Source organism: Streptomyces liliiviolaceus, assembly GCF_018070025.1.
GTDB lineage: Bacteria > Actinomycetota > Actinomycetes > Streptomycetales > Streptomycetaceae > Streptomyces > Streptomyces liliiviolaceus.
Genome location: NZ_JAGPYQ010000002.1, coordinates 2,411,741 through 2,469,411, shown reverse-complemented (window position 1 = coordinate 2,469,411; position 57,671 = coordinate 2,411,741). Strand labels below are relative to the sequence as shown.

Here is a 57,671-nt window from a genome sequence, read left to right as displayed (position 1 = left end):
CTCGGTACGGACGGCCGAGAGGTCACGGTAGAGACCACGCCGCAGCGCGCCGGAGGACGTGCCTGCGCCGCCGAGGGAGTGCTCCACGTACCGCGCGCAGTCCTCGACCGTGTCTGCCAGGTGCGCCCCCACCCGGCTGCGCCAGCTCTCCGGCCACAGCAGATAGCCGGCCACCAAGGTGATTGCACAGCCGAGCACGGAGTCGGTCAGGCGGGCCAGGAGCACCGTGGAGCCCTCGTTGCTGAGCAGGTCGGACAGCAAGAGGATCAGCGGCGTGATGGCGGCCGTCTGGTGGCCGTACCCGCGCGGTGTGAGGAGGGGAACGAGCGCGGCGAGGACGATGACGGTCGGCACGTCCCACCAGCCCCGTGGCACCGCCGCCAGAGCGAGGGCCGCGACGGCCAGCCCTGGGAGAGTTCCCAGGACACGCAGCACCGACCGTGAGAACACGGAGCCGAAGTCAGGCTTCAGGACGAACGTCACGGTGAGCGGCACCCAGTATGAGCGCGGCATCGGCACCAGCGAAATGATGGTCTGCGCCAGGCCGATGCACACAGCCAGCCGCAGACCGTAACGCCAGGACGCCTGGTGTATGAGCAGGGCACGCGGGCGGCCAGGACCGGCGGACGCCGGGGCTTTTGAATCCTTCTCCGCGGCGGGTGTGCTGTCGTGGGCGGCGGCAACGGCCGCGGCTGCGTGTTCCAGCCCCCGGGCGAGGATGGGATCCGCGCGGCCGAGCGGGGTTCGCGCCTTCCGTTCGGCCAGTTGGCGACCTGTCGCGATGGAATCGGCCAGGTCCCGCAGTTCTTGGGGAACTGCGGCCGGCACACGCCGGGTACTGAGCAGCAGAGTGGGAGCCGTCTCGATCAGCGGTGCGAGGGCATCCAACTGCGCGAGCAGTCGCGTACGTCCGCCGTCGCCTTCCCGCGATGCGCCCCGGTCAGCCAGGAGCAGTTCATAGGCCCTGTTCAGGGCCTCGGTGAGGGCGCGCCGTGTCTGGTCGTAGTCCGTCGTGTCCGGCGTGCGGGACGCCAGGAGGTCTGCGGTGGCCCGGTAGGCATGTGCGACGGAGGCCCGCTCGACGGCCCAGGGCCGCAGCGGCCACGCGACCAGTGCGAGCGCCAGATAGAACAGTGCCCCCAATGTCATCAGCACCGCTGGCAGCCACCAGGCACCTGGCATCGGCAGGCCAGCACCCACCACGGTGTTGAGCAGGAGCAGAAGTCCTGAGACGGAGGCGATACGGCCCAGAGCGGAGATCATCCCGGACAGCAGAGCCACACACGTCACGACGGTGACGGTCAGCCATGCCTGGCCGTACACCAGGGAGCCCAGGGTGAGTCCGACGGCGCAGGCCGCCTGGGGAACCGTGATGCCGAGCGTGCGCACGCGGTAGCCGCCCTGGGTGTCGCTGGTGACACCGTTGAGGGCGCCCATGGCGGCTATCGCGCCATAGTCCGGATGCCCGGCCGCGATCCCGGCCGCGAGGGGCAGCGCGGTGGCGAGCCCGGCGCGGGCAGCGGCGATACCGGTGGCGCCGAGCGGCCACCGGCGCGCGGATGACGGCCGACGAGGAAGGCTCGGCAGCCGGGTCCGTCTTCGCGTTGCTCGTGTCCCCGTCGAGGACCAGTCCGCCGATGGATCACGCCCGGGCTGCCCTGTGACGGACGGCTGCCGTGCGCGCCCTCTGATTGTTGACAATTTCGACTCCTGTATTGCGCTGACGTAAACCACGCCTTACTGTCCTGTACAACAGACACACATTCTACTGAGTAGACAGATGGGTTGCGGGTGCGGCGGCGGTGAATGGTTCCGCAGCCGCCGACGCATCCCATGCGGTGGCTCAGGGCGGAAAGGCGGAACATGAGCCAGGAGAGCGTCGAGCAGGCGATCCAGCGAGCGGGCGGGGCCGTGGCGCTGCTGCGCAACTCCCCGATCCGGCCGCACACGTTCCCGGTCGCGGCGGAGTTCACCAACTGGCGCACCGAGCAGCGGGCCTGGCGCGACTCGGTCGCCCTGCTGGACCAGTCGCACCACATGACGGACCTCTACATTCAGGGGCCCGACGCGCTGCGGCTGCTGTCGGACCTCGGGGTCAACAGCTTCAAGAACTTCGGCCCGGGCCGTGCCAAGCAGTACGTCGCCGTCAACCACGACGGACACCTCATCGGTGACGCGGTGCTGTTCCACCTCGATCAGGACCAGTTCGACCTCGTCGGACACCCGATGGTGCTGGACTGGGTGCAGTACAACCTCGAAGTCGGCGACTACGACGCCAGCACCGAGCGTGACGACAACTCCTACGACCGGGTGGCCGGGCCGCCCAAGGTGTACCGCTACGAGGTCCAGGGCCCCAACGCGGTCGCTCTGCTGGAGAAGGTCACCGGAGCTCCCGTTCCGACAGTCAAGTTCTTCCACATGACCACGTTCACCATCGCCGGCCGTCAGGTACGCGCACTGCGACACGGCATGGCAGGCCAGCCCGGCTTCGAGCTGTTCGGCCCGTGGGAGGAGGGCGAGGAGGTCCGGGACGCCATCCTCGCCGCCGGTGACGAGTTCGATCTGGTGCGGGCCGGCGCCAAGGCCTACTCCACGGCCAACCTCGAATCCGCGTGGGTGCCGGCCCCGTTCCCGGCCGTCTTCTCCGGTGACAAGCTCAAGGGCTACCGGGAGTGGCTGCCCACCGCCGCAATGGGCTCGCTGGGCGGCTCGATGGACTCCGAGGACGTCACCGACTACTACGTGACGCCGTACGACATCGGTTACGGCAACATCGTCGCCTTCGACCACGACTTCGTGGGACGCGAAGCCCTGGAAGAAGTCGCCAAGTCTCCGCGGCGCACCAAGGTCACCCTGGTGTGGAACGCCCAGGACGTCGCAGCCGCGATCGGCTCGCTCTACGCGTCCGACGACCTGCCGGCCAAGTTCATCGAATTCCCCAAGGCCCGCTATGCCCTGCACCAGAGCGACAAGGTGCTCGTCGACGGGCAGCTCGCCGGAATCTCCATGGACGTCGGCTACATCGCCAACGAGCGGGCCATGGTCTCCCTCGCCACCGTCGACCTCGCCCACAGCGAACCGGGCACCGAGGTGAGCGTGGTGTGGGGCGAGAGCCCCGTCTCGGCCAAGCCGGGCGTGGAAAGCCACCGGCAGGTGCACATCCGCGCCACGGTGGCCCCGGCCCCCTACGTGCAGTTCGCCCGCAGCACCTACCGCGACCGGTAGCCCTCATCTCCGGCCGACCGGTGCCATGCCCCGCTCCGCACACCGGTCGGCCGGGCAAAGCCTCCCGTCCGCCTGCCACCGCCCGGCCCGAGGGAGGAAGGGGCGGTGGCAGGCACACCGTGTGAGACGACCCCTGTCCCACACCATTACGCAGCTCAGATGCGGCACCCGTCCGCCGTACCCGGATCAGAAGCTGTCGGCGCACGACCCGGCGCGCCCGCAGTCGTCTCTCCACGCCTGGCGCCCCGAATACGAGCAAGGAGCACGATGACCACCGTTTCCACACCTCAAGTCTCCGGAGCGGCAGTGCTGCTGCGCGACTTCTCGCTCGAAATGACGGGCAAGGACACACCGAAACTGGCCGATGCCGCGGCAGCCGTTCCCCCGGGCACCCGAGTCAACGTCACCTACCTCGGCAACGAGGACCTCACGCTGCGACGCACCGCGGCGCAGTCGGTCAGCCGTCTCGGCCTCACCCCCGTCCCGCACGTCTCAGCCAGGCGGCTGGACTCACCGGCACAACTGCGGGAATTCCTGTCCGCCCTGCAGAGCGACGGGACACAAGAGAACGTGTTCGTCGTCGGAGGCGATCCGGCAGACCCGCACGGCCCCTACACGGACTCACTCGACGTCATCCGTTCCGGACTGCTGCAACAGCACGGTGTGCGGCAGATCGGCATGAGCGGATACCCCGAAGGACATCCGCAGATCCCGCAGGCGGCCCTGTGGGCAGCGCTTGAACACAAAGCGGCCCTGCTCGCCGACGAAGGCCTGGCAGGCGACATCATCACCCAGTTCGGGTTCGACGCCGAGCCGGTCCTGACCTGGATCGAGGAGTTGCGCGGACGCGGTATCAACCTGCCGGTCCGGGTGGGTGTGCCCGGCCCCGCCGGCGTGAGGCGGCTGTTGTCCTATGCGGCCCGGTTCGGCGTCGGCACCAGCACCTCGATCGCCCGGAAGTACGGCCTGTCGCTGACCAACCTCATGAGCACAGCCGGCCCGGACCGCTTCATCCACACCCTGGCCGAGCGGTACGACCCCGCCACGCACGGCGAAGTGAAGCTGCACTTCTACACCTTCGGCGGACTGGGCGCCACCTCTGCATGGATCGACGGATTCCGCACGAAGGAAGGCCTCAAGTGACACTCGCCCAGCAGGCACCGGCACCCGCGATCCAGCGCCCGGCACCCGCCCATCACGCCTCCCTGATCGTCCAGGGAAGCGACCGGGTGGGCATCGTCGGCGCCGTCGGCACGCTGCTCAGCCGCCGGGGAGCCAACATCCTCTCCCTCGACCAGCACTCCGTTCCGGACACCGGTGCGTTCTTCCAGCGCACGCTGTTCTCCCTCGACGGCCTGCAGGCAGCCCTGCCGGACATCCGCCAGGAACTGCGGGAAGAACTGGCCAAGGACTACGACCTCGACTTCACCCTGCGCGACATGTCGGTGCCCAAACGCGTCGCGATCTTCGCATCCAAGTCCGACCACTGCCTGCTGGACCTGCTGTGGCGGCACCGGCGCGGTGAACTGCCGGTCAGCATCTCCATGGTGATCTCCAACCACCCCGACACCGCAGACGAGGTCCGTGCCTTCGGGATCCCCTTCTTCCATGTCCCCTCGATGGGCCCCGACAAGTCGGCCGCCGAGGCCGAACACCTGCGGCTGCTCCAGGACAACGTCGACTTCGTCGTCCTGGCCCGCTACATGCAGATCCTCTCCGGAGACTTCATCCAGCAGGTCGGGGTGCCCATCATCAACATCCACCACTCGTTCCTGCCGGCCTTCATCGGCGCCGGACCGTACAACAAGGCCAAGGAACGCGGCGTCAAGCTCATCGGCGCCACCGCCCACTACGTGACCGAGGACCTCGACGAGGGCCCGATCATCGAGCAGGACGTCGTCCGGGTCACCCACGCGGACACCACCGCCGACCTCAAGCGCCGCGGCGCCGACGTGGAGCGCGCCGCACTCTCCCGGGCCGTACTGTGGCACGCCGAGGACCGCGTGATCCGCCACGGCAACCACACGATCGTCTTCGCATGAGCAGCCCGCTGCCGCGGCGGTTGGTGCAGCCGTCATGACCACACTCATCGACGGGACGACAACCGCCCTGCGGATCCGGGCACGGGTGGCGGAGAAGGTCGCCCACAGCGTCCGCATCCACAAACGAGCACCGGGCCTGGCCACCATCCTGGTCGGCGACGACCCGGCCAGCGCCGTCTACGTGGCCGCCAAGCGACAGGCCATCCGTGAGGCAGGGATGCGCGATGTGCACCACACCCTGCCGGCCGAGGCCAGCTATCCCGCCGTCGCCGCCCTGATCGACCAGCTCGCCGACGACCCGGACGTCTGCGGAATCCTCCTGCAACTGCCGCTGCCCAAAGGCCTGGACAGCGCCGCGCTGATCGACCGCATCCCGGTCACGAAGGACGTCGACGGCCTGACCACCGCCAGTGCGGGGCTGCTGGCGCGCGGAGCCGACGGGCTGCGCCCGTGCACTCCGGCCGGCGTGCTGTGGCTCCTGGACGCCGAAGGCGTCGAACTGCGCGGTGCACACGCCGTCGTGGTCGGGCACTCCGAACTGGTCGGGCGCCCCATGGCCCGCATGCTGCTGCAGCGCGATGCCACGGTCACCGTCGCGCACAAGCACACGGTGAATCTCCCCTCCATCACCCGCCTGGCCGACGTCCTGGTGGTGGCGGCCGGAGTATGCGGCCTCATCGGAGCCGAACACGTCAAACCTGGCGCCGCGGTGGTGGATGTCGGCATCCACCGCACGGACCACGGCTTGAGGGGCGACGTCCGCAGCCGCGAACTCCAAGGACACGCGGGCCTGCTTACTCCGGTGCCCGGCGGGGTCGGCCCGATGACCATCGCCATGCTGCTGGCCAACACACTGGTGGCATTCGAGCAAGGGCAACCGTGACGCCGACCCTCCCCACCGATCGGACCGCGACCGCAGTGGCCACCGCACCGGGGCCGCGCACTGACGCTCAGGGACTGCATCCTGCCGGCGGCGCAAGCCTCGTAATGGGAATCCTCAACGTGACACCGGACTCCTTCTCCGACGGCGGCCTGCACGCGGACACCGAACATGCCGTCGCACACGGGTTCGCCCTGGCCTCGCAAGGAGCCGACATCGTCGACGTCGGCGGGGAATCCACCCGCCCTGGAGCCACCCCGGTCCCGGTCGGTGAGGAACTGGCCCGCGTGCTGCCGGTCGTGCGCGAACTCGCCGACGGCGGTGTGCGGGTCAGTATCGACACCATGCATGCCCCGGTGGCGCGGGCCGCCCTCGCGGCCGGGGCATACATGGTCAACGACGTCAGCGGCGGACTCGCCGATCCCTTGATGGCCGATGTCATCGCAGACACCGGCGTGCCGTACGTGGTCATGCACTGGCGTGCGCCGAGCCGCATCATGCGCCAGCACGCCCACTACAAGGATGTCGTCACCGATGTGCACACCGAACTGCGCCGACGCGTCGAGGCCCTCACCGACCATGGCGTCCGCGAGGAACAGATCGTGCTCGACCCGGGCCTGGGATTCGCCAAGACGCCATGCCACGACTGGACACTCCTCTCCCACCTCGCCACGTTCACCCGGCTCGGCTTTCCCGTTCTGATCGGCGCGTCGAGGAAATCCTTCCTCACCACCGTGCAACCCGGTGCCGATACCCCCGCGGCCGGGCGGGACACGGCGACCACCGCCGTCTCCGCCCTGGCCGCAGCAGCAGGAGCCTGGGCCGTCAGAGTGCACAACGTACCGGCCAACCGCGACGCGGTACGGGTCGCGGCCGCCTGGTGCGCCGCCGCTCCCACACCCACCAGGGCGGGCACAGCGACGCAGGCACTGCTTCACGACCGGTAGACGCTCATCTCCCTGGCTAGCTCCGCCGCTGCCGCCTGCAGACGTGCCGCGATGCGCGGTTCCCACTCGGGATCGGCCGTCGCTTCCGGACAGACGAGACCGAGACCGGCGAACATGCCGGGCTCCGGCAGGCTGACAGCCACCCCCAGGGACAGGACACCGGGTTCGCTTTCACCCCGGTTGACGCCGTAGCCGGCCTTCCGGGCCTTGTGCGCTTCCTTGATCAGCGCCTCCACACTGGAGACGGACTTGTCGGTCACCGCCTGCGGGGGAGCGTCCCGGTACATCTGACGCAGCTGGTCGTCGCTCAAGGTCGCCAGCAGCGCCTTGCCCACACCCGTCACGTGTGCGGGCAGCGTGTCCCCGGTACGCAGCGCGGCCCTGATAGTGCGGCGGCTCTCGACCCCGTCGACGTACAAAATGTCCCGGCCGCGCGGCAGCGCGAGATGCGCGGTCATCTCCGTCGAGGCGGCCAGCTCGGTGAGGACCGGCCGGGCCAGGGCCCGGATGTCGAGGGCGCGGACGGCGGACAGGCCGACATCGACCAGTGCGGCTCCGGGCCGAAAAGCCCGGGAGGCGGAGTCCTGGCGCACGAAGTCGTAGTACGTGAGCATCGCCATGAGGCGGTGCGCACTCGATCGCGCGATGTCCAGTTCTGCGGCGACATCGGCGAGGCTCAGCCGGTCACGCTCACCGAGCAACAGCAGGATGCGCAGCGTGTTCTCCACCGAGGCGATCGGATAGGCAGGTGTCGCACGGTCGCTCAGCGGCGGCATTTCGCCAAGGCTGTCAGGCGGGGTATCCATGCCGTCAATTCTGCCTTCCCCGAACGGACCTGGCTCTCGGCTCATTCCATTTCCCTGCAGGGGGTGTGTAACGAACGGGGCAGGATCATAAGCTCGTCCCGCCGCGTCCTTTTCCCAAGGACGCGCCGCCCCCTCTGCCCCTGTGCAGGTGATGGCCGGGGTGGCGTCGGCTCTGGCCCATGGAGACTCCGCTGCATGAACGACCACACCCAAACGCTCTCACTGGTCCTGAGCATGATCAGAAGGGGAGTGGCCGTGACCCGGCCCGACCTGACCCGCAGTACCGGGTTGGGCCGCACGGTCATCACCCAGCGGGTCGACCAAGCGATCAGCGCAGGACTCGTCACCGAAGGGGAAGCCGCGCCCTCCACAGGCGGACGACCCTCCCGGATCCTTCGGATCACGCCGGGCCGTGGTGTTGTCCTGGGCGTGGTGTTCGGCGCCACTCATCTGCACGTGGCCGTCACCGATCTCGACGGGACCGTTCTGGCCCAACGCCGTGTGGCCTGGGACATCGGTGCAGGCCCCGAAGCATCCCTGGCCACCCTCCACACCGTCTCCGCACAGCTGCTCGCTCCGGAGTCCGATCATCGGCTGTGGGCTGTGGGAGTTGGGATTCCCGGACCGGTTGACTTCGCCCGCGGTATCGCCGTCCAGCCGCCGATCATGCCGGGCTGGCACGGATTTCCCCTGCGCGCGCGGCTGGAGTCCCATTACCAGGTGCCGGCCTGGGTCGACAACGACGCGAATGTGATGGCCCTGGGGGCATGGAACCAAACGCGGACGCTGGCTGGTGACAATGTGCTGCTCGTCAAGGCGAGTACCGGGATCGGTATGGGGCTGATCTCCAGAGGACGTCTACACCGCGGAGCACGGGGTGCGGCCGGTGACCTGGGGCACACCGTGATTGCTGTGGACTCCCGGCACCAGTGCAGGTGCGGCAAGTTCGGCTGCCTGGAGGCGCTCGCAGGCGGCTGGGCCCTGGTCCGGGACGCGCAGGCCGCCGCGCTGGCGGGGGACAGCCCCTTCCTGGCTGAACGGTTGCAGGGGGCCGCCTCTGTCCTGAGCGTCACCGACGTGCTGGACGGTTGTGAGGCCGAAGACTCGACATGCCTCGAACTCGTCACCACAGCAGCGGAACTGGTCGGTGCCCAGTTGGCGATGCTCGTCAGTGTCTTCAACCCGTCCACCGTCTACCTCGCCGGCTGGCTGGCGCAGGCTGGGGCGGTCTTCCGGGACCCCATCTCCCAGGCCGTGGCCAGACGGTCCCTGCCGTTGGCGACGGACGAACTCGTCATCGCCGAAGCCGACCTGGGCCGCGCCGAGGGCATCCTCGGCGCGGCCGTGCTGGCCGTCGACGAACTGCTGCAGCCGCAGATGCTCGGTCAGTGGTTGCCGCACGGCAACCCGCGCAAGGCTCACGCATACCCCACTGAGTCCGCCGAATCCGTGCACCTCGACACCTCGCTCTCCGACCCCGTTGCACGACGCGTGGACGCAGACCGCTTCCCGGCCCGGCCGACATGACAGACCGGACGCACCACCGGGAGCGGACTGCAGACGCCGCACACGAACGGGGCACGGGCCTGCCGACCGGCAACGCAGCAGCTCCGCCACTGGGTACGCCCGCGGCGGGCTGCTGCTGCCTATGCCCGGGCTGCTGGCCCGGCCGGGAACGTCAGGCTTTGATGCCTCCGGTGAACCCGCGAATCAACTGTCGCTGTGCGATGAGATAGAACGCGAGGATGGGAAGAACGGACGCGCCTACTGCGGCGAAGATGATGTTCCACTGCGTCACGTACTCACCGACGAACGAGTACACGGCCACCGGAACGGTCTGCAGAGAGCTTCCGGACAAGAAGATCAGCTGGACGAAGAAGTCGTTCCACACCATCACCCCAGTGATCACCGCCACGGTTGCCGTGATCGGCCGGAGCAGCGGAAAGACAATCCGAATGAACGTCTGCAGGCGCGACGCCCCATCGATGTAGGCCGCCTCCTCGTAGTCCCGCGGCAGCGTTCGGACGAAACCCGTGTACAGGAAGACTGCCAGCGGCATCAGCAGGCCGGTGTAGAGCAGGATCATCCCTATGTAGGTGCCGGCCAGGTCCAGTTCACGCAGGAGGGCGTAGGCCGGGACAATTCCCAGCTGAAAGGGAACGACGATCCCGACGACGAAGAGTCCGTAGAGCCCGGAGCCGAGCCGGCCGGGGCGCCGGGCGATGACGTACGCACACAGCGCCCCGATGACGACCAGCGACACAACGCTGCCGACCGTTATCACAAGACTGTTGACCATCGCCTGAGAAAGAGACACGCCGGAACTGCCGTCCCATGCCTGGGCGAAGTTCGAGAAGTCCGGGTGCCGAGGAACGGACATCGGACTGCTGAGCATCTCCTCAGACGGCTTGAGAGACACCAGGATCAGCAGAAAGAAGGGCACTGCCCAGATCGCCGCTACTGCCAGCAGGAGCAGCTCACGGGCGAAAGTCCGCGCGGTATAGCGGGCCATAGCCATCACAGTCTCTTTTCTCGGTTGCGCAGAATCACCAGCTGCAAGATCGAGACGCAGGCGACGAGAGCCGTCAGGACAAGGGCGAGGGCAGCTCCGTACCCGAACCGTCCCGACACGAATGTCTGCTTGTAGACCTGCGTCGCCAGCGTCTCCGACGCATCGGCAGGGCCACCTCCGGTGAGGGCCAAGACCTGGTCGAACACCCGCAGGCTGAACACCGTGGTCAAGGTGATGCTGGTCGTCATCGCCGGGGCAAGCAGCGGCAGGATGATCGCCCGGAACCGCCGAAGAGTGGAGGCCCCGTCGATGGCGGCGGCTTCCTCGATCTCCTCCGGAACGCCTTGCAGTCCGGCGAGGTACAGAGCCATGGCGAGCCCGGAGTACTGCCACACAAGGACGACCAGTACGGTCCACTTGGCCCAGGTCGGGTCGGCGAGCCAGGGCCGGGCCCACGACTCAAGGCCGACCACTGCGAGGAACCTGTTCAGCGGCCCCTGCGCGTCGAAGATGAACTGCCAGATGTAGGAGACGGCCAGGGAACTGAGTACCACCGGCGCGAAGAACACTGCGCGCAGAAAGTTGCGTGAGCGGATGGTCCGGTGGAGGCCCAGAGCCAGGCCCAGTCCGATCACATTGGCCAGAACGACCGAGACAGTCGCGAGGACGATCGTGTTGAGCAGAGCGCTGCGGGCGCCCACGCTGTGGACGATCTCGCGGAAGTTGTCCAGCCCGATCCAGGTGGCCTCGCCGGTGCCGTTCCAGTCGGTGAACGCGTATACCGCGCCGGCCCCGACGAGGACGAAATGCACGGCGACCGCGAAGGCGACACCAGGCACGGCCCAGTACAGCGGAGCGGCCAGGCGCGAACGGCTGCGCCCGGGCCCTATACGGATGCCGGTTTCTTCGACGTGCTGGAGCGGCTCGTGCACCGCCCCGTCTTGCGATCGCCGGCAGGTCTCGTCGGCTGATGCCTTTTCGGCTCTCATCCTACTGACCCCACGCCTTGTCGACGGTCTTGAGAGCGTCGACAGCGCTGCTCTGGCCAGTCATGAAGGCCACGACAGCAGTGCTGAGCGCATTCATGGCGCCGCCGCCCGCCCACTGGTCGTGAGGCCGAGCGATCGTCAGATTCTTGTCGTAGGGCTGCTTGAAACCTTGCAAGGTCTTGGGCAGGTCGCCGGCCTTGGCCTGCGCCAGCGAGACCGTGCCGCTCAGTTCGGCTCGTGTGGAAGCACCGTCACCGGCGACGAAGTCGAGGAATTGCAGCGCGGCCGTCTTCTTCTTCGTGGCAGCCGACACGCCGAGCGCATCCTGGTAACCGACGGAAACCCTGGTCTGAGCCTCCGTATCGCCCGGGAAGGCGACCATGGCCCAGTCGTTCGGCTTGCCTGCGGCGACTGCCCCCAGCGCCCCCGAAGGGACGATGGTCATGAGCGCCTTTCCGGACGTCATCGGCTCGAAGGACTGGGGCGTGCTGGCGGATTCCGCACCCGGTTGGAAACAGTCCGCCTTGCGCATCTGCCGGAACCGCTCCAGGGTTTCCTCCCAGCCGGAGGTGCCGGAGAAGGTGACCTCCCCGGCGTTTCGCTTCGTATTCCATTGAGGCTCGGCGCTGTAGACGAGGCTGGCGGCGACGATCTCTGCCGCGTACCCGGCCGACTGCCCGGACAGGGAAATCCCGTACTTGTCCTTGCCGCGGGCAGCCTTACAGAGTGCCAGCACGTCCGAGAAGGTCTTAGGAGTGCTGAGACCCATGCTCTTGAAGGCTGCCGGCTTGTACAGGATTCCCTGAGGAGACTCGTCCATCATCAGCCCGTACGTCTTGCCGTCGACCTTGTACATGCCTTCCGCAGCCTTGGGGATGTCAGCCGCCCAGGCCTGTCCTGACAGGTCCAGCAGTTTGCCGGACTTCGCCAACGGAATGAGCGACTCCGTCGCGCCCGTACCACCGTTCCCGTAGAAGACGTCCGGTGCGTTGCCGCCCTGGATCTGGGTGATGAGTGTCTGGCCGTAGGTCGGTCCGGCGGGTGCGTACTGCGTCTGCACGTGGATGTCAGGGTGTGCTGTTTCGAATGCCTTGATGACTTCGTCCATGGAGGCCTGGAGACCGGTGTGTCCCAGGAAGCGGATCGTGTTACCGCCCGAACCGCTGGCGGAGTCCCCTCCTCCGCACGCGGTCAGCATCGGGGCAATGCAGGCCCCGGCCATCAGGGCGCCGATCCACCTGCTGCGTCTGCTGCTTTTGAACACCTGGTGCCTCCTTCGCGGGCCACATTGCCCGGCGTGCTTCTCGGGGTACTGCCGTCGGCTCCGCCAGCGGCAACACGAGGTGTCCTGTATAACAGACACTCATTCTGCTGAATAGACTCTTTACGTGAGGCCTGCCGACCTGCTTTGTCGCCCGTCGGGTGGTTGCACGCCGACTGCGGACCCTCGTCCCCAGGATGGATATCCGCAGGTGTGCCTGCTTGCCGCTCGCGGCGAAGTGCTGCTCGATAGGTGTGATGTGGCGTCAGAAAGCTTTTGGCCAAGCGGATTTCACGTAGATCTGCGCGAGTTCAGGGTGAGAGGCGCCTGGTATGCCGAGTCGGGGCTTCGGCTCAGGTGCGGGCGAGGCGTCGAGGGGCTCGTCAGTGCTCATGCCCCGCGTAGGGCGGCGGTCCAGTTCTGGTGCCGGGGCGGGCAGACGGTGCCGTGCCGATCGCTGTCATCGGGTGGCCGTGCACCGAGGTGGGTCAGCCCGGCGGGCGTGTGCCGCATGTCTCAGGTCATGGCCGCAGAAGCCAGCTTCGGCAAACGCCGTCGGCGCAGTCCATGTAAGGGCCCAGACATCAGAACGGTGCGGGCGGGTTGTTCCGGCATACGTCGGATCCACTCGGGCCGCGGAGCCGGTTGGCGCGCGACTGACGGTGCTCGGTCGGTGGTTCCCATTCGTTCACGGTCCACCTCACAGACGGGTGGAGGGAGCCGACGTCGACCCTTCGAGGCTCACAGTTTGGGCCGTGGCCGGACGGTTGCGGCAGGCCACGGGCAACGTCGGTTTCGTGTAAACCGGCCTCGGCCACGCCGCAGGTCTTCCCGCGCTCGTACCGCTTCCGGTGAATTTCTCCTCGGCCGTGTCCATCGGAAGCACGGACAGCCGCGAAAGGCGCGGTGGCCGGCTCCAGCATGTAAGCCCTTTCGTCCTGGGTAGATCCGGGCTGCCGTCAGCGAGCTTCTGGGGCTGCAGCGCGGGCAGCCTCCGGCGCACTCGTTCCATCAAGCTCGGTCAGTCCAGTCCCTGACCCCAAGGGCTTCGGTTCGTCTGTCGACACGCCTACATCGAGCAGTGCGCGCCGTACCGGAAGGACGGCCAGCAGGCTGACCGCACATACCCCTCCAATCAGCGCTGCCACGGCGTTCGCGGAGCCGAAACGGGCGTAGAGCGACTCGGCTGCCAGCGGCACAAGCCCGCCGCCGATGATCGATCCGACCTGGAAACACAGGGACGCACCGCTGTAGCGCACCGAAGCCGGAAACATCAGGGTGAGCATGGCTGTCTGGGCTCCGTTGATGATCGAGTTCGCGATAGTCAGCAGGAGCAGTCCTGCGAAGATCAGCGGCACCATGGCGGTGTTCACCAGCCAGAACATCGGCCAAACCGCGACAACCGCGAGGCCGGTGCCGATCATGAACATCCGCTTCCTGCCCAGACGGTCACTCGCGCGACCGGCGAACAGCATCATCGCGATCCACGGGATGCTCAGGGCGACGGTGATCCACAGCATCGTGTCCGATTCCAGACTCAGTTGCCTCGTCCCGTAACTGACCATGTAAACCGACAGGAACGTGCCCAGTGTGGGACCGGCCAAGGACAGCAGGCTTCCTGACAGCACCTGCAGTGGTGAACGGCGGAACACCTCAAAGAGCGGTATCCGCGCGATGTCCTGGCTCTCGCGGGCATGCTCGAACTCGCCGGTCTCCGTGATGGACATCCGCACCACGAGTCCGACGATGATGAGGACCGCGCTGAACAGGAACGGCAGGCGCCAGGCCCAGGCCTGCATCGCTTCCGGAGAGAAAACCTGCGTCATGAGCAGGAAGGCCAGCTGGGACAGCAGGATGCCGGTCGGGATGCCGACCTGAGGGAAAGCTCCGTACAGCGCGCGCCGATTCGGCGGTGCATGCTCCACCGCCATGAGCGCGGCCCCGCCCCACTCTCCCCCTACGCCGATGCCCTGGACCAGCCGGAGTGTCACCAACAGGATCGGCGCCCACACTCCGATCGCCGCATAGGTCGGCAGGAGCCCGATCGCCGTGGTCGCCACACCCATCGTCAGCAGCGACAACACCAGCATCGACTTGCGACCCAGTCGGTCACCGAAGTGGCCGGCCACGATCGCCCCGAAGGGCCGCGCAACGAACCCGACCGCGAATGCGGCGAGCGAGGCGAGCGTGCCACCCGTATCGGAGAACTCCGGGAAGAACTGCTGACTGAACACCAACGCGGCCGCCAGCCCGTAGATGTTGAAGTCGTACCACTCGATCACACTGCCGATGTAACTGGCCAGCGCGACTCTGCCGGGTCCGGGACGCGACGGCATAGAGCACTCCTCCTTGAGCAGCCCAACGCGAAGTGTCCTGTATAGCAGGACGTCGTTCTACTGAACAGACTTGCTGCCTGGGGTTCTGTCATGTCATATGTTGCGGAATGGTGAATTAGTTCATTTCCCTGATCTCGTGCACGGTGAGTGTGTGCTGTAGCTGGCGGCGTCTGTTGTGCAGGCGTGGCCGTGTGTCAAGCGGGGCGCGCTCAGGCTGCCTCGACGTCGACCCAGCCGCCGTCGCGGGCCGATTCCACGACCGCCTGCGTGATCCGCGCGGCGCGCAGGCCATCGGTGAACGTCGGTAGTCCGGCGACCCGTTCGCCGCCGATAGCGGCGTAAGCGTCGGCGACGAAATCGGCGAAGCACTCGTAGTAGCCCTGCGGGTGTCCGGCAGGAAGCGTGGCCGACCGGCCGACGGGGGCCGAGGGGCGGGACGGGTCCCGGACGAGCACCTGGTGGCCCTCCCGGCCGCCGATCCAAAGGGATTCAGGGGTTTCCTGGCGGAAGCCGTAACTGGCGTCCGGGCCGTCGAAAGAGAACGTCAGTGAGTTCTTGTAGCCGGCCGATGCCTGGCTGACCACGACCGAGCCGACAGCGCCGGTGTCGGTTTCGAGCATCACCACCGCGCCGTCCTCGGTCTCGACGGTCTGTGGAGCACCGCCCGCCGTCGGCCGGGCGCCGACCGCGCGTGCGAACGTCGCGTTCACTCTGGTGATGCGCTGTCCGGTGACGAACTCGGCAAGGTCGCACCAGTGGACTCCAATATCCCCGAAGGCGCGTGTGGCGCCGCCGGCCGCCGGGTCGACGCGCCAGTTCGTGGCCTGCGCGTCGGCGAGCCAGTCCTGCAGGTAGCTACCGTGGATGAGCCAGGGCGGGCGGTGTCCGGGGCGCGTGATGCGTGCGCGTGCCTCACGCACCGACGCGTAGTAGCGGTACACGAACGGCACGGCGGTGGCCAGGCCGCGCTCGGCCGCCAGCGCGGTGAGTTCCTGTGCCGTCGTGACGTCGGTCGCCAGCGGCTTCTCGCACACGACCGGCACGCCGGCGTTGAGTGCGGCGCGGCAGAACTCCGCATGCGTGGCGTTGGGCGTGCACACGTGAACGACGTCCACCCCGAACCGCAGTGCATCCTGAACCGAGTCGAAGCCGTGGCTCGCCCCCCACCGGGCCGCGGCCTGCTGGCCCTTGCCGGGAGTCGATCCCACGACGCCCACGAGCTCGCCGCCCGCCGCGACTGCGGAACGTGCGTGGACGGCTCCCATGAATCCTGTGCCAACGACGGCAACTCGGAGACGGTGCATGGCGCGCCTCGCTCTCTGCCCCGCAGGGCTATTGCGGATATCGGTTGAAAAGGGGCATGTCGCAGGGGTTGCGGCCCTGGACTTTTGCTTAGATTAAGCTAAAGTCGCGGCGAGTACCAAGGAGGTCACACATGACACAGAGCCCGCAACCGGCCCGCCAGCCGGTGACTCTCTTCACTGGCCAGTGGGCGGACCTGCCGTTCGAGGAGGTGGCCCGGCTGGCCAGTCAGTGGGGGTACGAGGGACTGGAGATCGCCGCTTCGGGTGACCATCTCGACCTGGCTCGGGCCGAGGCGGATCCCAGTTATCTCTCCGGCCGCCTGGAGATTCTGGACCGGTACGGCCTGAAGGTCTGGGCGATCTCTCACCACCTCGGTGGGCAGGCCGTGTGCGATGACCCGATCGACTTCCGGCATCAGTCGATTCTGCGGCCAGAGATCTGGGGCGACGGAGAGGCCGAGGGTGTCCGCCGCCGAGCGGCCGAGGACATGAAGCGGGCAGCCCGTGTCGCCCGCGGGCTGGGCGCCGACACGGTCGTGGGCTTCACTGGATCGAAGATCTGGAAGTACGTGGCCATGTTCCCGCCTGTACCGCAGTCGGTGATCGACGACGGGTACGAGGATTTCGCGCGTCGCTGGAACCCGATCCTCGATGTGTTTGACGACGAAGGCGTGCGGTTCGCGCACGAGGTCCACCCGTCGGAGATCGCCTACGACTACTGGACGAGCGAGCGCGCCCTCGATGCCATCGGCCGGCGCGCGGCCTTCGGTTTCAACTGGGACCCCTCGCACATGCTGTGGCAGGGCATTGACCCGGTCGGTTTCATCACCGATTTCGCCGATCGCATCTATCACGTCGACTGCAAGGACACCCGTCTGAGGCCGGCCTCCGGGCGGGCCGGAATCCTCGGATCCCACCTGCCCTGGGGCGACCCGCGGCGACGCTGGGATTTCGTCTCCGTCGGTCACGGCGACATCGCCTGGGAAGACGCCTTCCGCGCCCTGGCCTCCATTGGCTACGACGGCCCCATCTCCGTGGAGTGGGAGGATGCGGGTATGGACCGGCTGCACGGTGCTGCGGAAGCCGTCGGGAAGATCCGCTCGGCCCTGTGGCCGCTGCCGCAGGCCGCTTTCGACGCGGCCTTCAGTAATCAGTGACACCCTCGCGCCCGCGCTTCACCTGCCGACGGCCGCGCTCTGCATGCCGTGAGCGGCGAGCCGTATGGTCATCCTGTGAGCCAGGGCCAGGATGACCACAGCACCCCGCACGGCAACGTGAGCAAACCGACGTCCGGCGTCCGCCGGGGAAACGTTCAGCGCGTCCTCGAAGCCCTGCGCCTGGGCGGCCCCTCCTCGCAGGCTGCCCTCGCGCGCCGCACCGATCTGTCACGCGCGACGGTCAACAGCATCGTCAAGAAGCTGCGCGCCGAGGGCGTGGCCGAGGTGTACCCGGTCAACGGCCGGGAGACTCTGGTCGCTCTCGTCTCAACCAGCGCCGCCGTCATCTCGGTCCAGGTGAATGTCGGCGCCGTGCGTGCGGCCCTGTTCGACTTGGGCAGCCGTACCCGCACCGACGCCTACGTGCCGCTGGGTGACGGAGCGCAGGGGGGTGACCCCGGCCTCGTCACGGACCTGGTGCGATCCCTGGCCGGGCAGGCGAGCCTGCAGATGCAGGATCTCGCGGGCATCGCCGTAGGCATGCAGGCGCCCATCTCCCGGGACACGGGCATCATCTCCTCGTGGGCGCGCCTGCAGCTGCCCTCCTGGACGGACGTTCCGGTCGCCGCATCACTCACGGACGCACTTGGCGTCCCCGTCGTGGCGGAGAACGACGCGAACCTTGCAGCACTGGCCGAATGGACCTGGGGAGCAGGCCAGGGCTCGGCTGACTTCCTCTACGTCATGTGCGCCGGGGGAGTGGGGGGAGGACTTGTCATCGACGGCCGGATCTACCGCGGCGCTGACGGCCTGGCCGGCGAGATCGGCCACATGGTGCTGGAGACGAGCGGGCCGGTCTGCTTCTGCGGCAGCCGCGGATGCCTCACGACATTCGTGTCGGAACGCTCCATCCTCGCAGCGCTCGACGCCTCGGGCAGTTCCCGCAAAAACCTGCGGGAGGTCGTCGCGGGCGCACGCAAGGGCGATCCGGCCTGCCGGCGCGTGCTGTACGAGGCGGGGCGCCACCTGGGGCGTGCCTTCGCCAACACCGCCAAGCTCATGGCTCCCAGCGTGATCGCTGTCGGCGGCGTTCTCAGCGAGGCAGGGCCCCTGCTTTTCGACAGCATCCAGTCCTCGGTCGAGGTGCACAGCCTCCGGGCCGTCTCCCCCTCCCTCCGCTTCACCGCGGCACGCCTGGGTGACGACGCGACCCTGCTCGGTGGCGCCGCCCTCGTCCTGGCCGAGACGGGCCAGGGCCTCAGTACCCTGCCCGGATGGGCGAGGAGTCGGGCAACTGTTCAGAAGTCAAACAGTTCGGCGCGAAATCGTTGACAAACACTGCTGAAATTATACGATAACCAGGAATGAGGGCGCGGCAGCCTACAAAGATCGCCGCGCGCCGCATGGGACGTATATCGGTAAGCGTGAGCCGCCACCGTCCGGTGAACCAGGGCACACACTTCCTGGTCCCTCACCTCCGGTGCAGTAGCGGAAAAGCGCTCGGCGCGCGGGGCAGCGGGCCCTTGCAGCGCGAGAACACCCTCGCTGGTACTGAATCGCGTGAACCACCCGAGAAACAGCCTGTCGCTGGTTCTCGCGTGCAAAAAAGCGTTCAGAACTCGAACGGTTCAAAGGATCTCAACGATGAGTCAACCGACGAGCTTTGATGAAGCATCGCAGGTAGCCGCTCCGTCCACCGCTGATCAGGACGCAGCTCAGACCGGAAACAACAAGACGTTCGTTCAGCTCATCGTGATGATGCTGCTTGAGTTCATCGTCTTCGGCTCCTGGTTCGCCACGTTCGGACTCGTCCTCGCGACGAACAACCTGGCGTCCATCATCGGCACCGCCTACACCCTCGCGGCTGTGGCGGCCATCGTCGCCCCGATGCTCCTGGGCGCTCTCGGCGACCGTTTCCTCTCCTCGCACAAGGGCCTTGGCATCGCCCACCTGGCGGGCGGAGCGGTCATGCTGACGCTGCCGGCCGTCGTGCGCGCCGGCAACGGCACCCTGACCCTCACACTGATCTTCGTATACATGCTGTTCTTCCAGCCCACGCTCGGCCTGGCCAACGCCATCGCGTTCCGCCACCTCGGCGCGAACAAGCGCCACTTCCCTTACATCAGGGTCTTCGGCACGGTGGGCTGGGTGGTGGCCGGATTCGGTGTGGGATGGCTCGGCCTGTCGGCATCGGTCGGTCTCTTCTACGTGACCGCCATCGCGAGTTTCGCTCTGGGCCTGTACGCCTTCACCCTGCCTGCCACACCACCGCCCGCCAGAGGCGCGCGCTTCTCCCTGGGTGACCTCGTGGGAGCCAAAGCCTTCCGCCTGCTGCGGCACCGCAACTTCGCCGTACTGATGGGCTGCGCCGTCCTCACCGCCGTCTCGCTCGGTGTCTACAACACCTACGCCGCCACCTACCTGAGCGCGCTCGGCATCGGAAACGTCGCCGGAGTCCTCGCGCTGGGACAGGCCTCCGAAGTCGTGTTCATCGTGACCATCCCCCTGGTGCTCAAGCGCGTCGGGATGAAGTGGGCCCTCTTCCTCGGCATGTGCATGTGGGCGGTCCGGTTCTTCCTCTTCATCGAAGCAGCAGGCAGCGGCGACTGGCTCGCCGTCACCGCCATCGTGCTGCAGGGCATCTGCAACGACTTCTTCCTCGTCCTCGCCGCCCTGTACATCGGCCAAGTCGCACCCGTCCAACTCGCCGCCCAGGCCCAGGGCATGCTCATCCTCGTGGTGTCCGGCGTCGGCGCCTTCATCGGCTCGTTCGTCGCCGGCGAGATCTACAACGCCACCGTCGGTGCACAGAGCAACCCGGCCCCCAGTGACTGGAACGCCGTCTGGGCCCTGCCGATCGCCACGGCCGCACTGGCAGCGGTCCTGTGGGCCCTGCTGTTCCGACACACCCGCGGCCAGGAGGCCCAGCCCCTCGAAGCCTGAACAGGATCCAGTACGTCGGACGGGAGCCGGACAGTGAGCGGAAAGGGACAGGCAGCAACCATGCGGCACTCGGACCATGCCTATGACCGCACGCCGCCACTGACGGCTTCCCATCTCAATACGGGCGCACCGCACGCCCTCCAGGGCCTGGTCTTCAGCGCCTGGGAGCGAAGCCAACGGCTCGGCCTGCGCGAGGTTCGCGGTCCCACGGCACCCACCCCGCCGTCATCCCCGGAACCAACCGGAGCCGCTCCAACAAGCGGCGGACCCCGGCCTCAAGCAGAGAAGAGCTGAAGGACTGTGAAAACACAGCGAGCCCCCCGCAGCGCCACGATCGCCAACAACAGGCACAACCCGCACTCGAACAGGCGGCCCCTGACCGAAGAGCAGAACCAGACACCGACCGGTGACGGAACCGCCCGCCCGGCCCGTTCACAGGACGGGTGCTGACCATGACATCTCTAGACAAGCGCTACGACGCCCTGGTCATCGGTTCCGGCGCCGCAGGCAGCATCGCAGTCAAGGAACTGACCGAGCGGGGTCTTGAGGTCCTGCTCCTGGAAGCCGGCCGCGACATCAGCGAAGCTGACTTCACTCCGCCGCCCGAGACCCGGCCCCAGGCGATGAGCATCAGCCTCGGCGGCCGCATGCGCTCCGGCCTCAAGGGCCAGTACGTCCAGGCCCGACGTGCCATGTTCAAGGAACAGACCAGTCCGTTCCTCGTCAACGACTGGCAGCACCCGTACTCCTCCGACGGCGAATTCCTGTGGATCCGAGGCCGCCAGCTCGGCGGACGCCTCCACTCCTACGGACGCGTACTGCTGCGCTCCTCCGACCACGAGTTCAAGGCCGCGTCGCACGACGGACACGGCGAGGACTGGCCCATCTCCTACGCGGACCTGGCCCCCTACTACGACCGCGTCGAAGAGTTCCTCGGCATCTACGGCACCAGCGAAGGACTGCCCAATCTCCCGGACGGCAAGTACCGCGGGCCGTCGCTGCTGACCGAGGCAGAGAAGAAGTTCAAGGCCACGGTCGAAAACCGCTGGTCGAACCGCCACGTCGCACCGTGGCGGTACGCGGCACCCAACCTGCACCGCGTCCCACTCGGCATCCTCGCGGCACGCAAGACAGGACGTCTCACCACTCGCACCGACGCGATCGTGCAGAAGATCACGGTCAACTCCAAGACGGGTCTCGCCGACGGCGCGATCTTCATCGACCGGAACACGAAGGCCCAGTCCCGCGTGTACGCGGATGTCGTGGTGACCTGCGCCTCAGCGATCGAGTCGGTCCGGCTGCTGCTCAACTCGGCAGGCGACGCCCACCCGGACGGACTGGCCAACTCCTCCGGTCTGCTCGGCCACTACTTCATGGACCAGACCCCCAGCCTGCTGTTCGGCGACGATCCCAACCACCCGGGGTCCGAGTCGACGGACCAGGCGCCGCCCGACCCGTACTACCCGCCCATCGGCGGCGTGTACATTCCCCGCTTCGAGAACCTCGACAGCACCACCAGGAGTGACTTCGCCCGCGGCTGGGCGGTCCAGGGAACGATCGGCCGCATGCCCGTCCCGGACGGCGCCGGCGGCGTCGTAGGCCTGATGGGATTCGGCGAGATGCTGCCCTACTACGACAACCGCATCACGGTGCACTCGCGGCGCACCGACGCATGGGGCATACCCATCCCACGCATCCACCTCTCGATCACCGACAACGAGCGCGCCCTGATGCGTGCCCAGGTCCGCGGACTGCGCGAGATGGCCGAAGCCAGCGGCTACCGCGTCAACTTCGCCGCCTCGGCACTCGGCCTGGACTCGAAGAAGATCTGGCCCGACGCCGACCCGCTCAGCCGGGCAATCTTCCGCATCGGGATCAAGCGAAGCCTGGCGATGGGCGCGGCCATCCACGAGTGCGGCGGTGCCCGGATGGGCAGCGACCCGGCCAAGTCCATCCTCAACGAGTTCAACCAGGCGTGGGACGTCCCCAATCTCTTCGTCACGGACGCCAGTGCCTACGTGTCGAACGGCGGAGTGGGACCGACCCTGACGATCATGGCTCTCACGGCACGTGCCTGCGAGTACATCGCCCGCGAGCACGCGAACGGATCGCTTCACCAGCGCTCCGAGCAAGCGCGCTAGGACCCGAGCAGCGCCGCAACGCCCCGGACCGGCCCTCCACGACCCGGCCGGTCCGGCTCCGGCCACCCCGCGATCACACCTGGTGACAGACATGTTCGAAAACTTCCTGATCCGCCCCGACAGCCTGCACAACGAAACCCGTGACGGCCACACCGTCGGCTTCACCCTCGCCGTCCGCCACGCCAACTACCGCGGCTGCTACCTCTCGCTGCACAACGGCTACTACGTCGAAGTCGACGGCACCGAATACCCCACCACCGCACAGAGCTTCGAAATCAACGGCAAGCCGCCCCGCACCTTCGACGACATCCGCACCGCCGTGCACGAGCACTGGAACTACGACGACGAGGGGATCCTCCACATCGCCGTTCCGGGCGGCCTGGCAGCAGGCGAGCACACCGTCCGCTTCCAGCAGTCCGTCCTGGCCGCCTACGGCTACCTGCCCACCGACGAGGCATGGGTGAAGAACCCGCCCACACCAGGCTCCGGAGCGGGGTCCGACAAGGCCCCCGACATCATCGCCTACACCCTCACCCTCACCGAACCGGAGGCGAACTGATGGCCATCCACCGCGGCGTGTCCCTCTACAGCTACCAGCAGTCCCAGTTCTTCAAGGAACTCACCCTCGAAGACCAGATCCGCGAGGTCGGCCAGAACCTCGGCGGTGCCGACGGCATCGAACTGATCGATGAAATGTCCCTGCGCTACCCCGAGCCGGGCGACGACTTCCGCCGCCAGTGGTTCGAATGGATGCAGACGCACGGCACCAAGCCCGTCGCCATGGACGTCGGCATGGACGTCCTGCAATTTCGCGACCACGTCATGAGCATCGAGGAATGCGCCGACCGCCTCCGCCAGGACATCCGTCTCGCGAAGTCCCTCGGGTTCAGCAACGTGCGGGTCCTGTCGGTCGTACCCATCGAGGTCCTCACCTCTGCACTGCCCGTGGCCGAGTCGCTCGACATCCGTCTCGGCAAGGAAATCCACCAGCCCATGACCCTGGAAGGCCGCGAAGTCGGCGACATCCTCGATGTCGTGGACCGCACCGGGACCAAGCATCTCGGCATCGTTCCCGACCTGGGTATCTTCCAGTTCAGGCCGTCGGAAGTCCTGCTCGCCTGGCTGGAGCGACGCGGCGCACAGCCCGCGGCCTCCGCGGCATCCGTGGCACTCGCCCTGGACATCCGCCGAGGACAACCGCCCTTCGACCTGGCGGCCATCTCCCGCCACACCGCCGGCAACCTGCGCTCCGACTTCAACCGCTACCTGACCGCCGGACAGTGTGCTCCAGAGCTCCTGGAGGTGTTCGACGGCGTCAAGCAGTACGCCAAGGACCGTGTCGAGAACCCCCAGGACGCGGACTACCGCACCGTCGCGGAAGCACTCATGCTGTCCCGCACCTCCGCCGACACCCTCCGTGAGATCGCACCGCACGTCACGCACGTCCACGGCAAGTTCAACAACATGTCCGAAGTAGCCGGGGCTCCCGGCCAGTACCAGGACATCGCCATCGACTACGACGCCGCCATCGGCGCCCTGAAGGCCGGCGGCTTCGACGGTTACATCAACTCCGAGTACGAAGGCCAGCGTTACTTCCAGGACCGTGGCCGCGAAGACCTGATGGACGAGGTGGACCAGGTCCGCCGACACCAGGAGATGCTCCGGAGGCTGATCGCCTCATGACCACTCCGCCCCCGAACAAGGAGCGAAGCGGCCGTCTCGTCGCCTACATCGGCACCTACGGAAGCGACAGCGACCCGGCCGCGGGCGGCATCACCGCCCTTGATGTCGCCTCCGACGGCCGCAAACTCACCCCGATCCACCGCATCGCCGAACCGCGGGAAGCCGGATATCTGGCCTACGCCCCCTCCACACGGACGCTGTACGCCGTCGACGAACGAAAGACCGACGGCCGCGGACCCGTTGAACCCCCCGCCGCCGTCCACGCCCTGTCGGTGTCCGAGCACGACGGTAGCCTCAGCGCTCTCAACTGGCTCACCGCACCCGGCCCCCGCCCCACCTTCCTGTCACTCGATGAGCGAAGCGGCGTGCTCGTCACCGCGAACCACGGCGACTTCGACCACGTCGAACACGTCGTGCAGGCCGGCGACGGAACCTGGCACACGCAGTACCTCTACGACGACTCGACCGTGCTGCTGTACGCGCTCGGGACCGACGGCCGGCTCGCCGCTCTGCGCGACGTCCAAGTCATGGAAGGCCACGGGACAGACCCGAACCTCTCACCCCAAGCAGGCGGCCACGGTCAGGCCAGCGCACACGCGCACTGCGCTGTCATCGACCCTTCTGGCCGCTACGTGCTCGTAGGAGACAAGGGAAACGACCGCATCCTCGTCTACACCCTGGGTGACGGGCTCGAACCTACCCATGCGTACCAGCTGTCGCCCGAGACCGGACCCCGGCACATCGCCTTCGGACCGGCCGGTGACCGGGCCTATGTCACCTACGAGTTCTCCTCCGAGATCGCCTCGTACGCCTTCGACCCGTCCTCGGGCCAACTGCGTCTGCTTGCCCAGACGTCCACGGTGCCGCTCACATATGCCGGCCTCAACGAGCCCGCTGAGGTCAGAGTGCATCCGGCTGGCAACTTCGTGTATGTCAACAACCGGGGGGAGGACACCCTTGTCTGGTTCCGGGTCGACTCCGATGGTGGACTCACGCGGGCCGGACACGTATCACTGGCGGAGTCGGTCCACCCGGGGCTGGCGGCCCGCAGCTTCGCCTTCGACCCCACCGGCACGTTCCTCCTCGTCGCGGACAGGCCGGCGGACCTCGTGCGTTCGTACGCCGTCGACAGCCTGGACGGCACCTTGACCGAGCTGACGGAGACACACGTTGCTCAGCCGGCCTTCGTAGAGTTCGTGCAGTTGCCTGGCTGATCCCCACAGACAGGCTTACGAGCCAGAGTCCGAAGCTTCGAGGCGGCCCCACCCCGGGGGTCGCCTCGTCTCCTGTTCTGCGCGCTCGGTCGCCGTCCGGATCAGCCCTGCGGGCGGCCGGAAGACACTCTCTGCGATCATGTCCGCAGCCACCCCCGGCCGCACTCGGCGGCAACCATCAGCGGCCCTCGGACGGCCCGGCCCACGGTCTACCGGCCTTCATCACCCAGCGGAGCCGAGAACCGGTCCGGGCTCACGCTGCATCGTGTTGTCCTGGATGAATGCGGCGGACGTGGTCGAGCTGGACGGGGCGCAGTGCGCAATGGCGCCGTCAGCGTCAGGGAGGTAGTAGACGGTCCGCTGACTGGGCCGAATCCGACCGCCTTCTCAGGCCCAGCCGCAGAGCCACCTCGCTGCGGACGGGAAGAGACTGTCCTCGGGCAGCACCGATGCCCACATACACGCCAGCCTGGGCCTGCACTCGCTGGTGTGTAGGATCCCGCGAATCAGCTCCCGCCGAGGTCCCCACCGCCGTCGGCTGCCGAGCTCTGCGCCGACAAAGTAGTGCTTCGAGAACGAGGTTTCCGCCACCGCATCACACGGTCGCAGAGCCATCCGTCGGACCTTTCCGCGCGGCCACACTGCTGGGTGGCCACGCGAGCCATGTCCTGGCCAGTGGAGGAGACCGGTGCCTGCACTCCTGTTGGGAACGGAACCAGGAACACCTCCTTTCCGTCGTCGGCGTGGCGACGCTTCCTCCCGGATACCGTCATGCAGGAATGGAAACGACATCTTGGGCACCAACTTCGAGTGACCATGCCGTCAGTCGTGGACCCGCTGAACCAGCCGGGGCAACTCAAGTACTTTTGAAGACTACACGGAAGAGGGAATCCCATGTCGAGGGCGGGCAGAAAACCATACATCGGGTAGCCGATAAGAATCCTGCGATGCCTTTACGTCAGGCCGATCTTGGCGCACGCAGACTTGTACTCTGCGGTACAGATTTCTTCCAGAGTGTAAATTTTGTCGGCGACAACAGTGTCCATGATGTTTGCGCGAGTCAGGGGATCCACGCGCACCAAGTGCGTCGGGATGGCCTTATCGGTGGGACTGTCGACCTTGTCGGTAGCCAGCGCGTCGAACTGAATATTCTCGCCCTGAACCTTCAGAACAGCTGCTGTTGCGGCAACCTTGGCCTCATCCGGATATGGTTTATAGACCGTCATGAGCTGCTCACCGGTGATGATGCGCTGCACTGCCGAGAGCTCGGCGTCCTGACCGGTAATGGGCGGTAGTTTGGTGACGCCCGCGGCCTCGAAACTCCTGATAATGCCTGCCACCATGGCGTCGTTGGCAGAGTAAACGCCATCAATGTTGTCCTTGCCGATCGCGTTGATGGCCTCGGCCATTTCGGTTTGCGCGATGTCCGGGTTCCAGCCCGCTGTGTCATAGGACTTCACGATCTTCGCCTGGTTGGAGATCTCCGACAGTGCACCCTTCTTGACCTGCTGGCCGCTCGGGTCGGTGAGTGAGCCGTTCACCATCACGACGTTGGCAGCAGTGCCCGTGTCCCGGCCCATTGCGTCTATCAGGGAGCGGCCCTGCACCTCGCCGGCGAGTTCGTTGTCGAAAGAGACGTACAGATCGACCGGTCCCTCGGCTAGACGGTCGTAGGCGATCACCGGAATGTCGGCAGCTTTCGCCTTTCTGACCATTGGAGCGATCGTGTGTGAGTCGACTGCGTCCAGCAGGATGACGTCCACTTTCTCAGTGATCATCTTCTGCATCTGGGCGGCCTGCACGTCCGGGTCCTGGTCCGCATTCTGATAGTCCGTTCGTCCCTGGTCCTTGGTGAGAGATGCGACCGTCTTCTTGATGATCGGGTAGTCGAACTGATCGTGGCGCGTACTGCTCTTCTCGGGCAGCAGCAGACCGATCGTCATCTCGTTGACTTGTGTCGGTCTAGTCTTCGGACCTTCCTCGGACTTGCCCAGAAGGGCGCAGCCGGCGAGCGAAAGGACCATCGTGGAAGCGACCACGGATAGGGGGATACGACGCATTCCAGACTCACTTCGCGTGTGATTCGGTTGTGGGTGCCGCAAGGGGCCCATGTATTCGAGCAACCAACACACCGGTGCCAGCGCAGGGTTGATTCGCTCACTTCGGCGGCGGGGTTTCACTGGTGCTACTACTCACCCAGGGAGTGGCACACAGTCCCGGCCGCAGATACCGACCGCGTTTGGTGCAACCGGTTCAGCCCACGGCGCGAATCCATCAGCAACCACTCTTGTAGACCCAGTCGGCTGATTCGTCGATGTTGTCCGCAGTCAGTACCTTTTGCGTGACGCCGATTTTGTCGGAGGACGCAGGTACGGCGCCGCCCCTGCCCTTGCGTAGGTAGTTCACTACAGCTTTGACCTGCTGTTCACCGATCTGCACCGGGGATTGCGCCACCAGCGCGGTGATGGTGCCCGCGTTGAGCGCCAGCACCTCGGTCGGCGTTGCATCCAGGGCGATCACCGTCACCCTTCCGGATTTGCCCGCCTGCTGGACGGCGGCTGCGGTGGCTGTCCCATCGGGACCATCGGCGGCAACGATCACCTTGAGGTCCGTATGGTCGGCCAGCAGTGAGGAAACTGCGGAAGTGGCCTTCGCGACGTCGTAACCGGTGTACTTAGGTGCCAGGGTCCTGAGATTCGGGTTCGCTTCTTTGATGGCGCTGACAACCGGGTCCAGGCGTGAGTCGACTGGTTCGAGTCCGGCGACACCGTTAACGATCGCCATCGAACCTGAACCGCTCGGAACGAGCTCGGCCAGATCGGACAGGAAGTCCAGGTCCTCGGTGTCGGTGCCCACGACTTTGTACTGTGTGGCGGGGGCAGCGGAGTTGATCGTCACGACCGGAACCCCATCGCTCATGAGCGTCTCGTACTGGTTCGTGAACTGGTTCGGGTCGCTCGGGTTGACGATCATGCCGTCGGGCTTCGACTGTCGAGCCAAAGAGAACTTCTGTGCGTACGAGGAGGCTTCGCTGTTCGCGGAGGTGTACTCCTTGTAAGCCACGCCGAGCCGGGCCGCCTCGTTCTTCGCTCCGCAGCCCAGCGTCGTCCAGAACGGGTCGCTGGACAATCCGTACACGGCCGTGATCGAGAGCTTCTCGCTGGCGTTCTCGGAGCCGGCGGACGCCGATGAGTCGCTAGGCGTGGTGCCGCAACCGGTGGCTACCGAAGTCACCATAGCGACGTAGGCCCCCATCAGTGATCGATACGCCATCTTTCTCATGCTTTTCGCTCCTCGGGTGTTAAAGCGGACAGAAGTCCGACTTTGAGGTCATAGGTGCGCGTGGACCGGACAAGAACTGCTGCTCTGGTGATTGCCGAAAGCGGGCGCCGTGGCGATGCCTGCTTGGGTTCGGGTCGCGGTGGTGACGGTGTTGGTCGCTCCAGGGCGCCGGGGCATGTCTGTGCAGTAGGCGCCCCGGAACGGCATGCGAGGTGGAGGGCGCGCAGGGGGCCTTGAAACGCCCTAGTTGCAGTCAGGGCTGGGGAGCGGGATTAGCAGTGGTGGCGAAGAAGGTTCGCGCGTGGGGGAGTGAGCGGAGCCACGGGCCAACTAGCACGTCAGGCGTGGTCGAAGCCTGTGCATGACCGGTCGGCATGCTCGCCCTCCGGCCAGCCGGAAGCCGTGCGTGCCCCTTCCGGTGGTCCTCTGTCTGCTACTGGGAGGCTAACGCCGTAGCTTGCTGCCTCTTTGCTTCCGGCCCGAGCCGAGATTCGGCGGTGTCAGGTAAGGCTCGTCTGTGTGCTGCACTCACCCGGTGCTCCTTGTAGGGATGGAAGAGGAAGACGGCACAACGAAGCCGCTGATGTCTGTTTTCCACCCGCAAGGGCCGGACACCACGTCGTGACGGCAAGCCCATACTTTTGCGTATGCTGCGCGAAAGTCAATGACTTTGCCGACAATACTGTTAACAATGTTTGAGGTGGGGTGATCGGTCAGCCGTCTGATGTGGGAGGAATTCGCGTCTGCGGGTGATCGAGAGCCGCACGGTGCCCGAGGTGGCCGTTGCCTGGGGTCCGTGGGGGTTCCATGCTCCGTGTGCGGAGGCCGCGTTCATCGAGGATGCCTGGTGGGGTGCTCCGCGGGTTCCTCCTCGACTGACAGCCGATCTGCCCCGGGCCGCCTCAACCCTGGACTGGACCATGCCGCTGATCTGAACGACGGAGTGCCGCCGAGACATGGAGAAGAGGCAGCGGGGCGGTGTCGGTTGTAGAGCGCTGGTTAGTTTCATCGGCGGGCAGCACTGCCGCCGTTGCACGGCCCGGATGAAGGGCGAAGTCGGCTCGCATGCGGGCCATCATTCGTCCTGCAGGCCGACACCGGACGGTCGGTGTCCGACCCCTTCGACCATGCCCTGGCTGGAGTTGAGGATTGAGGGAGGGCGGGATGGGCGGCGCGGACGCAGCCGGCGATCGGGGCGCGCTCACCCGGTTTTGCGTCGGCGGGGCCTCCGCATGAGGCCGCCGTCAGCAGATCCAGCGACTGTTGCTCGGTCCGCCAGGGCCACTTGGAGAACTGAGGTACCAAGGGCAGCGGCACACGTCTCATCGAGGACCTGTCCAGAACATCGGTCACGCTCGGGACGCTTAGACGGTGTCCTACGTGGTGAGGCGGACGAGTCGTTTGTAGCAGCACAGGGTGGCGGCGAGTCCGAGGAATGCCAGGTAGTTGCGGGGGTTGCGCTCGTAGCGGGGGCTGAGGCGGTGGTAGCCGGACAGCCAGGACAGGGTGCGCTCGATGACCCAGCGGCGGCGTCCTAATCGTTCGCTGGACTCGATTCCTTTCCGGGCGATGCGCACGCCGATGTGTTTTCCCCACAGCCATCTGCGCAGGTGGGGTATGTCGTACGCCGTGTCCGCATGCAGCCGCTGTGCCTTGAAGTACCGGCCGCGGTAGGGGTCGTGTTGCGTTTGGTGACCCGTGATCATGGGCTTCAGGCCCTCGCTGTCGTGGACGTTGCCGGCCGAGATCCCGACGACGAGGGGCAGCCCGTTCGCGTCCGACAGGACGTGCATCTTGATACCCGGCTTGCGCCGGTCCACGGGGCTCGGACCTATGTGTTCGCCCCCTTTTTTCGCCCGGACGTGGGCAGTGTCGAGGACAACGCGGGTGACGTCGACGAGGCCGGCGTCGTCGAGCCGGTGCAGCACGGCCTGGTGCAGCCGGCCCCAGACACCGGCTCTGGACCAGATCAGGAACCGGCGGTGCGCGGTGGACTTCGATATACCGAAGCACGGCGGCAAGGCCCGCAGGCGCAACCACTGACCAACACATAGATGATGGCCGCAAACAGCGTCTCATCAGGCGTGTCCGGCGTCCCGCCACCCTGCGGACGCACCCTCGAAGGTGGGATCAGCGGCTCCGCGATCTCCCACAACCCATCCGGAACGATCCAACTCCAAGTACCCCGCCCCATACCGGATTCTACGTCCGCCTCACCACGTAGGACACCGTCTTAGACGCTATTTCAGTTGGCGTGATCTTGCGGCAGTCTGGGGTGATGACTGCTGCGCTCGTCGAACGGTTGGCGCCGGACGATCTGTGGGAGTTATTCCAGCGAGTGGTCCCGCTGGCTCCGGAACGCCCGCAAGGCGGAGGGCACCGCTGTAGAGGGGACCGTGAGGTGCTGGCTGCGATCATTTTCGTGGCCACCTCGGGATGCACCTGGAACCAGTTGCCACCGGGCTTCGGGCTGTCGGGTGTTACTGCCTTTCGCCGGTTCACTGTGTGGAGCAGGGCTCGGGTGTGGGCCAAGCTCCACCGCTTGGTCCTGGACGAACTCGGTGCTCGGGGTGGGCTGGACTGGTCGCGGTGCGCGATCGACTCCGTCAGCGTCCGGGCCCTCAAAGGGGGCTGTTGACGGGACCGAATCCGACCGACCGCGGCAAGAGCGGATCGAAAATCTACCTCATCGTTGACCGCAGTGGCCTGCCGCTGTCCATCGGCATTTCTGCCGCGAACCTCCACGACAGCCAGGCCCTCATCCCGTTGGTTCGCGGCATCCCGCCCATCCGCTCGCGTCGCGGTCCCCGACGCCGACGGCCCGGAAAACTGCGCGGTGACAAGGGCTACGACTACCGCCACCTGCGGCACTGGCTGGCCTCCCGAGGTATCCGGCACCGCCTTGCCCGAAGGGGCATCGAGTCATCCCAACGACTCGGCCGGCACCGCTGGGTCGTGGAGCGAACTGTGTCCTGGCTGTCTGGCTGCCGACGCCTCCATCGCCGCTACGTGCGCAAGCCGGAACACTTCCTTGCGTTCACCGCCATCGCCTCGACCCTCATACGCCACCGCAGGATCGCCAACTGAAATGGTGTCTATGTCGTACAGGGTCCACCATGGACGCCAGCGTCGCTGACCTGCTCGGCGTTGGGCAGAGCCCGGTTGGTCGCCTCGGCGTAGGTGGCCGAGGCGTCCCGGCATACGACTTCGATCCCTTCCCTCCTGCGCAGTTACGCCTCCGATGTGGTGGCTTCGCGGTCCCGCAGTGCCCACTCCCGCAGGGGCGCCCGGTTGGGGGTCAAACGAACGGTGTAACTCGGGTTGTTGGAGTTACTGACGGGCTGCGGAGAGGCGTCCGTCGAAGATCATGTCGAAGGCGTTCGGTGCGGTCTTCCAGTACACGGTCCAGCGGGCTTGACCCTTGCCGGTGGGGTCGAGGGACAAACGTGTCTGGGCGCTCCTGGAGACCAGGGCGAATCAAGCTGTGGCGCTGAGGGCCCTTGGCGTATCAGACCTGCTGTGAGGCCCAGTGAGGCGGTATCCCTGCGCTTCGAAGGGGTCAGCGTCCTGTCCACCTCACGGGGTGCTGACGCAGTGCCTAGAGCGAGCCGACAACCTTGCGCGGAGTGACCCGGACAACGACGCGGTCGCCGTCGTCGACGGATGCTGGGTTGAAGTCCGCGTAATCCCTGCCCGTGTACTTGCGCGAGAGCTCGTTGATCAGCTCCGAGGCGCCCTCGCTGTCGAGCGTGGCCGTACCGCGTACCTCGGCGTAAGGTGTACGGCGCGTTTGCCGGGTTGATCATCACGGTGATCCGCGGGTCGCGGCGCAGGTTCAGTTCCTTCCTGCGGCCCACGGTGGTAGAGATCAGCAGGTCGTCGCCGTCCCGCATGAGCCAGGTCACAGACAACTGCGGGCTGCCGTCGGGCTGGATCGTGGTCACCGTCGCGAAGACGGGAGTGTCATCGATGATCTTCTGAAGATCATCGGAGAGTGCGGCACTCATGAGGGGTGGGCCCTTTCAGGTAGACGTCTCGCCTCCGCTGCGCGGAAGGCGCAGCGGATGACACCGTGGAGTACAACGACGGTTCCCGGCCCGGGTGCCGTACGCGTGCGGTGGGGCGTGGGTGGTGGAGGTCCGAGGTGATCCCGATCTTGAGTCGCTGGCGGATCAGCGCCTGTGTCTGCAGGGCACGGCGGCCGCCGTGCCTGTCCTGGTCCTGGAACTGAGCGCGGTCACGTTCGCCGACTCCACCTGCTTGAACCTTCTGCCGCTGATGCGCCAGGCCGCGGACCGGCGGCTGGTGGGCGTACCGCGGCCTGGCAGGGGTTCACCGACGGTGTGCGGATGACAGTCGACGCTTTCGGCGGGACGCTCGGCGGAAACCCACGTAGGGACCTGGTCGTGTGAGCGCGGCCGGGCCGCGCGCCGTCTGGCTGCCTGCCGGCGACGGTGTCCCGCACTTTCACTGGGGCCGCGGGTGCGGGGCACCACGCGGGGCGTGAACGGCTCCTCTGAGTCCTATGGCCTCGTCCCTGCCAAGGCGTGTCCGAACGGGTGGGGGCCGGCTGAACGGGAGGGTTGCCGCGTGCGCTGTGTAGGAGGGGGCGGCTGTCGGGGGTGGTGGGGCGAATGGGTGAGCGGCCAATCGTTGGGCGGCGGTGGGTCGTTGCACAGGTATGGGAGTTTTCCGCGACGGTCCAGGTTCGGGTGGACGGGGTGCCGTGCTGGCGCAGGCCGTCTGCGCGATGTGTGGAGTACGGCAGCGCAGTTGCGCTGGGGTCTGTCCGGTGAGGGAGGAGTTCCAGTGTCCCGCGCGCGGGCAGACTGCAGCCAGCACGACTCCCGGCTCCAATACAGGCCGGTGGGCGGCCGTGGCGAGGGCAGTGCTGATCGTCTCCGCCGCTCTCTCGATCATCGCCGCGACGGTGTCGACCGTCCTGCGCACCGGATCCTGATACTGCTCCTTACGGCATGCGGTGAAGGGTCATTCGTGCCGGGGGTCCGCAGACGGTGCACATGATCCGGTGGCATCGCCGCTCGTGCCCGTGGGGCCACTTACGGCGGCTGGCCAGGCGGTCTCGGGTTCGCGGGCGCCGCCTGCGCGCGCGGCATTGGCGTCGGCTTCCTGCATCTCGGCGCACCACTGGCAGTGGCCGGTGCACGAGGGGCGGCTGTCCTGCCAGTAGGCGCCGAGGAGTTCGGCGCGCACGCCGGAGGTGTATTCGTCACGTTGGCGCGGCTGCTGGCTCATGCCCGCCACAACACCGACGCGTGGGTGGGGGTTGTGGCCCGTCACGCCACAGCATCGACTCCGTGATCAGCCCGCGACACAACGGCCGCCCGGAACGAACCGTCAGCTTCGGCCCGTGCCGGGCTTTCGCCCTCTCTGCCAAGCAGCGCTCGCGGTCGTTCCGGGGCAGGCGTGCGGCCCGTCATGCCAGACTGCTCACCTGGCGGGGAAGGGGTCCGTGCCCGGTACCGGCCGATGTCGGTACCGGGGCTCGCGGCTCAGTGTTCCGGTGGCCGGTCCGGGGTGCTGTCGCGTGCGGCCTCGGCCGCCTGCGGCAGCGTGGGGAATACCCGGAAGTGTTCCCGCGTGCCCGTCACCGTCAGCAAGTGCTCCACCTGCTGGGGCAGCGGGCCGACCAGCCAGGGCAGAGCATGGCCCCGCTGCAGCGGCATCAGCAGGGTGTTGAACGCCTCGGAACCCAGGTATGCCACACCGGACAAATCCACAACGACCCGCTTGCCGGAGCGCTCCGCCGACTGCACCGCCAGATCCAGCAGCTCCACGTCCCCGGCGGCATCCAGGTCACCTTCCAGCCGCACCAGGACACAATGCGTCCATTCCGCTATCAGACGGACAGGGCTCTTCCTTGAAGGACTTGGCATACATCCTATTTTCCCCCTGCGGTGACCGTCGTGGTGCAGGACGCCCGACGGGGGATCCGTGGACCGGCCTGCGCGTCCGGGACGGCGGCAGTGAGCCTCCAGGGGGCGCAAGTATCGAGGGCTCGCGAGCGTAGGTCACGGGGACGGGAAGCACGCTTCGCCGACGTCAACGGCGCCTGCGCGCCCGGGTTCTGCGGGGACTGTCAGCGTGTGCGCAGCCGGGTGACGGCGGCGGCCAGATGGTCCTGCAGGGGTGCGGGCAGCGGCCCGCCGTGGACGGTGGCGAGGACGGCTTCGGCGATGTCGTGCAGCTTGGTGTTGGAGTGCTGCGACACGTCCACCAGGAGCTCCCAGGCGTCGTCTTCGGTACAGGAGCACCGGGCCATGAGGATGCCGCGGGCCATGTCGATGACTGGCCGCCGCTCCATCGCGATGCGCAGCTGCGCGACCTCCTCCCGCAGCGCTTCTACCGGCCCAGTAGGAGGCCGGCCGGAGGTGTGGGAGGGGCAGGAGCGGGACGCCTGGTCGTGTGACGCCGGACGCTGTTGTTCGGTAGTGCCACGCCGGGGTCCGGGACGGGAGAACGGGCTCATGTATCGAACGTACCCGGGTCCTGGCCGGGCATCCTTCCGGCGTCGTGGTGGGAACAACGGAATGTCCGTGGGCTTCGTAGGTGACGGTGGACTGGGCCCGGCGTCCAGGGTGGTGTGGCAGGTTCCCTGCAGGAGTTGGGCGAAGGCATTGCGGCTGGCGAGGTCGCGTTCTCCGCGGGGATGTACCACGCGGCACTTTCGCGGCTGACGGGCCAGGGGGTGGTGATGGGGGACAGCTCCCTTGCGTGATGCGTGATGCGTGATGCGTGATGCGTGATGCGTGATGCGTGATGCGTGATGCGTCTGGGTGTGGCGGCCGGCCTCTTGGGTGGGTTCTGGCGGCGTGGCGGCGGCCGCCGCAGATGCGGCGGCCGCGTGCCCGGCCCGGCGCCGGTTCCCCCGAGCAGGGCCGGTGGGGACTCCCTCCGAGTGGCCGTGGCGTAGATGGCCCGGCACTTCGATGCTCCGAGGGACGCGCCGGGCCTGCACCGCATCTGCGGGAGGAATGCGGGGCCCGGTGTCTGTATGCCACAGGCTCGCTCTGCCGCGGGTGAAAGTGTCGCTGTCTGTCAACGCCTGGCTGGCGGAACGGCTGCCCTTCGAACATAAAGTAACCGGCCGGACACCGCAGCGGCCTTGACGTAACCGGTACGAAGAAAGACGTATCGGCATATGCCGATATCGGGGTCAGGGAGCAGTCCCCATACGGCTGACGTCGCATACACGCCTGCACTGCGGGATGGGGCTTATGCGGCGGTGGCTGCTGAATGCCGGGCCGGAGCCGCGCCGCCGACCGCACGGCTCCAGCCCTTCCGCTCTCTTGGCGCACCCGGCGAGGCAGCTCCGGCGCCTCGCATCATCGCCAGAAGAGCACGCGAGGACCGACCGGGGGGTCTCGGTCTTCGCGCTTCCGGCCGTCGCTTCGTCAGCGCGGTGGCGGCCGGACTGCATAAATTTCTTACCACGGGAACGACTTGGTGGGCAATACGCCCTGTTGTGCCGCCGAATGTGAGGGACAGCAGGGGAAAGAAGGCTCGCCGGGTGTATCGGACGGGCGGGATCGCCGCTCAGCGGCACCGCACGGGATATGACATCAGGAGTGTCCGGCCCGTCCGTCCCGGTGTGGCCGACTGGCTTCACGTGTTGCCGCCTCTGCGTTTGCCCGTCCGTTCCCGGTACCCGGTACGGCCTGCCTCATGCGATTCTCACCGATTGGAGCGGCTGTTCGAGCATGCCCCCCGCTATCTTCGGGGCAGAATCGCGGCCGGGGGCTCAACCCGGGCCGCATCAGCAATCGTGAGGACACGGTGAACCCGTCGCATCCAGTACAGCCCGGCCGATGGTCGGCCAGTTCCACCAGCATCGACGGCATCCACGTCGTCACCCTGCGCGGCGAACTGGACTACACCGCTCGTGAACGCGCCGAGAAAGTCCTCACCCTGCCCGTCGGGGACGCACCGTTGCGGACCGTGGCCGACCTGTCCGGCGTCACCTTCATGAACTCCACAGGCATCAACGCCCTCGTCAGCGCCCACCAGGCCGCCGCAGCGACCGACGGCTGGGTCCGCGTAGCGGGCGCCCAGGCCCCCGTGCTGCGCGTGATGGAATTGGTCGGCCTCGACACGGTCATCGCGTGCTACCTCACCGTGGACCAGGCCCTGGAACGCTGAGTACACGTTTTTGTCCGGCAATACGGCGACCCTGCCCTGTTGATCCCGGTTCCGGACCCGCGGAGGTGTCCGGTACGGCCGCAAGCCGCGTCACCGGAGGCGAGAGCTGGGGCCGGCCGAATGGGTTCACCCGACCGGGTCCGCCCGCCCGCCTGTACCCGCAGCCTGCCGTGGGCGGGTATCGGCGGTCCGGTCCGGGAACGTGTCTACGGTGCGGGCTGGTAGTCGACGCTCTCCTGTCCGCAGCCGGCGGCGAGTTCGGTGAGGGCGGCTCGTTCGCGGTCGTCGATGGTCAGCTGCCAGCGGAGTTTGGTGGCGACCCAGTCGGCGGTGTAGGTGCAGCGGGCGTCGGCGAGCGGGGGCTGCCAGTCGGCCGGGTCCTGATCGCTCTTGGAGCGGTTGGTGCGGGCGGTGACGGCTACCAGACTGCGGTCGGCGTCCAGGTCGTCGGCGTACGCCTCCCGCCGGGCCGCCGTCCATTCCGAGGCCCCGGAGTCCCAGGCTTCGGCGAGCGGCACCATGTGGTCGATGTCCAGGCCGCCCGGCGCGGTGAGGGTGACGCCGTCGTAGTAGGAATACCACTCGCCTCCCACGACTTTGCAGCCCGCTTCGATGGCCGGCTCCACCCGGGATTCTGCGATCAGCACTTCGGCGCGGGTGCTGCATCCGTCGCGGTCGGCGTCGACCCAGTGTTTGAAACTCGTGCGCTGGTAGCCGTCCCGGGACTCGGCCGCGGCGGGCAGGAGTTGGACGGCTTCGGTCAGCGGCAGCAACTCCGCCCGCGTTTCGTGCGCGGCGGCGGGGACAGCGGCGAGCGGGAAGGCCAGCAGGGCGGCAGCAGTGACTGCGATCTTCGAGAACATGAGCCTTTGCTAGCGATGATCGGCTGCGACCCGCCCGGACTTGGACCACGCCTCACCCGGGTGAGGGCATTGGTCGTACCGCAGGCGCACCGTCGGACGCTCTGAGCGCCGTTCGCCGTCGGCGGCAGCTGGGGGAGAAGCGGCGCCACCTGCCAGTTCCTCATCAGCGCGGGCGACAATCCACAGCGGCTGAACCTGCGCCTGGCACCCAGGGCCACAAAGGCGTGCGCCAACGTGCAGCAAAGGCGTCCGGGACGCTCGCCGGCCTCAGCCCCCGGGGCGGCACGCTTTCGGGCCGCGGTCCCCGCGCGATGGCACGGACGGGGACCCGCCCGAACCGTCGCCCGGAGCCGGCGCAGGGTGTTTCAGTGCTCGGGGTACTGCGGGGCGAGCCCCGCGGGACCGCCGTCCAGGATCTGGCGGGCGACGCCGGCGAGGCTGAGCCTGTGCCGGAGGGCGTGGACGCGCATGGTCGCGAGCGCCTCGTCCATGCCGGTGCCATGATGCTGGGCAAGGCAGCCCTTGGCCTGCTCGACGACAACCCTGGTGTTCAGAGTGTCCTGTGTCTGCGTGAATGGATTTGTCTGCTCGTACACCGCGCGTTGCTGGAGGACGGCAAGGGTGGCGATGTTCGCCAACGCCTGCGCCAGGCGCAGCTGGCTGCCGTCGAGTGCGCCGCGCCGGTCACGGAAGAGGTTGAGAGCTCCGATGACCTGGCCCTGCCAGTGCAGCGGGGCGGCGACCACGGAGGTGTATCCCAGCTGCCGGGCGCGCGGCGTGAAGCGGGGCCAGCGCCGGCCGGCGGCCTCGGTGTCCAGGCGGACATCGCAGACCGGGACCTGGGTGTAATAGCAGTCCCGGCAGGGGCCCTCGTCCCATTCGAGACCGGACAGCTCCAGAGCACGGGTGCGGTCGTCGGAGGCGGCGGCGTCCACGACCTGGCCGTGCGGCATCCCCAGCAGTACTCCGGCCGCGGCCACGTCCAGCAGGTCCACACAGCGCTCGGTGAGCGTGTGCAGGAAGTCGACCACGTCGAAGTCCCGCACCAGGGTGTCGGAGAGTTCGGCGAACACGGCAGCGAACCGTTCCTCGCGCGGCAGTTCAGGCACGGCAGCCACAGCGCCCACTCTCGGCTGAGGGCACACTGCGGCCGGCACCCGCGCCCCGCTCGCGTGGTGAATCCGCGAACCACCGTGCAATGCGAAAGGCAGCCAGCTGTTCGGAGCCGTCAAACACGTCCGTAGGCGACACAGCCGCCACTCCCTTCGTGAATGATCACCGAGCCGGCATCAGATGCCGGCTCACAGCGGTGAAGGCATCCACCGAAGGCCCTTTCACGCTATCGCGAACGGCCGTTGCGGAAGGGCACAAGCGGACAGCCCGGCGGACCAGCCAGCCATGACCAAGACCGGTACTTCGTGTACCGCGGCTGCTCACACCGGCAGACATACTCAGCGGCATCCGGGCACGTCGCGAGCCGGCTGCCTGGCGGCGATCGCGGGGTCCACGACGACCGGGCCGCGCTCGATGTCGCCGAAGTTGCGGCAGAATCCCCGGCGGTCGCAGGCGGCGACCGGATACAGCCTGCTGAGGTCTGGCACAGCCCTGTGGGGCAAACGCGTCCGGGCACTCCTGGAAACGGAGTGAGGCAGGGGCCGTGCCGGCGGGGTGGTCGCGGCGTCCCCGGTGCATGCGGGGTGGGATGATCGGGATATTCCCAGTGAGAGGGGCCGCTGTGCCGGTTCCGGTGTCGGGCGTGGAGCGGTCCTGCGATGTGGGGGCGTGGGCGGTGCTGGCTCTGTCCGGTGAGATCGACCTGGGTGCGGTGCCGCGGGTGCGTGAGGTGGTCGGCGAGCTGGTCGCGGAGGGCCGGGTGCATCTGGTGTGGGACCTGCGCGAGGTGAGCTTCATGGACTCCGCGGGACTGGGGGTGCTGGTGGCTGCGGTCCGGTCGGCGGAAGCCCGTCAGGGCGAGGTGCGCCTGGCCGGAGTGGGCCCGCAGGTGTCCCGACTGCTGGAACTGACCGGTTTGGACGCCGTCATCGGGGTCTACGCGGACGTGCCGTCCGCGGCGGGCCCGGCAGCCGGATGAGGAGCTGCGGCGGGCCAACCGATACCGGTCCCCTGAGTGCGTCCGACGGCAGGGAATTGGCAGAATACGTGAGGTGGATTCCTTTCCCGAACAGGACGTCCGAGCTGTCCCGCTGGAGGGCGCGGCGCTGATGTCCGTTCTCTTCGAGGCAGCCGGGTCGGGCGTGTACGCCGTCGACGCCCAGGGCATGGTGATCGCCTGCAACCCGTGGGCGGAACGCCTCCTGGGCTACGAACCCGGAACGCTCCTCGGGGTGAACGCGCACACCACGCTCAACCCCACGCCCGGCAACACCGCAGGCGTGCGGGAGCAGCGGCCGGTCCTGCAGGATGTGGCCCAGGGCAAACTCATCAGCGGTGACCGGGCGGTACTGCTGCGTGCGGACGGCCGCCCGCTGCCGGTGTGGTGGTCCGCGGCGCCGTTGCCCCCCGAGGCCGGCCACGGCCCGGGCGCGGTGGTCGTCTTCCACGACACGTCCGCACAGCGCGAGCGTTCCGACCGGCGGGCGGACCGGTACGCGCACAGCGAGACGATGCGCGAGCAGGCCGAGTACGACCTGGCCGAGATCACCTGGCTCGGTGAGCTGACCCTCGCCATGGTCAGCACCCTGGACGCCGACCGGGTCCTGAACCGGCTGGTGCGCCAGCTGGTGCCCCGCTTCGCCGACACCGCACTGATCGACCTCACCAGCGGCTCGACGATGCACCGGGCAGCCGGGGAGCACCACCTTCCCGGCGTGCTACCCGCCGCTACCGCGAGCATGGCAGTGCCGGAGCATCCAGCCCACCAGGCGGCCCTGCAACGCATCAGGGACGGGGCAGGTCTGCAGCATCTGCCCGAACCGGCTCCGGGCACGGGAGCGGACCTGCTGCATCTCGTCGAGGCCGCCGACGTCCTCGTCGTGCCGCTGCGTATCCGCGCCACGACCCTGGGGGCCCTCACCCTCATCCGCACCACGGACAGCCCGCCGTTCAACGAGACCGACCGCATCGTCGCCGAGGAGGTCGCCCGCCGCACCGCGCTCGGGCTGGAGAACACCCACCTGCACGCCGCCCAGGCCGACATCGCCGTCACCCTCCAGCGCGCCCTGCTCACCGACCTGCCCGCCGTCCCCGGCCTGGAACTGGCCGCGCACTACCAGCCCGCCCAGCTGGCGGCCGAGGTGGGCGGCGACTGGTACGACGCCTTCCCCCTGCCCGACGGCGACACCGCCCTGGTCATCGGCGACGTCACCGGCCACGACATCAAAGCCGCCTCCCGCATGAGCGAACTGCGCAACATGCTGCGCGCCCTGGCCGTCGACCGCCCCGAGGAAAACCCCGGACAGATCCTCCAGCGCCTCGACACCGCCCAGGCCCACCTGCACCTGGCCGACTCCGCCACCGTCATCCTCGCCCGCCTCCACCCCCACCCCGACGGCACCTGGGAACTGTCCTGGTCCGTGGCCGGCCACCCACCACCCCTGCTCCTCGCCGCCGGCACCACCAGCACCTACCTCACCGGCCCCCACGCCATGCTCCTGGGACTGAGACCGGCCATGCAACGCCCCACCGCCCGCATCACCCTGCCCCCCGCGGCCACCCTCGTCCTCTACACCGACGGCCTCGTCGAATCCCGCACCCAGAACCTCGACACCGGCATGACCCGCCTGCGCCAGCACCTCGACACCCACCAGAACCTGCCCCTGCCACGCCTGTGCGCCCATCTCGCGCAGGAACTGGGCGACACCCGCGACGACATCACCCTCATCGCCGTCCGCACCCCCGTCCCCTGACCCCCGCCCGGGCCGAGGACCCGGGGCCGGGCGGGCCCGGGTCCACACGAAGCGCATCGTTCGCAGGGAGCCGTTGCGCTTGACGTCCTCAACGACGGTCTGCGGTCGCAGGGTGCGCACGGCTGCGGCAGCGGATGCGTGCGAGGCACTCCCGGGACTGCTGAGCTGGTATCCGCAACGGCATCCTGACGCGTCGGTCTGGTGTGTGAGTGTCGGCGTGCGCGCAGTCCGGCGACTGCGGCGGCCAGATGGTTCTGCAGATGCTCGGGCAGCGGCTCGACCTGCACGAAGGTGACGACGGCTGAGGTACTGGTACCGGGCTGGCGGGAGTGTCTACCGATCTGGTTTCGGCTGCTTCATTGCTCATGATGATGGCTTAGTGTTCCCGGCGGGGTCGCTTGATCCCTTTGAGGGGGGTGTCCGGTGGCTGGCAAGGATGTTTCGGAGCGTTTGATCGGTCTGCTGTCGGTCCGGGGTGAGGATCTGGGCGCGGAGTGGGCGCAGAGGGTGACCGGCTCGCTGGGCGGGCGGGTCAGCCGTGCCGAGGTCGAGCGTGAACTGCAGGAGATCTACACGGCGCTGGTGGCCGCGCTCGGCGCGGGCAGCGTGGACGGGCATGATGAGGCGTTCGGTGAGGTGCGTGCGCTGCTGACCGAACTGTCGCGCAACCGGGCGTTGCAGGGCTTCACCCCGACGGAGACCGCGGTGAGCGTGTTCTCCCTCAAGGAGGTCCTGCAGCCGGCGCTGACCGGCAAGGACGCTGACGTGCAGGCGTATCTGCAGTTCACCGCCCTGCTGGACACGCTCGGTCTGTTCACCATCGAGGGATACACCCGTACCCGTGAGGAGCTGATTGCGGCGCAGGCCGAGCAGTTGCTGGAGCTGTCCACTCCGGTCGTGAAGCTGTGGGACGGGGTGATCGGTGTCCCGCTGGTCGGCACGCTGGACTCGGCGCGCACCATGGTGGTGATGGAGAAGATGCTCCAGGCGCTCATCGACACCGGCTCCGAGCAGGCCATCATCGACATCACCGGTGTGCCCACGGTGGACACCGAGGTGGCCCAGCACCTGCTGAAGACCGTGGTGGCGGCCCGCCTGATGGGAGCGGAGTGCACGATTTCCGGCATCCGGCCGCAGATCGCGCAGACCATCGTGGCTCTCGGCATCGAATTCGGTGACATCGTCACCAAAGCCACGCTCGCCGATGCCCTGCGCCACGCGCTGCGCCGCTCCGGTGTCGCCGTGTCCCGCACAGCGCCGCAGGCCGGTGCCCGGTGAGTGAGCAGGTTCCCGTTCTGCGGATCGGGCGGGTACTGCTGGTCTCCATCCAGACCGACCTGGACGACCAGGACGTGGTACAGCTCCAGGACGACCTGGCCGCCGCGGTGGTGGACAGCGGTGCGCACGGAGTGGTCATCGACATCACCGCCGTGGAGATCGTCGACTCGTTCGTGGGCCGGATGCTGTCGACCATCGCCTCGCTGTCGCGGCTGCTGGACGCGCAGACCGTCGTGGTGGGCATGCGCCCGGCGGTCGCCATCACCCTGGTCGAGCTCGGTCTCTCGCTCGGCGGTGTCCGGACCGCGCTGACCTTGGACAAGGGCCTGCGGATACTGGGCCACGGCAGTGCCGGGCGTGGAATCGAGGGCACCGTGCCGGATGCCGCGGCTGGCGCATGAGCAGCGCCTCCCGAACCCCGGAGGTATTGGAGATCACCTCCAGCGGCGGGGTGGTGCAGGCCCGTCAGCTGGTGCGCGGACTGGCCCAGGAGTGCCGGTTCTCCCTCGTGGAGCAGACCAAGCTGATCACTGCCGCCAGCGAACTGGCCCGCAACACCCTCATACACGGAGGCGGCGGCAGCATGACCGCCTCTGTGGTGGAAGAACGCGGCCTGCCCGGTGTGCGGCTGGTCTTCACCGATCGGGGTCCAGGGATCGCGGATGTGGAGCTGGCACTGACCGACGGCTGGACCTCGGGCGGGGGCATGGGACTGGGGCTGTCCGGCTCCAGACGGCTGGTCAGCGACTTCGTCCTGGACAGCACCGTCGGCCAGGGCACCACCGTCACCGTCACCAAGTGGGCCCGATGATGACCGCCCGCGCGTTTTCGCTGGCGCACTGCGAGGACGTGACCTGGTTCCGCGACGGCTTCCACGCCGCCCGCGGCAGCGCTGCCACACTCGGCCGGCGTATCGGCCTGGGCGAGCAGCGCACCGCCCAACTGGTCCTGGCCGTCGCCGAACTGGCGGCCAATCTCACCAAGCACGCCACCGACGGCGCCCTTTTGCTGCGCGTCCTGCGCCACCTGCCTGAACCGGGAGCGGACGTGGTGGCCGGTGTGGAGGTGATCGCCGTCGACAGCGGCCCTGGGATGGCGGATGTCCCGGCCGCCCTGCGGGACGGCATGTCCACCACCGGCACCCTGGGCATCGGCCTGGGCGCGGTCCGGCGTCTGGCCGACACCTTCGACGTCCACTCGCGGCCCGGCACCGGCACCATCCAGCTGGCCCGCTTCTGGCCGCACCCCGCACCATCCGCCGCGAGCAGTGAACCGCCCGTCGGAGGCATCACGAGGCCGATCAGCGGTGAGCAGACCTGCGGTGACGCCTGGGCGGCACGCACCGACAGCGGCAGCGACACACCGGCAGCCGCACCCAGCAGCGAGGGGCCCGCCGATCCGCAGCCGGCCGCCGCAGCGAGCCCAAACTGGTCGGCGATGACCGGCGTACGGAAGGCGCAGCCGCCTGCGGCCCTACGTCCCGGCACCTCCGCGCCGGTACACGCCGCGGTGCCCGGGCCAGGCGAGGGCCTGCTGGTCATGTCCTGTGACGGGCTGGGCCACGGACCGCTGGCCGCGCTGGCTGCGCAGGCGGCCGTGAACGCCTTGCGGACCGGCACGGGACGCACACCTGAGCAGGTGATGCAGGAGGTGCACCGGGCGCTGCGCGGCACCCGCGGTGCCGCCGTCGCGATCGCCCGCCTGGAGCCCGGCGGGCGGGTGCTGTTCTGCGGCACCGGCAACATCACCGCCACCCTCCTCACCCCGACCAGCCGCGCGAGTCTGCTGTCCCACCCGGGAATCGCCGGCCACACGACGCACCGGCTGCGCACCCACGAATACCGCATGCCCGACCAGGGGATGCTGGTGATGCACTCCGACGGGCTCAGCGACCGCTGGAGCGCAGCAGATCTGGCCGGCCTGCTGCACCACCCGCCCGCGGTGATCGCCACGGGCCTGCTGCGCCAGGCCGCAACCCGCCGCGACGACGCCAGCGTGGTGATAGCCAAGGCGGCCCGGTGACCCCGCCCGGCGCCGGCCACCGCGCTCGCTCGGCACCGGTCCTGATCACGTCGATCAGAACCGAGCACGACGTGTTCGCGTTGCGCCGCCACGCCAAGACCGTCACCGAGGCCGTCGGCCTCGACAGCCGCGACCAGGTACGCCTGGCCACCGCACTGAGCGAACTGGGACGCGACCTGCTGCGCCCCGCAGCGATGACCGCGCTCTTCAGCCTGCAGCAGGAACCCGCCGTACTCCACACCGTGCTGCAGTGGGACGACGACCGGACCCCCAGCCAGGAGTCACTGACAGCCGTCACCCGCCTGCTGCCCCAGACCCGCTACGAACCAGCCCCCGCGCGCCCCGGAGCCCGGCTCGGCGGCCGGATCGAGATCACCTCCCCGATCCCCGAACTCGCCGCCCGGGACCTGAAGGCCGACCAGGTCCGCTCCCTCCTGGAAACCGCCAGCCCGGCAACTGCGATCGACGACCTCCGGGCCCAGACCCGCGACTTGATGGCCTCACTCCAGGAAGCCCACGCCCAGCGCGACGAACTGGAACGCCTGAACGAGGAACTGACCGAGACCAACGCCGGCGTCATGGCCATGTACGCGGAACTCACCGTCGAGCACAAAGACGTCGTGGAACGCTTCAGCCAGGAACACGAATTCGCCCTGGCCCTGCAGCGCACCTTCCTGCCCACCACCCTTCCCCAGGTCCCCGGTGCCGAACTCGCCGTGCGCTACCTGCCCGCAGCCGCCACCGCCGAGATCGGCGGCGACTTCTACGAAGCCGTCACCACCCGGCACGGACTCCTCCTCGCCGTCGGCGACGTGGTCGGACACTCCCTGCAGGCCGCCATGGTCATGGGCGAACTCCGCCACGCCCTGCGCGCCTACGCCGCCCAGGACCACCCCCCACACATCCTGCTGCAGCACCTGGACCACCTGCTCGGCCTGCACCAGCCCGGATGGACCGCCACCGTCTGCATCGTCCTCGTCGAACCCGGCAACACCCGGCTGCACATCGCCAACGCCGGCCACCTGCCCCCACTGCTCCTCACCCCCGGCACCGCACCCCGCTACCTGAGCGAGCACGGCCCCCTGCTGGGCCTGGGCCTGCCCCAGCCCCCAGCCACCGCCCACCCCGTCCCGCCAGGCAGCCGACTCCTCATGATCAGTGACGGGCTCATCGAAACCCGCGACACGATCCTGGACGAACGCCTGACGCTCATGGCCGCCACCGCTGCGGCGGGCCCCGAAGAACCCGACGCCCTGTGCACCGAACTCCTCGACACCTTCGGCACCGAACCCGAAGACGACATCATCATTTTCACCAGCCGCTTCAGCCCGCCCCCACACCGCTGAGTGCCTGTTGCACAGATCGGCTCAGGGCCCTGCGGCATGGCGGAAGGGCTGTCCAAGAAGGACAGCATCCGATGCCTCGAACGCTTCCCCGCCTGCGAGGTCTGCCGCCGCTCACCTCCGCTCACTTGACGATCGAACACAGGCACGGGAGGCGATTGATTCCATGCTGACCTGTAGGGATGCTGGACGTGAAGGGCACCGTCCCCAGACCCTGGAGGGCCTTCGTGATGTTTGACGCGCGCGTTGACGGCGGCAATTCCCCGGAAACGGGCGCCACCGCGCAGAAGGTGGCGGAGTTGCAGGAAGAGGTCGACCAGCTCAAAAGCGCGGTGCGGTCGCACGCCACGGTGGACCAGGCCATCGGCGTGGTGCTCGCGGTGGGAAGGCTAAGTCCTGACGACGCGTGGCTGGTCATCCGCGACGTCTCCATGCGGACCAACATCAAAGTGCGTGACGTCTCCCAGCAGATCGTCGACTGGGGCCGCACCGGTGTTCTCGCGGACGCTCTGCGCGCCGAGCTGGAGGACCAACTCAGCCGACGACGAGAACGGCTTGACGCTCAATAGGAGCTTCCTGGGGCGGGCTGCCCCATGCCGGGCATGGTCTTTCCCTCCGTTGGGGAGGCGAGTGTCCTGTGCCGGCCGGGGGCGCCGGTGGGCCGCTTGTGCGTGCGGGACGGTTGGGTCAGCGTGCGGGGCCGGCTGCAGGGCCAACGGCCGCGGGCGGGTGGGCCGGTGCGGTGGTGCTGGGGTTCTTTCGGTGTGCGGTGCGGGTGGTGCGTGTCTGGCGGGTGCCGGTGTTGTGGGCGAGGTCCTCGGTGAGGGCGGCCAGGATCGGGGCGGGGGCGTAGCGGGAGGCGTGGATGGCCCAGGTGGGGTGGTTGATGTCGGGGCCGGCCCACAGGGTCCAGGCGGTGAGGTGGATGTGGGAGTCCTGGGCGGCGAAGACATCGAACTGGACGCCGGCGTCGCCGTGGTGGGTCTGCCAGCGGATGTGGCGTCCGTCGATGGTGTGCTTCCAGCCGGCGTCGGTGAGGGGCCGCGTGGCGGCGGAAACAGTCCGCTCGATGGCGGGACTGCCCAGCGCGGTGTCCCAGGCGTCGCCGTGGGCAAGGCTGATCAGGAGGGACTGGAGCAGGGGGGCGGGGGTGGCGGCGGTGAGGGTGAGGTGCCACATGCGGTCGGAGACGGGGGTCTCGTAGGCGGCGAACGTCCAGGCAGCCTCGCGGAGGTCGGGTTCGTGGACGAGTTCGGCCCGCAGAGTCTGTGACTCGTGGACGAGGTGGGTGGTGTGGTCGGACCAGGTGCGCCACTTCGCCCAGTCGCCGTGTTCGTTGACGAACGCCTCCAGGACGGCGTCGTGGTCGGCGGGGTCGGCGGCATAGGCCGGCACCGTTTCGATGCGCGGGAGGGCCGGCCCGGCGTCCACGAGAGCAGTGGTGAGGGTGCTGCGGGCTTCGTCGGCCTGGCGCTCGACGTCGGTCTGTGGAGGAGGCCCGGAGCGCACCGTGCCACGGTGGACGCGGTCGAACGCGGCGAGGGCGTCGGCAGCTGCGTGGAAGGAAGATTCCACGGTGCGCAGGTGGTTTTCGCCGTGCAGGACGACGCTTTTGCCGTCCCGGTAGGTGCCGACGGCCTTGGTGGTCGAGCCGTCGTGAGCGTGGGCGTGGATGATGAGCCGGCCGTGGCGGATGTCGTCGTGGATCTTCTGGGCCTCGTTGGAGACTTCACGGATCTCGCTGCGGGTGCACCAGCTCATGGGGTAGTCGGGCCAGGTCCACTCCTCGTTGATGGCCTCGCGCAACGTGGGCGTGATCTCTGAGGTGATGCGCTCGGCGGTGAGCGCTTCGGCGGCGCGTTCTGCCCAGTACGGTTCCTCGCGATCGATGCGGGCCATGACCAGCGTGTCGGCGGCAACGGACTCGAAGCCGCGCATGCTCAGGTGTGCTTGGGCGATGTGCCGGGCGGTGCCGGTGAGGGTGGCGACGACGGCGCTGGGGTGGTGGGGGTGGGTGTCGAGGCGGACATGCGCGTCGAGGTGAGGTGTGGTGCTCACGTGAGCGTGGTCTCCTTGGGCTTGAGCTGGGGGTCGGGCTGGGCGTGTGGGGCTGTGTCAGCGGGGTGTGTGGGTGGCGTGTGCGGCCGTGGTGGTCGGCGGGCCGGCACGGGGAGCGGGCGCGGGACGTGGTCGCTGCGGCGGGACTGCACTGGTGGCGTGCTGCCAGCGGGTTTGGATGGCACCGAGGTCGGCCAGCGCCCGGCGGGCGCCGACGACGAGCTGGGACGGGGTGTTCGCCGGGTCGTCGGCGTAAGCCGTGATGCGGCGGGCGGCATCGGAGGCGGTGGCCAGCAGGGAGCGCCGCAGGATGCGCTCGCCCCAGTGCTCCGAGGAAGGAGTCGGCTGGGCCAGCAGACGCAAGATCTTGTCTGGCGCGCTGCCGTCGTCTAGCAGGCCGTACTGCTGGGCCTCCCACAGGACGGTGACGGGGTCGACGGGCTCGCCTCGGCGGTCGAGGGCGATAAGGCACTGCCACAGTCCGGCGTGCAGGGGCTGGGCGAAGTCCCCGGGCAGCAGCCATCGTGTGGAGCCGATGTCCGCTGGGCGGGCGGCTGCCGTCGCGAGCAGCGCCTGCTCCTCCTCCTGCACCGCTTCGCCGTGGTCGGGTGTGGGGCCGGGCGGGGGGAGTGGGGTGCGGGGCAGGAGGCCGGCGCGCGGTGGGAAACGGGTTGCGATGTCGTCCACGACCGCGGCGAGGGTGTCGGCTTCGGCGAGCACGGTGTGTACGGGGTGGGGGAGGGAGATGTCGTGGACGCTGTGCAGGAGGTACGCGGCGCTGGCGCGCAGACGGCGTCGGGCGTGTTCGGCCTCGACCATCCGTGCGTAGGCCGGTGCGTGCTGCGGCCAGGGGCAGACCTGGATGAGGGAGTGCAGATAGGGCACGGTGAGCGCCCGGGCCTGTTCACGGGCGGTGGCGAGAACCTGGTTGATCCACGTGGTGTCCGTTGCGTGGGTGTCTGGAACGGGGGCGGGCAGCGTGGTGATGGCGGCGAACACCGCGGTGTGCTCGACGGTGGAGAACGAGTCGGCGGTGACGTTGGTGAGGGTGTCACGGCGGTGCGGTTCGAGGAGGAGGGCGCCGAGGAGGGCCTGTTCGGCGTGGAAGACCGCTCGCGGTGCGGGGACGGTGCCGGGAGCGAGGTGGTCGTCCTGGCCGGGATCGCGAGGAGGGGGCATCAGGCCGCCAGGGTGAAGGCGTCGGGGTCCAGGGGGGTTTCGAGGTGTGGGGCCAGTAGATGGGCGGCGAGCAGCGGGGGGACGGCGTTGCCGATCTGGGAGAACTGCTGGCTCTTGTTCCCGGCCCAGGGGTAGTCGGAGGGAAAGGTCTGCAGGAGTCCGGCCTCGCGGGCGGTGATCCGGATCGGTTCCGGCACCGCCGGGGACTCCTCGGTGGGCGGGTCCTGGACGGGCTCGGCGATCCAGGTGCATTCGTTGGAGCGGTGACCGAAGAACAGCGTCCCGGCGGGCTCGTCCAGCGTCCGGACGGTGGCGTTGGCCTGGTTGTTGCTGCGCAGGGCCCACCTCCAGCGGGTGGCCGTGCTGGAGGCGGGTCGGGGCGCTGCGTTGGTGGGGGTGTTGCGTGGCAGCCACAGTCCGCGGTCGCGGGCGGTGATGAGGGTCTGGCGGGAGCCGGAGGGGAAGGGCTCGGGGCCGCCGCCGGGCCCGCCGCCGGCGCACACGGTGGGCACGGGCCGGTCGGTGGCGCCCCAGCCGAGGGCCTGGGCCATGCTGACCCATCGGGCCCGACCCGCGCCGAACAGCGACTCGGGCTCGGCGACCCGGGCGTGCGTGGGAGGTGGCGGCTGGGCGGTGCGGATGCGGGAGGCGAGAAGGATCGCCCGGCGTCTGGTCTGGGGGACACCGTAGTCGGCGGCGTTGAGGATGCCGGCCCACACCGAGAATCCCCAGGCGCGCAGGACGGCCGCGTACTGCCGCCATAGCGGCAGGACGTCGGGTACCTCCTCTATCGCCACCCACTCCGGCTCACCCGCCCGGTGCAAGGCGTAGAGATAACGCATGGGCTCGGCGGCCAGCAGGGAGCGCGGGTCCCGGCAGGCGGCCAGTAGCGCGGCGCGGGTATCGCGTCCGGCGGCGAGGTCGGCGACCGCCTGATGCACGAGCGGCTGGTCCACCCGTCCGAGACGCTTGCCGGCCATCGACCATGCCTGGCACGGCGGACTGGCGATCAGCCCCCGCGTACGGCCCACCCACGGCCACACCGGATACAGCGCCACATCCGTCCGCAGCGTCAACAGACCCGCCCGGGCCCGGGTGGTACAGGCCCACCGGTCCCACTCCAGGCCGACATCACGGACCCCCAGAACGGCCAGGGCGTGACTCCAGCCGCCCGGCCCGGCGAACAGATCCACCACCGTCACGACGTCAGCCCGAAGTCGTCCTGCACCAGTTCGGCGTCCGCCTCCCCGCGGCACGCCCACGGCGAGCAGCCGTCCACCACCCCCTGCTCCACCTCGTCGGCGTCCTCGGAGTCGGGCGGTTCGTGCTGGCGCGCGGCCTGTTCCGCGGCGGTGACGTGGTCGATGGGAGCCTGGTCGAGGGGCACGCGGGAGCGGTGCAGGAACGCCTGCCCCAGCAGCGGGTTGCCGCTCGCGTTCGCCCGGGCGTTTCCCGCCCGGATGGCGGCGTCGAATTCCACGACGTCCTGCCACTCTGCGGGGCTGGTGTCCCGGATATGTCTCCACTGCGCGTTACCGTGGAACGGACAGCCCAGGCAGCTCGACTTCGGAGTGCTTTCGAGGCCGATGGAATCCAGGTACCGGGTGGCGTCCGTGCGCGACCAGTTGAGGTCTATGAGCGGGTGCCGGTTGCGCATGTAGCGGACGTCGGCGTCCTTGGCGCGATGGAACTCGTCGGTGGATATGCCGACCCACTGTTCGACGAAAATTCCGTTCGGGATCCGCTGTGGGTAGGGGTATCCGAGGAGTTCCCGGACCTTCTTCTTGATCGGCTTGATCTTGTATTGCCCGGTGCACTGGCGCCTGGTCATGCCCTGCTTCCCGTCCTGGTTGAGGATGTAGAGCGGCATGGAGGCGAACCGGTGATCCGGATCGAGTGCGTCGTTGCGGATATTGCCGGAGGACACCCGGAGGATGGGTATCCCGGCAGGTGTGGCGATCTCCTTTTCGAGCCGGTCGAGATGGGTGTAGACGGCCTTGGGTTCCCATCCTGTGTCGGCGAATATGGCGTAGTCGACTTTCGGGAGGATTCCTTCGGCGGAGAGGGCGAGCATGGCGCTGGACTGGACGCCGGCGCCGAGCGATATGCAGGTGAGCGCGGGAAGAGCAGAAATGGGGACTTCCTTGCGGGAGAGGTGGCATGGCGGTAGCGCCACTGGGCGCAGGGGTGTTAGCGGCGGTGTGTGCGAGCGGTGGGATGACGCGCCGCAGCGGGTTCCTGAGTGGCCTTCACGGGCGCGGGGCGTGCTTCGGCGGGTGCGCCGGCCGCGGGCGTGATCTGTGCATCCGGGTGGGTCCGGGTGCGGGCGGGCAGGTCCTTGAAGAGCCGCTGCACCGGGGTGGTGCTGGCCAGTTGGGCGAAGAACTGGCTGACGAGCCGGGCAGGGGTGGCCTGGGTGGCGGAGGCGAACCAGGCGGTGTCGGCATCGTCGGCCAGGCGGTGGCGGATCTGCCAGCGGAGGTCGGCGTGGGGTTCATGGGTGAGGACGCAGTGGCCGTCCGCGGAGGTGAACACGGTTGCTTCCGCATTGGCTGTCATGTGCCAGCCGTTGAGGCGGGCGCTTTCCACGAGAGTGTTCGTGGAGAGCGGGATGCGGTCCGCGTGCCGGGTGTCGCCCAGGAACTGGGGCAGTGCCTGGGTGAAGGCGGAGATGGCCTCGATCGGTGTGTGCCGGCCGAACTGGGCCTGCCAGTAGGGCTCGTGGTGACTGATGCTCCACCAGGGGCCGTGCGGGTTGGAGGGGGTGAAGTCGATGAAGGCGCCGTGGCGCGGGCTGTCCAGGGTGATGTGCCCGGTGGCCGCGTCGTGGGTGTGGCTCCAGCCGAACAGGCGGATCAACGGGCCGAGGGCGTCACGGAGAGGGTCGGTTCCGGCGCCGGCCAGATGGCGCGGGGAGACAAGGACACGGTCTGTTGGGGCGAACCCGCTCATCGCCGCTTTCGGGCCGTATCGGCCGTGACCGGGGCGGGCGGCATCTGTGCGGATGCGGTCTGGGTGCGAGGCTTCTGGGCGGTCAGAGCCAGGTGTCCGGCGGCGGTGACCGTGATGTCCTGGCCGCCGAGCGAGCCCTGGCCCCGGAGACGGACGAGGTGGTGCTTTTCGAGGACGTCGAAGGGCTTGGCGTGCAGGGTGCTGTTGTCGCCGGCCCAGATGGTGTGTCGATCGCCGCGCAGCGACTTGGAGATGCGGGCACCTCCCTGGGCGATCTTCTCCAGAGCTGTGTACTGGGCGGGAGTCAGACGAGGCAAGGTCGCCAGGTACTCGGGGCTTCTGGCGAGGTCACGGCTGACGCCCGAGGCGGTATAGAGGCAGCCGGTCGCGCTGAGGTCGAGACAGTTGGCGGCCCGGGTGAGCGCCTCGGTCAGGGCAGGAGCGGCCGAGGCATGCCGGGCCTTGCGGACTGAATCCGCGTCCGCCGACGAACCGCCGGCCAAGCCGGCGCCGTCCAGAGGGTTTTCCGCCACCGCGGAGGCGAGGTACGAGGCAGCCATGGCGGCCGGGTCGACGACGGCGCGCAGAGCGTCCAGAGCAGTCCTGCTGCCCGGGATGGCGGCGTACTGGCTCGTGCTGAGGTCGCTCAGCTGCTGCAGGGTGCGGGTGATGAGCTGGTGGGCCTGGCCGATCTTCGGGCTGAGTTGTGCCAGCAGGTCGGCGCCGGGGCGTGCTTCGAGGGCGGTGACGGCGTCTTTCAAGGCGGTGAAGGCGGCGCCGAGCTGGCGCAGTCGGTCAATCTGAACGGGCACGTCAGTGAGCTGGATGGCGATGGTGTGTCTCCTGGATGATCGGCGGGATGCGACCGGAGCGGTGGATGAGGAGGCTGTGCCGTAGTCACCCTGCAGAGGGTCCTTACGGTGAGCGGGGGCACAGGGGAGAGGCGAAGACGGCGGCGACGTCGTTCAGGCCGTCGGTGAGATTCAGCGCGAACGGCTGGCGGCGGCCGTCGGCGGGAGCGAGGCTGGGCGTATGGACAGGCTGGTTCGGCGGGGCTGGGCGAAGGACGCGGCGAGGTCGCGGCGCCCGGTCGCGGTGAGGTGGAGGCGCTCGTCGCGGAACCAGTCCGGGCAGTCCTCGCGCGCCACCAGCTCGCGGTTTTCCAGGGCACGGATGGTGCTGATGCTGACGCGGATGTCCTCGCGGCGCAGGCAGGGCTTGCCGTTGCTGATCGCGACGTCGCCGCGGGCAACCGCGCGCAGGGTGGTGCTCTGCGCGTGCGAGCGCGCAGGCGGCTGATGCTCGGGCACGAAGCCGCGGCGCCGGCGTTCGGCAACGAAGAGTTCGGCCGTTGCCAGAGCGTCCGAGGAGCCCAGGGCAGTGAGACTGGCAACGAGGGTGAAGCGTCGGCCGGCCTCGTGCCGGGCCTGCTGCTCGGTCAGGACCGCCAGGAAGCCGTCGCCCAGCTCGATGGGCAGCCCCTCGCGGGTGTGGTCGAGAATCCCGGCGGCGTCGATGAGGTGGTTGGCTGCGTCGGTCGCGAGATGGGCGAGCTGCCGCACACGGGCGTACACCGCGCGGATGTCGGGGCTGTGGTACATCGACTGGGCGTTGAGCGTGTTCACGATGATCAGGGCGCAATGGGCCAGGTTCTGCGCCGAGGTGGTCTGGGTGTCGAGCAGCGTGGTGGGTGTGGTGCCGTTGAGAGCGTGCGGCAGGTGGGCGTCGTTGAAGAGTGTGAAGTCGGCTGCCAGCGTCAGGAGTTGTTCGGCGGGCTCAAGGGAGAGGGTCTTTTCTGTCAGGGATGGCTCCGGGGCAGGTGGTGATTCAGCGGCGTCGGCCGGGGCTGACGAGCTGAGCGAGGGCGTGATCGACGTGCGGATTGATCGCGGCTCCGCCGGCCGGGGTGATCAGGCCGCTGTGTTCGTATCGCGTGCTGAAGAGGATGTCGGCGAAGTCCCGTTCCACCGCCGGTTCCGTCAGGTGGGCGAAGAAGTTCCGGACGAGTCCCTCGGGTGCGTCACGTGTGAAGGTGGCCAGCGGCTGCTTCTCGAAGAAGGTGTGCTCGGCCCGCCAGGCGATGTCCTCATCGGGTGTGGGCAGGAGGTGGCAGTAACCGTCCGGTGAGGTCAGGACACCGTCCTCAACGGACCAGTCGTTGAGCTCCGCGAGCTGGTTCAGGGGCATGTCCGTGATCGGGATGCGCTCGGCATGCCGGGTATCGCCGAGCAGTTGCGGCAGAGCCTGGGTGACGGCGGCGACGGCCTCCAGAGGAGCCTGCCGGCTGAATCGCACGTCCCAGTACGGCTCGTGATGGGCGATCGTCCACCACCGGCCGAGGGGCTGGAGGGGGTCGAAGTCGATGAACATGCTGCCGTCGGGGCTGTCGATCGTGGTGTAGCCGGTGGCGGCATCGTGCTGCGCGGACCAGCCGAAAAGGTGGATCAGGGGGCCGAACACGTCGGCGAGCCGGTCGCCGGCGCCTGCCATGTAGCGCGGGGAGACGATGACCCGATCGTCGGGCGCATGCGAGGTCACCGGTGGGCTCCCTGCGTGAGGGCCGCCCTGGGCGGTGCGGTGACCGCGGTCTTCAGCGCGGCGTCATGCTGGGCCGGGGCCCGCTGCCCCAGCTCGGTGACGGTGGTCCTCTGCTGGTCGAGTGCGGGCGTAGGGATGGGATAGCTCCAGTGAAGGTTCAGCGGCTTCGTGTGGCTGCTTGTGTGGCGGCAGGAAGAGGGCGGGGTGCGGTGCTGGGCGCCGCGCTCGGCCCGGCCCCGGACGCGTCGATGACCGAGGCCAGGGCGGTGATGCCGGCCGGGGTGAGCCGCACGCGGTCCAGGGCCGGGCCGCCGACGTAGGCGGAGGGCGCCGCGTGCGCGGTCCGCTCGGCCAGGCCCTGCGCCTCCAGGGAGCGCAGGGTGCTCATCAGCACCTTGGGTTCACGGGAGCCGGTGAATTCGCGGCCCAGAGAGCTGCTGGCCACGACGCGTCCGCAAGCGATCTCGGCCAGAGCCGTGTGCTGCACGGTGGTCAGCAGGCCGTCGGGGGCCGGCGCGGCGGCCCCGCGGCGCCGCCGGGTCTCGGCGGCGAGCGTCACGGCGCAGCTGACGGCGGCTTCCGGGGCCAGCGCGGTCAGCTCACGAGCGGGCAAGGTCCTGAGTTCGGTCGAGGCGCTGGTGAGGAAGGCGAGTTGCTTGAGCCGCATCACCGTCTCGGCCAACTCGACGCTTTTGTACAGCCGTTGGTCCTGGATCGCCTTGATGGCGGACAGGGTGTCGGTGGCCAGCTGCTGTGCGGAGGCAGCGTGGGCATCCGGTGCGGGCGGGGCGCCGGCGCGCAGAAGGAGGTCGAGCGCATCGTTGTGCTGGGTGTACTGGCCGGCCAGGTGGAGCAGCCGTTCGACGGGCGTGGGCGGGGGTGCTACGTCGAAGAGGAGGGACTCAGCGGACGGCTCGGTCATGAGCGACGCCGGGTGGTCGGGCTGGGGCGAATGGGGATGGTCTCCCGTCTGGTTGGGTACGGCCGCCGGGCTCGGGGGCGGTTAGGCGGCGGGGCCGAAGTCGCTTGGCTGGGGAGTGGCCTTGGCTATGGCGCGGGCGGTGATGCCCTCGGAGGCGCAGGCGGACGCGGCGGAGAGGTCTGCTGCGCCGGGTTCGAGGTACCAGGGGCGCAGGTCGAGCATGGCGGCGCGCATGCCGGTGGCGAAGCACAGTGCGGTGCCCTTGGGCAGGGCGCGGATCGCGTCGGCGGGCAGGATGCGTTCCTGGCGCATGGAGACGGAGGTCGACTTGCCGGATTCCGAGCGGGAGACGGAGCTGGTCTCCACGTCGTGGTCGCCGATGAGGCGGGAGAGCTTGTCGGCGAAGTCGGGGTCGTCGATGCCGGCGCCGATGACCTTCACGGTGGAGGCGGACCACATGGCGTCCATGCCGGCGTCGCCCCACACCTTCTGGCCCTGGCGGTAGGACTGCAGGATGGTGATCGGGATGATCCCGCGTGAGCCGAGGTGGGAGTACAGGTCCGGCAGGTCGCTGATCTTGCAGACGTTGGCGGCTTCGTCCAGGATCGCCAGCATCGGCGGGTCGAGACGGCCGCCCACCCGCTCGGCCTGCGTGGTCGCCGCACGCATCACCGAGTCCGCGCAGGCCGCGATCAGTGCCGAGGCGCCGCCGCCTCCGTCCTTCGACAGCAGGTAGAGGGTGTCGGTGGAGGTGACGAACTGCGACGGGCGGAACTCGGCGATGTCCTTCTGCGGGGTGACCCAGGCGGCGATCTCGCTGTCCAACAGGGCGGCGGCGTACTGGCGGGCGGTCTCGTAGATACCGTCACGGGTCTCGGGCGGGCCCTCCACCGTGCCCTTGAGCTGGGCGGCGACCGCGGTGAAGCCGTGGTCGCGCAGGACGTCGAGCGGGGCGCGGTCGGCGGGAAACGCCAGCCACTGCATCACATCGGTGATGGGCCGCTCGTCCAGCGCGGCGGCGAGGAACAGCTGGCTGAGGATGTTGGATCCGGCCTTGGACCAGAAGTCGCCCTGCTGGGAAGCGTCCACGCTGGCGGCGAGGAAGTGGCCGGCCAGCCGCCCGGCACCGTCGAGGGTCTTCGCGCCGGCCAAGGGGTTCCACCACATCTCGCGGGCGGCGTGGGCGATCTGCTGCGGGTCCATCGACCACACCCGCCCCACCGCGGCGCGGGCGTCGAGGGTGGCCGTGTAGGCGTCGCCGGCGGCCTTGTTGGAGGTGAGCAGGACCGGGCCGGGCGCGGCGAGGATGGAAGGGATCGCCAGCGACGTGGTCTTGCCGGAGCGCGGTGCCATGATCGCGACAGCCACATCCTCGTAGCCCATCCGTACCTCGCGCCGGGTGCCTTGCAGGTTGCCCAGAAGGACGCCGGTATCGCGGGCGGCGATGTGCTTCGCGGCCTTCAGGCTCGGGCGCAGGGAGCGGGCTTTGACGGTGATCGCCTTGGCCATCAAAGGCTCGACGTCCTTCGGTTTGGCCATCCCGGGGATCTTCTTCTTCCGGCTGGCGCCGCTGCTCTGGTGGCGCGACCACAGCAGGCCGGCCACCGCGCCCAGGGCGAGGAGCACAGCGACGGGGACGATGCGGGCGCCGAGCAGGAGGGCTGTCGGACCGGCGTGGGGCCAGAGCAGGGCGGGATGGAGCAGGGCGGTGACGGGTTGGTAGGGGGCCCAGGGGTGGCCGGTGAGCCGGGCGGTGATGTTGCCGCAC

General features: G+C 68.3%; 50 protein-coding genes and 2 pseudogenes (2 of these 52 running past the window's edge). 24 read left to right on the top strand and 28 right to left on the bottom strand.

What is annotated here, in order from left to right; all coding sequences use genetic code 11:
• Positions 1–1,701, bottom strand: the 5' portion of a protein-coding gene (locus tag J8N05_RS46110) for an FUSC family protein (protein ID WP_247706982.1). 366 nt of this gene lie to the left of the window's left edge; 1,701 of the gene's 2,067 nt are visible here — the first part of the coding sequence; its start codon is at positions 1,699–1,701; its stop codon lies off the left edge, out of view.
• A gap of 162 nt (positions 1,702–1,863) precedes the next feature.
• Between J8N05_RS46110 and J8N05_RS46105 the strand changes: the two genes are divergently transcribed.
• From J8N05_RS46105 to folP, 5 genes are all read left to right on the top strand, one after another.
• Positions 1,864–3,225 (top strand): aminomethyl transferase family protein, encoded by a 1,362-nt coding sequence (locus J8N05_RS46105; protein WP_210893978.1) that lies wholly within the window; start codon positions 1,864–1,866, stop codon positions 3,223–3,225.
• 267 nt (positions 3,226–3,492) lie between these two features.
• Positions 3,493–4,368, top strand: a complete 876-nt coding sequence (locus tag J8N05_RS46100) for a methylenetetrahydrofolate reductase (RefSeq protein ID WP_210893976.1) — start codon at positions 3,493–3,495, stop codon at positions 4,366–4,368.
• The gene (gene purU / locus J8N05_RS46095; protein ID WP_210893974.1) at positions 4,365–5,267 is read left to right on the top strand and encodes a formyltetrahydrofolate deformylase; all 903 of its coding nucleotides are present in this window, start codon (positions 4,365–4,367) and stop codon (positions 5,265–5,267) included. Before J8N05_RS46100 ends, purU begins: the two co-directional genes overlap by 4 nt.
• 34 nt (positions 5,268–5,301) lie before the next feature.
• A complete protein-coding gene (locus tag J8N05_RS46090; protein WP_210893972.1) occupies positions 5,302–6,150 on the top strand; it encodes a bifunctional 5,10-methylenetetrahydrofolate dehydrogenase/5,10-methenyltetrahydrofolate cyclohydrolase in 849 nt (282 codons plus the stop codon).
• Positions 6,151–6,254: 104 nt separating this feature from the next.
• Positions 6,255–7,094 carry a dihydropteroate synthase gene (gene folP / locus J8N05_RS46085; RefSeq protein ID WP_210893971.1) on the top strand — a complete coding sequence of 280 codons (840 nt, stop codon included), beginning with the start codon at positions 6,255–6,257 and terminating at the stop codon, positions 7,092–7,094.
• Here the strand turns inward: folP and J8N05_RS46080 are convergent.
• A complete protein-coding gene (locus J8N05_RS46080; protein WP_210893969.1) occupies positions 7,082–7,900 on the bottom strand; it encodes an IclR family transcriptional regulator in 819 nt (272 codons plus the stop codon). The genes folP and J8N05_RS46080 overlap by 13 nt on opposite strands.
• Positions 7,901–8,095: 195 nt before the next feature.
• Here J8N05_RS46080 and J8N05_RS46075 point away from each other — a divergent pair, with 195 nt between their 5' ends.
• Positions 8,096–9,427: an ROK family protein gene (locus tag J8N05_RS46075; protein WP_210893967.1), complete on the top strand. Its 1,332-nt coding sequence runs from the start codon at positions 8,096–8,098 to the stop codon at positions 9,425–9,427.
• 151 nt (positions 9,428–9,578) lie between these two features.
• On the opposite strand, the gene J8N05_RS46070 is transcribed toward J8N05_RS46075, so the two are convergent.
• The 5 genes from J8N05_RS46070 to J8N05_RS46050 all read right to left on the bottom strand — a co-directional run bounded on the left by J8N05_RS46070 (position 9,579) and on the right by J8N05_RS46050 (position 16,302).
• A complete protein-coding gene (locus J8N05_RS46070; RefSeq protein WP_210893959.1) occupies positions 9,579–10,412 on the bottom strand; it encodes a carbohydrate ABC transporter permease in 834 nt (277 codons plus the stop codon).
• A 5-nt stretch (positions 10,413–10,417) separates the two neighbouring features.
• Entirely contained in the window at positions 10,418–11,344 is a 927-nt protein-coding gene (locus J8N05_RS46065; protein WP_210893957.1) for a carbohydrate ABC transporter permease, read from the bottom strand.
• Positions 11,345–11,402: 58 nt separating this feature from the next.
• Positions 11,403–12,665 carry an ABC transporter substrate-binding protein gene (locus J8N05_RS46060; protein WP_210893955.1) on the bottom strand — a complete coding sequence of 421 codons (1,263 nt, stop codon included), beginning with the start codon at positions 12,663–12,665 and terminating at the stop codon, positions 11,403–11,405.
• Between the two features lie 956 nt (positions 12,666–13,621).
• On the bottom strand, positions 13,622–14,998 hold the full coding sequence (locus J8N05_RS46055) for an MFS transporter (protein WP_210893953.1): 1,377 nt from the start codon (positions 14,996–14,998) through the stop codon (positions 13,622–13,624).
• A gap of 209 nt (positions 14,999–15,207) precedes the next feature.
• A complete protein-coding gene (locus J8N05_RS46050) occupies positions 15,208–16,302 on the bottom strand; it encodes a Gfo/Idh/MocA family protein (protein ID WP_210893952.1) in 1,095 nt (364 codons plus the stop codon).
• A gap of 131 nt (positions 16,303–16,433) precedes the next feature.
• Between J8N05_RS46050 and J8N05_RS46045 the strand changes: the two genes are divergently transcribed.
• The 7 genes from J8N05_RS46045 (at position 16,434) to J8N05_RS46015 (ending at position 25,440) form a co-directional block, all read left to right on the top strand.
• Positions 16,434–17,459, top strand: coding sequence for a sugar phosphate isomerase/epimerase family protein (locus tag J8N05_RS46045; protein ID WP_210893950.1), 1,026 nt, complete (start codon positions 16,434–16,436; stop codon positions 17,457–17,459).
• 75 nt (positions 17,460–17,534) lie between these two features.
• Positions 17,535–18,791 carry an ROK family transcriptional regulator gene (locus J8N05_RS46040; protein WP_210893949.1) on the top strand — a complete coding sequence of 419 codons (1,257 nt, stop codon included), beginning with the start codon at positions 17,535–17,537 and terminating at the stop codon, positions 18,789–18,791.
• Positions 18,792–19,103: 312 nt separating this feature from the next.
• Positions 19,104–20,402, top strand: a complete 1,299-nt coding sequence (locus tag J8N05_RS46035) for an MFS transporter (protein ID WP_282108207.1) — start codon at positions 19,104–19,106, stop codon at positions 20,400–20,402.
• A gap of 452 nt (positions 20,403–20,854) precedes the next feature.
• Positions 20,855–22,543 (top strand): GMC oxidoreductase, encoded by a 1,689-nt coding sequence (locus tag J8N05_RS46030; protein ID WP_210893945.1) that lies wholly within the window; start codon positions 20,855–20,857, stop codon positions 22,541–22,543.
• A gap of 91 nt (positions 22,544–22,634) precedes the next feature.
• Complete coding sequence (locus J8N05_RS46025) at positions 22,635–23,102, top strand: C-glycoside deglycosidase beta subunit domain-containing protein (RefSeq protein WP_210893943.1); 468 nt, start codon at positions 22,635–22,637, stop codon at positions 23,100–23,102.
• Positions 23,102–24,226: a sugar phosphate isomerase/epimerase family protein gene (locus J8N05_RS46020; protein WP_210893941.1), complete on the top strand. Its 1,125-nt coding sequence runs from the start codon at positions 23,102–23,104 to the stop codon at positions 24,224–24,226. Before J8N05_RS46025 ends, J8N05_RS46020 begins: the two co-directional genes overlap by 1 nt.
• Positions 24,223–25,440: a lactonase family protein gene (locus J8N05_RS46015; RefSeq protein WP_210893939.1), complete on the top strand. Its 1,218-nt coding sequence runs from the start codon at positions 24,223–24,225 to the stop codon at positions 25,438–25,440. Before J8N05_RS46020 ends, J8N05_RS46015 begins: the two co-directional genes overlap by 4 nt.
• A gap of 953 nt (positions 25,441–26,393) precedes the next feature.
• Here the strand turns inward: J8N05_RS46015 and J8N05_RS46010 are convergent.
• From J8N05_RS46010 to J8N05_RS46000, 3 genes are all read right to left on the bottom strand, one after another.
• Entirely contained in the window at positions 26,394–27,500 is a 1,107-nt protein-coding gene (locus J8N05_RS46010; RefSeq protein ID WP_210893937.1) for a substrate-binding domain-containing protein, read from the bottom strand.
• A gap of 214 nt (positions 27,501–27,714) precedes the next feature.
• Entirely contained in the window at positions 27,715–28,722 is a 1,008-nt protein-coding gene (locus J8N05_RS46005; RefSeq protein ID WP_210893935.1) for a sugar ABC transporter substrate-binding protein, read from the bottom strand.
• Positions 28,723–30,098: 1,376 nt separating this feature from the next.
• A protein-coding gene (locus tag J8N05_RS46000) for an IS5 family transposase (protein ID WP_210893934.1) occupies positions 30,099–30,916 on the bottom strand; the annotation gives its coding sequence in 2 pieces (ribosomal slippage) (positions 30,099–30,751 and positions 30,751–30,916; 819 coding nt in all).
• Between the two features lie 84 nt (positions 30,917–31,000).
• Between J8N05_RS46000 and J8N05_RS45995 the strand changes: the two genes are divergently transcribed.
• Positions 31,001–31,809 (top strand): IS5 family transposase gene (locus tag J8N05_RS45995; RefSeq protein ID WP_210893932.1). Its coding sequence is split into 2 segments (ribosomal slippage): positions 31,001–31,348 and positions 31,351–31,809, totalling 807 coding nucleotides; the frame shifts between segments, so codons are not numbered across the junction.
• A 41-nt stretch (positions 31,810–31,850) separates the two neighbouring features.
• Here the strand turns inward: J8N05_RS45995 and J8N05_RS48275 are convergent.
• Positions 31,851–31,988: pseudogene (locus J8N05_RS48275) on the bottom strand (transposase); the annotation flags it as partial.
• A gap of 332 nt (positions 31,989–32,320) precedes the next feature.
• Positions 32,321–32,729 (bottom strand): annotated as a pseudogene (locus J8N05_RS45985) (PPOX class F420-dependent oxidoreductase).
• A gap of 121 nt (positions 32,730–32,850) precedes the next feature.
• Here J8N05_RS45985 and J8N05_RS45980 point away from each other — a divergent pair.
• Positions 32,851–33,075, top strand: coding sequence for an STAS domain-containing protein (locus J8N05_RS45980; RefSeq protein ID WP_210893930.1), 225 nt, complete (start codon positions 32,851–32,853; stop codon positions 33,073–33,075).
• A gap of 636 nt (positions 33,076–33,711) precedes the next feature.
• Here the strand turns inward: J8N05_RS45980 and J8N05_RS45975 are convergent.
• The 3 genes from J8N05_RS45975 to J8N05_RS45965 form a co-directional block, all read right to left on the bottom strand.
• Positions 33,712–33,978 (bottom strand): hypothetical protein, encoded by a 267-nt coding sequence (locus tag J8N05_RS45975; RefSeq protein WP_210893928.1) that lies wholly within the window; start codon positions 33,976–33,978, stop codon positions 33,712–33,714.
• A gap of 257 nt (positions 33,979–34,235) precedes the next feature.
• Positions 34,236–34,556: an STAS domain-containing protein gene (locus tag J8N05_RS45970; RefSeq protein WP_210893926.1), complete on the bottom strand. Its 321-nt coding sequence runs from the start codon at positions 34,554–34,556 to the stop codon at positions 34,236–34,238.
• A gap of 266 nt (positions 34,557–34,822) precedes the next feature.
• Positions 34,823–35,212, bottom strand: coding sequence for an ANTAR domain-containing response regulator (locus tag J8N05_RS45965; RefSeq protein ID WP_210893924.1), 390 nt, complete (start codon positions 35,210–35,212; stop codon positions 34,823–34,825).
• Positions 35,213–36,519: 1,307 nt separating this feature from the next.
• Between J8N05_RS45965 and J8N05_RS45960 the strand changes: the two genes are divergently transcribed.
• Positions 36,520–36,882 carry an STAS domain-containing protein gene (locus tag J8N05_RS45960; RefSeq protein WP_247706980.1) on the top strand — a complete coding sequence of 121 codons (363 nt, stop codon included), beginning with the start codon at positions 36,520–36,522 and terminating at the stop codon, positions 36,880–36,882.
• A 206-nt stretch (positions 36,883–37,088) separates the two neighbouring features.
• Here the strand turns inward: J8N05_RS45960 and J8N05_RS45955 are convergent, their stop codons facing one another.
• The 3 genes from J8N05_RS45955 to J8N05_RS45945 form a co-directional block, all read right to left on the bottom strand.
• Entirely contained in the window at positions 37,089–37,745 is a 657-nt protein-coding gene (locus tag J8N05_RS45955; protein ID WP_210893920.1) for an HNH endonuclease family protein, read from the bottom strand.
• A gap of 365 nt (positions 37,746–38,110) precedes the next feature.
• On the bottom strand, positions 38,111–38,863 hold the full coding sequence (locus J8N05_RS45950) for a GAF and ANTAR domain-containing protein (protein WP_247706979.1): 753 nt from the start codon (positions 38,861–38,863) through the stop codon (positions 38,111–38,113).
• A 333-nt stretch (positions 38,864–39,196) separates the two neighbouring features.
• Positions 39,197–39,346, bottom strand: a complete 150-nt coding sequence (locus tag J8N05_RS45945; protein ID WP_210893918.1) for a hypothetical protein — start codon at positions 39,344–39,346, stop codon at positions 39,197–39,199.
• A gap of 134 nt (positions 39,347–39,480) precedes the next feature.
• Between J8N05_RS45945 and J8N05_RS45940 the strand changes: the two genes are divergently transcribed.
• The 8 genes from J8N05_RS45940 to J8N05_RS45905 all read left to right on the top strand — a co-directional run bounded on the left by J8N05_RS45940 (position 39,481) and on the right by J8N05_RS45905 (position 46,823).
• The gene (locus tag J8N05_RS45940) at positions 39,481–39,837 is read left to right on the top strand and encodes an STAS domain-containing protein (protein WP_247706978.1); all 357 of its coding nucleotides are present in this window, start codon (positions 39,481–39,483) and stop codon (positions 39,835–39,837) included.
• Between the two features lie 73 nt (positions 39,838–39,910).
• Positions 39,911–41,611, top strand: coding sequence for a SpoIIE family protein phosphatase (locus J8N05_RS45935; protein WP_210893915.1), 1,701 nt, complete (start codon positions 39,911–39,913; stop codon positions 41,609–41,611).
• Positions 41,612–42,034: 423 nt separating this feature from the next.
• Positions 42,035–42,889 carry an STAS domain-containing protein gene (locus J8N05_RS45930; RefSeq protein WP_210893913.1) on the top strand — a complete coding sequence of 285 codons (855 nt, stop codon included), beginning with the start codon at positions 42,035–42,037 and terminating at the stop codon, positions 42,887–42,889.
• Positions 42,886–43,290, top strand: coding sequence for an STAS domain-containing protein (locus J8N05_RS45925; RefSeq protein ID WP_247706977.1), 405 nt, complete (start codon positions 42,886–42,888; stop codon positions 43,288–43,290). Before J8N05_RS45930 ends, J8N05_RS45925 begins: the two co-directional genes overlap by 4 nt.
• A complete protein-coding gene (locus tag J8N05_RS45920) occupies positions 43,287–43,700 on the top strand; it encodes an ATP-binding protein (RefSeq protein WP_210893911.1) in 414 nt (137 codons plus the stop codon). The genes J8N05_RS45925 and J8N05_RS45920 overlap by 4 nt, the downstream gene beginning before the upstream one ends.
• Positions 43,697–44,911 (top strand): ATP-binding protein/SpoIIE family protein phosphatase, encoded by a 1,215-nt coding sequence (locus J8N05_RS45915; RefSeq protein ID WP_308287132.1) that lies wholly within the window; start codon positions 43,697–43,699, stop codon positions 44,909–44,911. Before J8N05_RS45920 ends, J8N05_RS45915 begins: the two co-directional genes overlap by 4 nt.
• Positions 44,908–46,257, top strand: a complete 1,350-nt coding sequence (locus J8N05_RS47795; protein WP_247706976.1) for a PP2C family protein-serine/threonine phosphatase — start codon at positions 44,908–44,910, stop codon at positions 46,255–46,257. Before J8N05_RS45915 ends, J8N05_RS47795 begins: the two co-directional genes overlap by 4 nt.
• A gap of 179 nt (positions 46,258–46,436) precedes the next feature.
• On the top strand, positions 46,437–46,823 hold the full coding sequence (locus J8N05_RS45905) for an ANTAR domain-containing protein (RefSeq protein ID WP_308287131.1): 387 nt from the start codon (positions 46,437–46,439) through the stop codon (positions 46,821–46,823).
• A 118-nt stretch (positions 46,824–46,941) separates the two neighbouring features.
• Here the strand turns inward: J8N05_RS45905 and J8N05_RS45900 are convergent, their stop codons facing one another.
• From J8N05_RS45900 to J8N05_RS45855, 10 genes are all read right to left on the bottom strand, one after another.
• Positions 46,942–48,312 (bottom strand): DUF317 domain-containing protein, encoded by a 1,371-nt coding sequence (locus tag J8N05_RS45900; RefSeq protein WP_210893909.1) that lies wholly within the window; start codon positions 48,310–48,312, stop codon positions 46,942–46,944.
• A 57-nt stretch (positions 48,313–48,369) separates the two neighbouring features.
• Positions 48,370–49,491, bottom strand: a complete 1,122-nt coding sequence (locus tag J8N05_RS45895; protein WP_210893907.1) for a DnaB-like helicase N-terminal domain-containing protein — start codon at positions 49,489–49,491, stop codon at positions 48,370–48,372.
• Positions 49,491–50,693, bottom strand: a complete 1,203-nt coding sequence (locus J8N05_RS45890) for a DNA cytosine methyltransferase (RefSeq protein WP_210893905.1) — start codon at positions 50,691–50,693, stop codon at positions 49,491–49,493. Before J8N05_RS45890 ends, J8N05_RS45895 begins: the two co-directional genes overlap by 1 nt.
• Positions 50,690–51,565 (bottom strand): adenine nucleotide alpha hydrolase family protein, encoded by an 876-nt coding sequence (locus tag J8N05_RS45885; RefSeq protein WP_210894410.1) that lies wholly within the window; start codon positions 51,563–51,565, stop codon positions 50,690–50,692. The genes J8N05_RS45890 and J8N05_RS45885 overlap by 4 nt, the downstream gene beginning before the upstream one ends.
• A 116-nt stretch (positions 51,566–51,681) precedes the next feature.
• On the bottom strand, positions 51,682–52,443 hold the full coding sequence (locus J8N05_RS45880) for a DUF317 domain-containing protein (RefSeq protein ID WP_210893903.1): 762 nt from the start codon (positions 52,441–52,443) through the stop codon (positions 51,682–51,684).
• A complete protein-coding gene (locus J8N05_RS45875) occupies positions 52,440–53,255 on the bottom strand; it encodes a hypothetical protein (RefSeq protein ID WP_210893901.1) in 816 nt (271 codons plus the stop codon). The genes J8N05_RS45880 and J8N05_RS45875 overlap by 4 nt, the downstream gene beginning before the upstream one ends.
• Positions 53,256–53,426: 171 nt before the next feature.
• Positions 53,427–54,068 carry a hypothetical protein gene (locus J8N05_RS45870; protein ID WP_210893900.1) on the bottom strand — a complete coding sequence of 214 codons (642 nt, stop codon included), beginning with the start codon at positions 54,066–54,068 and terminating at the stop codon, positions 53,427–53,429.
• A gap of 202 nt (positions 54,069–54,270) precedes the next feature.
• Entirely contained in the window at positions 54,271–54,981 is a 711-nt protein-coding gene (locus J8N05_RS45865) for a DUF317 domain-containing protein (RefSeq protein WP_247706975.1), read from the bottom strand.
• 157 nt (positions 54,982–55,138) lie between these two features.
• A complete protein-coding gene (locus J8N05_RS45860) occupies positions 55,139–55,903 on the bottom strand; it encodes a hypothetical protein (protein ID WP_210893897.1) in 765 nt (254 codons plus the stop codon).
• 81 nt (positions 55,904–55,984) lie between these two features.
• Positions 55,985–57,671: the 3' portion of a TraM recognition domain-containing protein gene (locus J8N05_RS45855; RefSeq protein WP_210893895.1), read on the bottom strand. It continues 104 nt past the right edge of the window; the window shows 1,687 of its 1,791 coding nt (coding positions 105–1,791); the start codon falls outside the window, past its right edge — the gene reads right to left on this strand; it ends in the stop codon at positions 55,985–55,987.

Bases quoted from the DNA above. Each gene is read 5' to 3' on its own strand.
- J8N05_RS46050 (WP_210893952.1), bottom strand. From the start codon at position 16,302: ATGCACCGTCTCCGAGTTGCCGTCGTTGGCACAGGATTCATGGGAGCC.
- J8N05_RS45880 (WP_210893903.1), bottom strand. From the start codon at position 52,443: ATGAGCGGGTTCGCCCCAACAGACCGTGTCCTTGTCTCCCCGCGCCAT.
- J8N05_RS46020 (WP_210893941.1), top strand. From the start codon at position 23,102: ATGGCCATCCACCGCGGCGTGTCCCTCTACAGCTACCAGCAGTCCCAG.
- J8N05_RS45920 (WP_210893911.1), top strand. From the start codon at position 43,287: ATGAGCAGCGCCTCCCGAACCCCGGAGGTATTGGAGATCACCTCCAGC.
- J8N05_RS46055 (WP_210893953.1), bottom strand. From the start codon at position 14,998: ATGCCGTCGCGTCCCGGACCCGGCAGAGTCGCGCTGGCCAGTTACATC.
- J8N05_RS46105 (WP_210893978.1), top strand. From the start codon at position 1,864: ATGAGCCAGGAGAGCGTCGAGCAGGCGATCCAGCGAGCGGGCGGGGCC.
- J8N05_RS45885 (WP_210894410.1), bottom strand. From the start codon at position 51,565: ATGCTCGCCCTCTCCGCCGAAGGAATCCTCCCGAAAGTCGACTACGCC.
- J8N05_RS45955 (WP_210893920.1), bottom strand. From the start codon at position 37,745: ATGTTCTCGAAGATCGCAGTCACTGCTGCCGCCCTGCTGGCCTTCCCG.
- J8N05_RS45975 (WP_210893928.1), bottom strand. From the start codon at position 33,978: ATGAGCCAGCAGCCGCGCCAACGTGACGAATACACCTCCGGCGTGCGC.
- J8N05_RS46075 (WP_210893967.1), top strand. From the start codon at position 8,096: ATGAACGACCACACCCAAACGCTCTCACTGGTCCTGAGCATGATCAGA.
- J8N05_RS46030 (WP_210893945.1), top strand. From the start codon at position 20,855: ATGACATCTCTAGACAAGCGCTACGACGCCCTGGTCATCGGTTCCGGC.
- J8N05_RS46045 (WP_210893950.1), top strand. From the start codon at position 16,434: ATGACACAGAGCCCGCAACCGGCCCGCCAGCCGGTGACTCTCTTCACT.
- J8N05_RS45860 (WP_210893897.1), bottom strand. From the start codon at position 55,903: ATGACCGAGCCGTCCGCTGAGTCCCTCCTCTTCGACGTAGCACCCCCG.
- J8N05_RS46100 (WP_210893976.1), top strand. From the start codon at position 3,493: ATGACCACCGTTTCCACACCTCAAGTCTCCGGAGCGGCAGTGCTGCTG.
- J8N05_RS46010 (WP_210893937.1), bottom strand. From the start codon at position 27,500: ATGCGTCGTATCCCCCTATCCGTGGTCGCTTCCACGATGGTCCTTTCG.
- J8N05_RS46070 (WP_210893959.1), bottom strand. From the start codon at position 10,412: ATGGCCCGCTATACCGCGCGGACTTTCGCCCGTGAGCTGCTCCTGCTG.
- J8N05_RS46080 (WP_210893969.1), bottom strand. From the start codon at position 7,900: ATGGATACCCCGCCTGACAGCCTTGGCGAAATGCCGCCGCTGAGCGAC.
- J8N05_RS45965 (WP_210893924.1), bottom strand. From the start codon at position 35,212: ATGAGCCCGTTCTCCCGTCCCGGACCCCGGCGTGGCACTACCGAACAA.
- J8N05_RS45915 (WP_308287132.1), top strand. From the start codon at position 43,697: ATGATGACCGCCCGCGCGTTTTCGCTGGCGCACTGCGAGGACGTGACC.
- folP (WP_210893971.1), top strand. From the start codon at position 6,255: ATGGGAATCCTCAACGTGACACCGGACTCCTTCTCCGACGGCGGCCTG.
- J8N05_RS45895 (WP_210893907.1), bottom strand. From the start codon at position 49,491: ATGCCCCCTCCTCGCGATCCCGGCCAGGACGACCACCTCGCTCCCGGC.
- J8N05_RS46025 (WP_210893943.1), top strand. From the start codon at position 22,635: ATGTTCGAAAACTTCCTGATCCGCCCCGACAGCCTGCACAACGAAACC.
- J8N05_RS46090 (WP_210893972.1), top strand. From the start codon at position 5,302: ATGACCACACTCATCGACGGGACGACAACCGCCCTGCGGATCCGGGCA.
- J8N05_RS45905 (WP_308287131.1), top strand. From the start codon at position 46,437: ATGCTGGACGTGAAGGGCACCGTCCCCAGACCCTGGAGGGCCTTCGTG.
- J8N05_RS46015 (WP_210893939.1), top strand. From the start codon at position 24,223: ATGACCACTCCGCCCCCGAACAAGGAGCGAAGCGGCCGTCTCGTCGCC.
- J8N05_RS46035 (WP_282108207.1), top strand. From the start codon at position 19,104: ATGAGTCAACCGACGAGCTTTGATGAAGCATCGCAGGTAGCCGCTCCG.
- J8N05_RS46005 (WP_210893935.1), bottom strand. From the start codon at position 28,722: ATGAGAAAGATGGCGTATCGATCACTGATGGGGGCCTACGTCGCTATG.